This is a genomic window from Paenibacillus cellulosilyticus (assembly GCF_003182255.1).
Lineage (GTDB): Bacteria > Bacillota > Bacilli > Paenibacillales > Paenibacillaceae > Paenibacillus_T > Paenibacillus_T cellulosilyticus.
Window position 1 is genome coordinate 1 of the sequence record NZ_QGTQ01000034.1, and the last position, 57671, is coordinate 57671.

Here is a 57671-nt window from a genome sequence, read left to right on the forward strand (position 1 = left end):
TGTCGTACCGTTTCATTGTCTCCCGTCCCCTCGTCAGCTTTCATTTTATTTCATACGAGGGTGTTTTTCGACTGCATTTTTATCGTAGCACTCCACTGCTCGCTTAGCACACATCCATTAGATAGAGGTGGTTTTTCACCTCTATCTCGCCCGATCGGCGCACGACAGTTGGTTAGAGGCGATTTTTCGCTCCTATGCTGCTCGCTTAGCACACATCCATTAGATAGAGGTGGTTTTTCGCCTCTATCTCGCCCGATCGGCGCACGACAGTTGGTTAGAGGCGGTTTTTCGCTCCTATGTTGCTTGCTTAGCACACATCCATTAGATAGAGGTGGTTTTTCGCCTCTATCTCGCCCGATCGGCGCACGACAGTTGGTTAGAGGCGGTTTTTCGCTCCTATGTTGCTTGCTTAGCACACATCCATTAGATAGAGGTGGTTTTTCGCCTCTATCTCGCCCGATCGGCGCACGACGGTTGGTTAGAGGCGGTTTTTCGCTCTTATGCTGCTCGCTTAGCACACATCCATTAGATAGAGGTGGTTTTTCACCTCTATCTCGCCCGATCGGCGCACGACAGTTGGTTAGAGGCGTTTTTTCGCTCCTATGCTGCTCGCTCAGCACACATCCATTAGATAGAGGTGGTTTTTCGCCTCTATCTCGCCCGATCGGCGCACGACAGTTGGTTAGAGGCGTTTTTTCGCTCCTATGCTGCTCGCTTAGCACACATCCATTAGATAGAGGTGGTTTTTCGCCTCTATCTCGCCCGATCGGCGCATATTGGTTAGTTAGAGGTGATCTTTCACCTCTATCTCGCCCGATCGGCGCACGACAGTTGGTTAGAGGCGGTTTTTCGCTCCTATGCTGCTCGCTTAGCACACATCCATTAGATAGAGGTGGTTTATCGCCTCTATCTCGCACGTTCAGCGCACTCTGGTTGATTAAAGGCGGTTCAGCAAAAGACAAACAGTCGAGCAAATCTGCTCGACTGTTTGTCGGTTCCTATTAATAACCATCGCTCGGATGACCAAGCTCGGCCGCAGCTTCCATCGCATCGCCGTTCTGCGACGTAATGCCGCTGTGCATGCTCGCCCGCTTCGCGAGCGCTTCCTCGATCGCCTTCGCTACATTCGCACCGTATTCCGGGTCCGCCTTCGTGAAGTGCTCGACCATCCGATTGCGAATCACGTCCTTGCACTCTGCGAGCGCTCCGCCCAGATTGGCGATGAGATCCGCACGCTCGACTTCATCAAGGCTGCGATATGTAGCTCCTGCTTGGGCAAAATCGTTCGTCCGGTCAATTTGCTGCCGCACGAGTCGATCGTTATATAGCGGTTCATGCTCCTTGCCGCGCTGCGGAGCCTCTTGCAGTCCGCCGAGCGAAGACGGCTCGTAGTTGACGTGCGGGTTCTGACCCGGTGCAAGATCCACCTCATACGTCATCTGACCGTCACGCTGATTGGTCGCCACATGCTTCTTCGGCGCATTGATCGGAAGCTGCAGGTAGTTCGTTCCAACCCGATGACGCTGTGTATCGGAGTATGAGAAGGTCCGGCCCTGCAGCAGCTTGTCGTCCGAGAAATCAAGGCCATCGACCAGAACGCCAGTGCCAAACGCCACCTGCTCCACCTCTGCAAAATAGTTGATCGGATTCCTATCCAGCACCATTTTGCCAACTTTCAAAAACGGGAATTGCTCTGGGTCCCACAGCTTCGTCGGGTCCAGCGGATCGTAATCAAGCTCTGGATGCTCATTGTCGGTCATCAGCTGCACGGACAGCTCCCACTCCGGATAGTCGCCGCGCTCGATCGCTTCATATAAGTCCTGCGTCGCATGGTTGAAGTTCGTCCCTTGAATCTTCTCCGCTTCGCCAGCCGTCAAGTTCTTAACCCCTTGCAACGGCTCCCAATGATATTTTACGAGTATCGCTTGACCATCCGCATTGACCCACTTATAAGCATGCACACCTGAGCCTTGCATTTGACGATAGTTAGCCGGAATGCCCCATGGCGAGAACAGGAACGTGACCATATGCGTCGCTTCAGGCGAGTTGGACACGAAGTCGAAGAAACGCTCATTGCTCTGAATGTTCGTTACCGGATCGGGCTTGAACGCATGCACCATGTCCGGGAATTTGATCGCATCGCGAATGAAGAAGATCTTCAGGTTGTTGCCGACCAGGTCCCAGTTGCCGTCTTCTGTATAAAATTTGATCGCAAAACCGCGCGGATCCCGCAGCGTCTCTGGCGAATGACCACCGTGAATAACCGAGGAGAACCGTACGAATACCGGCGTCCGCTTGCCAGCTTCTTGGAACAGCTTCGCCCGCGTATACTTGGCGACTGGCTCATTGCCTACCTTGCCATAGGCTTCGAAATAGCCGTGTGCGCCCGCTCCGCGCGCATGCACGACGCGTTCGGGAATACGCTCCCGGTCAAAGTGTGATATTTTCTCAAGGAAATCGTAGTTTTCAAGGGTTGTAGGTCCCCTACGTCCGACGGTTCGAAGGTTCTGATTGTCCGTAACCGGATGACCCTGTCGGTTCGTCAGCGTCAGCTCCGATTCTCCTTCGCTGAAGCGCTGGTCGTCCGAGCTGCCTGCACCAAGTCCGTTGTTATGATCGTTATTCGTCATCGTTGCCGCCTCCTTCATTCGAGCTTCTTGTTGTACAATGGATCGCTTCTCGAAAATGTACCGCACTGCTTTCGAAATGCGGCAGCTCTGTATTACGCTCCTCATCCAGTATTTCTCTGCATCGAAATGGTTATGCATCTGCCATTTATTCGGATATTCACCTCATCCACAGGTTTATCCACACCCGTGAACAAGTTGTTGTACAATTCTGTCGAAAGATTCGTCGAATTATCGCCTGTTATAGCAGGGCATTGCCTACTTCGCCGTGACCTTAGGACGATAGACCTGCTCATTATCCACGTTATCCACATTGTCCACAATGGACCTGTGAAAAAGTTGTCCACTTTTACATAACAGTATCAATTTGCAAGGAAATGCGTTCAGATGCGGAATTGGAAAATTTACACACATTACACACAGGCTGTGGATAAAATAAAAAAAGACGCTCCGACCGGCAATATGCGCCGGTCAGACCGTCTCTGCAGCTTTGTTCGAAAGTGTTATCGAAAGGTGTTTCGGAAATATTGTATGGCTCGCTTTCCGCTACTGCGCTCGCCCAATATACAGCAGATGCGACGATGCGCCCAGATTGCTGCGGTTAGCCGCTTCCCGATAGACCAGGTCCATGATCTCGCGGAATCGTTCCTCGCCGAACGATTGCCAGTAGTCTAATCGTTCTCCCCGCATGCCACCAGCGATGCTCGACGATCCGATCAACTGAATCGTTCGGAATCCGTGCGCCTCCATGAACGGCTCAATCTCATCGATATTATAATAGTAGGCACCGGTGAAACGTCCCGCGTCCGTGTGATTGAATTTCCCCGTCTGAGCAAAGGCTGCAATACCTTCCGGCTCATGATTCGGCTTCCACTGCTGTGGATCGGACAACGAGGTCATGAGATGCCGCGTCCGTGTCATAAAGGCGACGAAAACGAGCCCCCCAGTCTTCGTGATGCGATGCAGTTCGCGTGCTGCACGGCTTCGATCGGCTTCCTCTTGCAGATGGTATAACGGGCCGAGCATGAGCGCGGCATCGAAAATCTGATCCTCATAGCAATTTAAGTTGGTTGCATCTGCTACATGGAACCCGCGAAACTGCTCAGTTAAGCCAAGTTCCTCCGCTTTGTCCCTCGCGATATCGACTAGCCGGGGCGTCAGATCAGCCAGCGTAACCTCATAACCGTGCTGCGCCAGTGCCATAGAATACTTGCCTGGGCCTGCACCAATATCGAGAATATGGCCTTGGGCGGGTAAGCTGCTGCGCATGTAATGCCAATTCACGAGAAATTCGATTGGCTCGCGATCAAGCCTTCCCCATTCATCGAACTGATTGTAGTAATCGACTATGCTGCTATTAATCATCCCGCCAGCCTCCTTTTATTACAAATATTGGTACGTATTATACAGCCGACTCTTCATCCTGTACAGCCTCTGTTTGACTGCTGCTGCCGCTGCTCAGAATCGCTTGGTTACATGCTGCTACGTACGCCTGCGCCGAAGCAAGAATGATGTCCTTGTGAATCGAAGTGCCGCGGTACCGACGTCCTTCATACAAAATCGTAACGACCGCTTCACCGTACGCGCTCTCGCCTGAGGACAGCGAATGCAGCTCCAGATCCTCGAACTCTGCTGCCGCTGGAATGGCTTGCTGAATGCAGCGGATCACCGCTTCGACTGGCCCTTCGCCCACCGCGGAGTAGGAGCGCTCCTTGCCGTTTGCTTCTTTCACCGTGACCGACGCGACGCGTGAGCGCTGCGTACCGGATACGACTTGCAGGTCCGTCAATACATAAGGGTCTGGTTGGGTGTCCGTTGCTTCGCCCGCCAGGCGGATCAACTCCACGTCGGATACGATTTTGTGTTTGTCAGCAGCAACGATGAATTTCTCGTAGACCGTCTGCATTTGCTCGTCGTTGACGATAATGCCGTACTCCGACAGACGATGCTTGATGGCGTGGCGGCCAGACGATTTACCCAGAATAATCATATTGCGCGGGATACCCATCGCTTCCGGGTCCATAATTTCGTACGTGTTCCGGTTCTTCAGCAGACCGTCTTGATGGATGCCCGATTCATGCTGGAAGGCGTTGCGTCCAACGATCGGCTTGTTGAATGCGATTGGGAAGCGCATCGTCCGGCTGACCAGACGCGACGTTTCGAAAATTTCCGACTGTACGATGCCCGTCTCTGCCTGCATCGCATCCTTACGCGTCTCGATCGCCATAACCAGCTCTTCCAGCGAGCAGTTGCCGGCACGTTCGCCGATCCCGTTAACCGTTACTTCGATCTGCGTTGCCCCGCCGCGAATGGCAGCCAGGCTGTTCGCAACCGCCATGCCCAGATCGTTGTGGCAGTGAGCGCTGAAGCGGACGCGGTCAGCACCTCGCGCTTCTCGTCTTACGGTCCGGAACAGCTCTTCGACCTCGCTAGGAATCGCATAGCCCATCGTGTCCGGCAGGTTGATGATTGTGGCGCCAGCTCCAATCGCTGCTTCAACCAGCTCCGTTACGAACTCGATGCCCGAACGGGTCGAGTCCATCGCAGAGAATTCGATCTCATCGACGAACTGCTTGCCGTAGCTAATCATATCGCGAGCGATTTGAATCACTTGCTCACGAGACTTTCGAATCTGGAAGTTCAGATGAATGTCCGACGACGAGATGAACAGATGCAGTCTGCGGCGTGTCGCGTCCTGCGTCGCTTTCACCGCTGCTTCGATGTCCGCTTGCACGCAGCGGGCAAAGCCAGCGATCTCGACGTTATGCAGCTCGCGTGAAATTTGCTGGATTGCCGCGAAGTCGCCGGGGCTCGAGATGGCAAAGCCCGGTTCAATAACGTCGATGCCCAGCTTCGCCAGCTGGCGGGCGATGACGATTTTGCGGCTGGAGTCGATTGAAGCGCCTGGCGACTGCTCGCCGTCACGCAGTGTCGTGTCGAAGATTTGAATCCGTTTCATGCTATCGTTCGCGTTTACGTTAAAGGTTGTCATAGGGTTGGCCTCCTAAAGGTTTTTGGGAAAGAAAAAAAGCAAGCCCATCGTCTCCCGCTCCGGTTGTTAACCTTTGCGAATAAGAGACGACAGGCTTGCTTAGAAGCCGCTGCCGCGGTACCACTCTCGTTGACCTCGCTCCTCTCCGGGATGCGATGGTCCTCTTGGCGCCAAGCGCTTGATGCCCTTGCGGGCCCTATGCGCTCAGCATCCGGGGTAACGGCTGGATCGGCCGTAATGATGTACGCTAGCTCACGTTCTCGGACGTTCGCTGTTCCACCACTCCGCTCGCAGGCGAGTTTCCAACCTTCGTTCGACTGCGTCGCACCACCCCGCAGCTCTCTGTACCCCGAATCGGTTGTACTACTCCTGTTCATCGCGTTCACATGTATGGTCAATTCATTGTTTTGGTTGTTCTAAGTAACAATCAGATTCACATTGCTGGATACGCCCAACTTCGCTGGAACGTTCACGTTCACTTTGTAGATGACAACAAGAAAAGCCTGCCGCCCCTTGCAGTTATGCAAGAGACGACAGGCTGTGTGCCCGCGCGGTACCACTCTTGTTGACACTTACGCATATGCTAGCGTGAATGCCCACCTTAAGCGCTCGTCATATCCGGATCATGACGGCAGCGCACCCTCTCACGGGGGTAAACCGTAATGACGTACGTCCGTACCTGATGACCGTCGCCATCATGCATCGGTTCCGCCACTCCGCTCCCAGGCGAGTTTCGAAATCCCCTTCGACTGCGTTGCACCGACCCGCAGCTCTCTAGCGGCAAGCACGTCTTACGACCGTGCCACCATCCCCGGTAATCTCTACTGCTCCTGTTCTTCGCGTTTGGAACGTATTCGTGTGATCTGTTGGAGTCATTATATGCACAGCAACAATCGCCTGTCAAACAACAAATTGACGGATCGGTCCTCGACAAGCGCGAAGTTATCTGAAAAGTGCAAACGAAATTCATAGGTAAATGAAGGGATTAATAGATTAGAAATGAGTTAGAAAGACTGAAACTATTTCATGTAGAACCCTCAAAATAACACTTTCAAAACAAAATTATTAACAGAATAACAAAGAGGAAAGTCGAAATGTTATAGATAATACATGAAAATTTATCAATAATAAATGTTATGGTATATTGTAACATTTTAAACATGGAAGATGCTCAATACCTATTCAAAATACAAGCAGTATAAACAGGAGTAGAGTCGTGAATATCCAAACTAAGCTGTACCCTAGAGGGGCGCGCGACTCCATACATGCATGATATGCAACCCTCTCCAACACCTCCCCCCTCCCATTTTGGAGTCCAGAGGGCGTGAGAGCCATTGGGGCTCCTGACAAAAAGGATGTAGGTGGATAAACATAAAAAGCCGCATCCCACTAAGGTATGCGACTGGTCCATCTCTGCTCTAATGAACTGAAATGACGCTATTCGAGATTATTTAACACCGCTGCATTCTAAGGGACTCCAGAGCACTTATTTGATGCTTTTCGAGGGACGAACAGCAAAAATCAGATCAATAGCGCTCGTTGAGTTCCTTACAACTCAAATCGTAGCTCTCAATAACAAATAACGTCTCTGAGATTCCTTACAGCAACAAACACAAACTATGCGCTCGAACAAAAGCTATGCCCCAGAGGGGCTCGCGACCCCAAGCACGCCGTACCTGCAACGCTCCCAGTACCCCACCATCCCCTTCCGGGGTCCAGGGGACAGGAGTCCCCTAGGGTCCTCCCTTGCAGGGAGGATTTAGGGGGGAAATTCATTCGACCGGCTTCACAGACCACTCTTCGAGCGAGAGGAGTGGATCAGCTTTCATTTCGAGCGAGGTAAACTCGCCGCTCTTCCATTTCAGGTGCGCTGCTGCGCCGATCATAGCGCCGTTGTCCGTGCATAGCGCGAACGGCGGCACGAGCAGCGGCACGCCTGCCGCTTCGCAGCTTGCGGCCAGTGCAGCACGCAGGCCGCGGTTGGCTGCAACGCCGCCGCACAGCAGCAGCTGGCTCGCGCCGAACTCCTTGATTGCCCGCATCGACTTGCCAACGAGCACGTCGATGACGGACTCTTGGAAGCCGCGCGCTAACGCTGCCGTGTTCAGCGTCTCGTCTTTCATTCGCGATTGGTTGATGGCAGCGAGCACTGCCGATTTCAATCCGCTCAGACTGAAATCGTACGAGTCCGGCTCCAGCCACGCACGGGGAAGCTCGATGACTTCCTCCGCTTCAATCGCAAGACGATCGATGTGAGGTCCGCCCGGATACGGGAAATTGAGCGCACGCGCAACTTTGTCATACGCTTCGCCAACTGCATCATCGCGCGTACGTCCCACGATACGGAATGAGCCTTCCCGCTCCAGCACAACCAGCTCCGTATGGCCGCCGGACACGACGAGCGCAACGCATGGGTAGACGATGTCATGCACAAGCGCATTGGCATAGATATGCCCTGCAATGTGATGCGTCCCGATTAATGGAATATCGAGCGCCATCGCATACGTCTTCGCAGCTACGCCGCCAACAAGCAGAGCGCCAACAAGACCTGGTCCCTGTGTTACAGCTACAGCCGACAGCTCGCTAGGCGCTACGCCTGCCTGCTCCAGCGCTTCCTCCATCATCACTGTAATCGTCTCGACATGCTTGCGAGAAGCGATCTCCGGTACGACGCCGCCGAACTTCCGATGCGTCTCGATCTGGCTCGAAATCACGTTCGAGAGAATATGTTTGCCATCTCGCACGACTGCAACCGAAGTCTCGTCGCAGCTTGTTTCTATCGCAAGCAGCAGGCTTTCGTTCCCCGTCTGCGCCGTATTCAAATTCTGTTCTGTCACCATGCCTGCTCCTCCGTCTCAGACGCATGAAGCTCAACCCACATGATGAGTGCATCCTCATTATTGTCCGAATAATAACCCGGCCGAATACCGGCAGGCTCGAAGCCGAGCCGTTCATACAGACGCTGCGCCCGATCGTTCGATACACGAACCTCAAGCGTCATCCGCTGCATGCCGTATTCGGTCGCGTTCTCCATTTGCCGCTGCAGCATCTTCTCGCCAAGTCCCATCCCCCGCCGATCGTGCCGCACCGCAATATTCGTTACATGCGCTTCATCAATAATCGTCCACATGCCGCCGTAACCGATAATGCCCGTATGATCCTCCATCACGATATACTTGGCAAAATGGTTATGCGTCAGCTCGTTGATGAACGCTTCCGCCGTCCATGGCGTTGTAAAAGCTTCCCGTTCGATCGCGATGATGTCCGGCACATCGGTAATACGCATCGCTCGAAACGTTACAGCTGGCTGCTGTGTACGACTAGTCATCGTCCATCACGCTCCGCTGCTTGCTTCTCACGCAGCTTAACCTCTGCCTCGGTCAGCTGCGTATAGTTCGGCACAAAGCTGTGAACGTCGTCCTGCTCGCCACGAGCCAGACGCGCAGCACCAAGCAGCGCACTGCTGCGGCCCGCCATCAGCGAAGGCGACAGCAGAACGCGAACGCCACTCTCTTCGCAGAGCTGCTGCAAACGCGCCGCCTCTTCTCCGTGCTTCTCTAAGTCACCGCATACGATGATCGTCAGCGAGCCCTCTTCTTCATGGAACTCCGAATACGCACTAGCGCGATCCGCCAGCTCGTCAACCCAGTCCGCCATCAGTCGAATGGCATCCGGGGCAAAGCGCACCCATGTGTTATTTATTTCCCCGCCAGCGGCAAAAGCAGCTGTATACACTTGTCCACGCCGTGCATCCATCAGCGGCACATACCAATGCTCACTGCCATCAGCCTCCGCAGGCACACTGCCATAGGCGAGCGCCTCAAGGCTCGACACACCTACAATCGGCTTGTTCCAAGCCCAAGCAAGCGTCTTGGCTACCGTAACGCCGATCCGCATTCCCGTATAGGAGCCTGGACCACGTCCAACCGCGATGCCTTCAAGTGTTTCCGCCGTAACGCCGCACGCTGCCATGAGCCCCTTCAGCTTGGATACGACCTCAACCGAATGATTGCGCTCAGCCATCGACTGCACCTCGCCAAGCACCTCGTCGCCGCGGACGATCGCCATTGCCATTGCGGCCGTTGAGGTATCTAGCGCTGCTACGATCGGCTTCGCCTTGCCGAGCGCTTCCTTCATCCCGATCATGCTTGTCCCTCCTCACGTTGGCCACGCTGCTCATACGCCAGCCCTTTTACGAGCTCAGCATAACGTCCGCCAATGCCCATCAGCTCATAACGACGGCTCTGTCCGCCGAGATGTACCAACTGAACATGAAGCCGATCCGGCGGCAGCAGTTCTTCAATCAGGCTCGCCCATTCGACAATCGTAACCCCTTCACCGAAAAAGTAGTCGTCGAGACCCAAATCATCCGCTTCTTCAATTGACAGGCGATACACATCCATATGGTAAAAAGGCAGCTTCTGCCCTTCATATTCTTTAATAATCGTAAACGTCGGACTATTCACGATGCCCGGAACGCCTAATGCTGCTGCGAACGCTTGGGAGAAGCGAGTTTTGCCTGCTCCAAGGTCGCCATCAAGCGCGAGTACCGTGCCCGGCTCTGCCCATTTCGCCAGACGCTCTGCGAGCTGAATCGTCTCCGTCTCCGCGTGGCCCTCCCAGGCCGCTACTTCTACTAATCGCGTATTCATTCCTTCACCGTTCCCTTAAAGAGGTTGTTCAACACGTAATTAAACGCTGTCCCTCTAATGTGATCCTCAGTCAAAATGGTTATAACCGCGCTTCTGCAGCTGTCTTCTCCGCTCGGATCCTATCGCGCTTCCACTACCGCTCGTTACAAGCTGTACGTCGGGCCCGCCTTCCTCGACCTCTCCGATGATGAACATCGGAATGCCCTCTGCCTCAAGCGCAGCCTTGGCGCCTTCGGCGTCGCCTGCTTCAATCGTACCAATAAGTACGTAATCCTCGCCGCCATACAGCATCCATTCGAGCGCATCCTGCCCTGCATCTGCCGCGTAGCTCATTAGCGCGCCGCTTCTTGGCAGCTGCCGATCACGGAGCGTCAAGCAGACGCCGGAGGCCTCTGCAATCTCCCACGCTTCACTCGCCGCGCCATCGCTCACATCATTGAGCGAGGTGCATGTTCCGCGCTGCTGCAGCAGCCGTCCAGCTAACACCGATGGTGCTGGTCGCCGATGTGCCCGCACGAGCGGCTCCGGAATACGATCGACTTGTCCATCCAGCAGTCCGTGCAGTCCTGCAGCGGACTGCCCAATCGGCCCTGTTACGAAAATCACGTCGCCCGGCTTCGCGCCTGATCGCTGCAGCGCTTTCCCCGTCTCGACTCTGCCAACGACTGTGACAGCGACGACTAGATGCTGCGGCGACGAAGTCGTATCTCCACCAATGACAGCCACACCATGCCGATCCGCACATTCATATAGTCCATCGTACAACGCACGCATCCGATCCGGCCCCCAGGTTGACGGAACGCTGACCGATACGAGCGCATGCATCGGCAGCCCGCCCATCGCTGCAACGTCACTCACGTTAGCGGCAAGTGCCTTGTAGCCAATATCCGAAGCCGACATCGTTTTATCGTTAAAGTGGATGGTCTCAACCATCGTATCGACCGCCAGCACCCACTGCCACTGCTGCTGCGGTACATCTGGCAGCTCGACAACGGCAGCATCGTCACCGATGCCTAGCACAACGCCCCGTTCCTTCTGCCACTGCGCAGACTGGCGACCAGCGGTCCAATGACCGATGCTTGCAAACTCGTCCAATTACTCCGCCTCCATGCTGCTTTCGTCCCCATATTTCTCCGGTATGAAACGCGCTGCGCCGACCTTAAGACGGCATAGCCCTTTCACCTAGCGTTCTTGCGTTGACCTTATTATATAGGTCGTCGACGAGTGCCGCAACAGATGGTATCAATATCTCCCAGCCACACCCATATGCAAAAAAGCCGCATTCGCAAGGCCTACGCCCAACGAATACGGCTGCTAACTTGTACACGACTAGTGAATGTCCTTCTTCTTGAAGCGTCCGCCCTTCACATCGTGAATGTTGCCGACGGCAAGGAAGGCAGACTCGTCGACCTCCTGAACGATCGACTTAAGCTTCGCCTCTTCTAGTCGTGTAATGACGCAGAAGATGACTTTCTTACTGCCGCCAGAGAAGGCGCCTTCGCCATGCAAATACGTAACGCCACGGCCTAGACGGCTCATGATCGCATCGCCAATCATTTCCGACTTATCGCTAATGATCCAGATCGATTTCGACTCGTCGAAGCCCTCGATCGTAATATCGATCATTTTGTAAGCCAAGTAATATGCAACAAGGGAGTACATCGCACGGTCCCATCCGAAGACGAAGCCTGCGCTGCCAAGAATGAAGAAGTTAAGGAACATAACGATCTCGCCGACGGAGAACGGAATTTTCTTGTTAACGAGAATAGCTACAATTTCTGTGCCATCAAGAGAACCGCCTGAGCGGATTACGATACCAACGCCTACGCCTAGAATAAGACCGCCAAAAATGGCTGCGAGGAAAGTGTCATCAGTGAAAGCTTGCACGGGGTGGAGCAGGAATGTGCCGAGCGACATGACGACGACACCGTATAGAGTGGAAATTGCGAACGTCTTGCCAATCTGCTTGTAACCAATAAATAAGAACGGGAGGTTGAGGAAGAACAGGAATACACCAAGCGGTACACCGGATAAGTGCCCGAAGATGATGGAGATACCTGTGATACCGCCATCGATAATGTTGTTCGGAACTAGAAATATTTCAAGCCCGACGGCCATTAACATTGCCCCGATCGTTATAAAAACAATTCTGCGGGCAATTTCGACCTTGGTCAATCTACTGTGTTGGATGTTTGCCATTGAACCCCTTCCTTTCTTGTTGTCTAACAATTCTAACTATAGTATACATGAAAATTCGGTCAAATTGAACCAAAAATCTTCATTTTCGTTCAAAAAATATCGATTTCGTGAGTTTTTGATATTAGACCTTCGTTTATCAGATGTTATATCGTTTTATCTGTCGCTTGTGAAACGAATCCTTAATGCTCGCACGAAAAAAGCTGCTCTGCGAGGCATCAGCATGACGCTGATAACCCGCAGATGCAGCCCCTAAATGGTAAACTCGATCTGGCTATTTCTTCGAAATGCTTCGTTTAGCTCTTGAGCACGTCGTGATCGACGTAACGCTCACCGTTAATCTCGCTTATGACGTTAATCGCAACCTTCGCACCATCGCCAGCCGTAACGATCGTATGTACGCTGACGCCTGCCGCTGCACCTGCTGCCCATACGCCTGCAACGCTTGTCCGGCCTGCTGCATCGGCATCCAGGATCGTCTTCACACGCGGCTCTGTGCCTGGCTTCACCGCAATGCCGCTCGCTTCCGCCAGCGCTTCTGTCAGACCTGTGCCCGTTGCGAGGATGATGTGCTTCGCCTCATAGGACGCGCCATCTTCCGTGCGAACGGATACTGAACCTTCGCCGGAAACGACTTGGACCGCTTTGCCTTGAACGAACTCGGCACCAAATTTCTTCGCCTGCTTCACGCCAACAGCGATGAGATCTGGACCGCTGATCGCTTCGACGCCGTAATGGTTCTCAATCCAAGCGCGTTTCGTAATGCTCTGATCGCTGTCGACCACAAGCGTAGACTTGCCTGCTTTCGCTGTGAGCAATGCTGCACTTGCGCCTGCTGGACCTGCTCCAATGATAACGATATCGTACATCCTCATGTTCCCCTCCTTAAGGTTTGGATGATAAAAGCATATAATATTACCCATATTTAGCCAAGAGCCAAACGGTAGAATCATCATACTGAGGGGAAAAAGGACAGCTTGCATCGGATCCTTCTGTCGCATATGCTGATAGAGTGGAAGCAGCAAGCGTGAACGTGTGCTTGAAGCTGCATTTTATAACCTGCCTATTGGAGGAATGCAATCGATGAGTGCGAAGAAGAAATTCGGAGCGAATCGCTCTGCGAAAGAGAAAGCGAAGTCCATCCTGACAGGAGCCGGACGCAATGAATGGACCCGGAAGCCGCAAACGCAAGTCATTAAGAATAGGAAAGCAGAACAGCGCCGTACGTGGTGCCGCAAAGGCATCGACGATGGCGCTGTTTCATTTTACCACATAAGAATATGCAGTTAACCCTTATCCTCCACGAGTCGATCCACTGACACTGTATGCGTGTTCTGTGGCGTTCCTCCAACTTGTACCGTTGCCATGCCATTCGCCTCGTCGACGGACTCAATCCACACCGGCTCGCCTTCCAGCTGAACGCCGATCGTACTGGATGATTCGTAGATTTGCTTAGCGCGTCTAATATCCACTTAGTTATCCTCCCCTACAATCGGACGCTCAAGCGTCTCCATGTAATCGGTCGTGGAAGCATCAATCAGGCCGTTATGCGTCGTCACCTGACCCCCGCCAAGTCCTTCATTCACCATCCGGTCGATATCCATCTCGTAGCTGCTTCGTCCGTCGTGCCAAGCATCGGTGTCTACGTCCCGTCCTTCTAGCTCGCCCGTGTTCGGAATGCGGTCCATTGCCATGGTTGCTCTGACAACCTCCTTGGGAGATAAGTAATTGAATGTGTTTGTCGTTGCTTTGAGGCACCAGCCTTCTTGAAAAATATGCCCTGAGCGGTTGAATCTCATGCATTGCGGGAACGATGGTAATAAGAAAACGCGATGAGCGCAATGGAGGTGCTAGCCATGCATACGGTGTGGAAGGGCGCAATCAGCTTCGGACTTGTACATGTTCCTGTCAAAATGTTTTCCGCCACCGAGGATAAGGACATATCGCTGCGAATGATTCATAAGGAATGCGGGAGTCCCATCTCGTACGTGAAGACATGCCCCGCCTGTGAGAAAGAAGTCGCCATGGACGACATTGTGAAAGGCTATGAATTTGAGAAGGGCCGCTTCGTGCTGCTCGACAAAGACGATCTGGAATCGATCGGCGGCGAACGGTCGAAGACGATTGCTATTCTGGATTTTGTGGCGCTGTCGGATATTGATCCGATCTATTTCCAGAAGACGTACTTTCTGGCGCCGGACCAAGCGGGCGGCAACGCCTATCATCTGCTGATGGAGTCGATGCGGGATACGGGCAAGATCGGCATTGCGAAGGTCTCGATTCGGCAAAAGAGCTCGCTCGCCGCAATTCGCGTCATGGGCGACTGCCTCGCAATGGAGACGATCTACTACCCAGACGAGATTCGCTCGGTGCAGCAAGTGCCTGGCTTGAGCGACGTACAGACGAAGCCCGTTAATGATAAAGAGCTGATGATGGCCAAAATGCTCATCGAGCAGCTGTCGACGCCATTCGAACCGGACAAGTATACGGACGATTACCGCGCCCAGCTCATGGAGCTCATCCAGCACAAAATCGCTGGCGAGGACGTCCGCATCGCGCCGCAGGCGGAGCAGACGAACGTCCTCGACTTGATGGCTGCGCTGCAAGCCAGCCTCGAGGCTGCGCGCTCGACACCAGCCGCGGAGGCTCCGCCAGCAGTTGCCGCTGGGCCGATCATCACGGCCAGCGGCGCAGGCGATGCCGGCGCGGCCGCTGCGAAGCCCGCCGCGAAGCGCAGCCGCAAAGCGGCAGGCGCCGCGGACGTGACCGCGGCGGGGCCGATCGCCAGCGATGCTGGCATCGGCAGCGCGGCGCCGGATACGCCAGCGCCGAAGCCGCGCAAGCCGCGGGCGCCGAAGAAGGCGGCACAATGAGGCACAAGGGCGTCCCGCCGGGACGCCCTTGTTATGTTTTTTGAACCGCGCAGCATGTTGCGATCGCCGTTGACAGCGATGATTGGGCCATTAATGAAATAGGATGCATTGGAAGCAAGGGTCACCATAGCGGGTGCCATATGGCAATTTCCGGCTCAGATCATTCAGGATGCGGAAATCTTGGCAGCTCGGTCAGGGGGGCAGGGAGCAGCGCTTCGATCATGGGCTGGCGGAGCTGGCGGCCTTCTTGCCAGCGCCATTCGGCGTAAGAGAGCCGCATGCTGAGCAGCGGCTCGACCCAGACGGCGCCAGCCATGTCACGGTGACGTTGAGCGAAAGGGCAGGTATCACGGCGGATCGGCGCGAACACATCGGCAAGCGCCGCCCATTCGGACCGCTTCAATCGCCCGGTGCCGACTTTGCCGATAAAATGCAGCTTGCCCGCATCGTCATACACGCCCGCAACGAGCGCGTTAACGATGCCGCCGTTGGTCGTGTAGCCGCCGATGACGGCGATAGCGTCACCCCAGTGTTTGATTTTGAGCCAACGGTTATCTTTGCAGCCGAGCGAATAGATGCTGTCGGCTTTTTTGGCGACAATGCCTTCCAGCTTCTGCGTCTTCGTCACCTCCAGCAATAAAGCGCCGTCGGAGTAGGACGGTACCACCTGTACTAAACCGCTCTGGGCAATGAGTTCGTTCAGCTTGTGTTGGCGTTCTGCCAGCGGCTTCTCCATCCACCATTGCCCGTCGCAGAAGAGCAGATCGAACACCATGTAGGTGATCGCCACGTCGCGCGAAGCCTGCTGCACGCGATCCAGCCGCCGTATGCCATCCCTTCGCATGACCTCGTGAAACGATGGTTTCCCATCCGGGCCGAGCGCAATAATTTCACCATCCAACAGCACCGATTGAGCTTTGCAATACGAACGCCAATCCAGCAGCTCCGGGTATAGATCGGTCCGCCGATTCCCATGACGATTGAACAGCTCGCAACGGTCTCCATCAGCATAGACGAGCATCCGCACACCGTCCCATTTGATCTGATACAGCCAGTCCCCGCCATCCGGCAGACGATCTGCCGTCACCGGCTCAAAGGGCTCAATCGGCTGATCAACATACCACGCCCGTTTCTTCGTCATCCACGCCCTCGCCCCTTCCTACTACTGACACAAACAGTATCGTCGGAACTGGCTGGCGGCAAACGCGATATCTGTCCCCCACAGAGGCACACTCCACCCACCTCTATCTGTCCCCGACAAGAGACGCGCGTCTACCCCACCCGCCTCCGCTCTAACGGACTGAGAGGACGCTATTCGCGAGTAATCAATTCGCTAGGATTCTAGCGGACTCAGATGCGCTTATGTGATGGGTTTTCTCGCATGAAGACCGATTTTCGACCAAATAACGCCTATGGAGTCCGTTACAACTCAAATCGAGTGTTCTAGTGACAACTAGCGTTGCTGTGGTCCGTTACAGGAGTGCAGTGTACGAACTAGTGATATATGAACAAGAGATATGCGAACAAGACATGTACAAACAATAGATATTCCTCACAAGTGGCGCGCGTCCGCCCACCTCTATCTGTCCCCCCACAAGAGACGCGCGTCTACCCCACCCGCCTCCGCTCTAACGGACTGAGAGGACGCTATTCGCGAGTAATCAATTCGCTAGGATTCTAGCGGACTCAGATGCGCTTATGTGAGGGGTTTTCTCGCATGAAGGCCTCTTTTCGACCAAATAACGCCTGTGGAGTCCGTTACAACTCAAATCGAGTGTTCTAGTGACAACTAGCGTTGCTGTGGTCCGTTACAGGAGTGGAGTGTGAAACAGTTTGTACTCCACAGCGGGCGCTGTAGTCCATTACAGAGAAAGCGTGTTCTAGAGATAGAGATAGAGTTAAGCTGACGGGAGTGAGACACAGAAGAAGGCATCCGCCGGAACGAGGTTCCAGTGGATGCCTTCCCTCTTACTTAATAGGATTGCCCCTCACCAACTACGGCGATGTTCTTTTTGCCTGGACCGCCACACCAGCACCAGCAGCGGCACCAACAGCGCCACTCTCGTCAACGGGCTTCGTCCGCGGCTTCATCGTTCGCTCAACGTCGGCCTTGCGGATTCGCTGCGCCAGTCCGCATGCGATCAACAGCAGAACGGCAGCGCTGAGCAGTGCGGCATGATAGGCGCCAAGAGCCGTCGGCTCGCTGGCAGCTTCGCCGCCCGTTCCCGCTGCTCCTAACGCACCTAATATGCAGACCAGCAGCGTCAATCCGATGCCGGATGACAGCCGATTTTGCACCGTGAACAAAGCGGCAGCTCCTCCCATTGAAGCAGGCGGGATATTCGCGAAGATCGCGAACTGGACGGAACTGACGACATGACCGAGACAGAAGCCGCACCATAGCAGCAGTCCTCGGATCAACCATGGGCTCGTATCAGCAGTGACGCTGCAGAGCAAGCCATAACCGATCGCAGCAGAGATCAGGCCGCACGTAATGACGAGACGCGGACCAAACCGATGATAGGACCTTGCCACAACCTGAGAGGCTATCATTAATCCGAGCGCCTCAGGGAAAGTGGTCAATCCGCTGTCGAAAGCGGATGCGCCTAGTGCATCCTGATACAGCAGCGGGAATACATAGAGCATGCCAAGTAACCCTGCGGCGGTGCAAGCCGATATGAGCATCATCGTGCGGAACAACCGTTCCTGCAGCAGCCGGAGCTGCAGCATCGGACTGCTTACTCGCAGCTCATAGACGATGAGAGCCGTAGTACTAGCTGCACCGATTATAAGTGCTGCGATAATGGACACGTTAGACCATCCCGCAGAAAAGCCGCTATTAAGCGCATAGACGAGACCCCCTATGCCTAGAGCGGCCAGCAGGAAGCCAGTCCAATCCATTCGGCCTGTATGCTGTCCTTTGTAATCCTGAAGATAGAAATAAGCGAATAAGACAGCTACGATGCCGATCGGAAGGTTCACATAGAATACCCATCGCCATGTCAGATAGTCGACGCAATAGCCACCGATGATTGGGCCAAGGGCTGGCGCGATCGCGATCGGAAATACAAGGTACCGCGACAGCTTTGTTCGCTCCGCTGGCGGGAAGGTACGGAACAGTATGGTCATCGCCACCGGTGTCAACAAGCCTCCGCTTGCTCCTTGAATGATACGGAACAGCGTCAGCGTGCCAAGGTCAGCAGTTAGTCCGCATAAGACGGAGGACGTCGTGAACACGATAAGAGCGAGTACAAAAATCTTTTTCGTCCCGAATCGATCGCCTAACCATCCTGCCACCGTGAGCATAATGGCTAGACTGACCATGTACCCGACGTTGATGGTCCCTGTCGCCGAAGGCGCCGTGCCCATATCATGGCCGATAGCAGGCAGCGCAACATTCAACACATTGGCATCCATCGCAACCATGAACATGGTTGCCACGTAGACGATGCATACGATTAGTTTGGTATTATCCCGGGCGATCATCATACTTCTTGGGCATGAAGTGCAGACGTAATCCGCCCCAAGCTCCTTGGCTTCAAATCTGTCCAATGCGTGTTGATATAGGCAACACATGCTTCTCGCGCTTGTGTATCTACGATAACCTGCCAGCCGGCTGGCACCTGTATAAAGGAAGGCCACAGCGAATATTGCCCTTCTGCGTTCATTAGCACATGGAACGTTCCTGCCGCTTGCTCGAATGGATTAGTCATGGCTCAGCACCCCTTCTTTCGTATAGTCAGACGTATTCTTCATCTCTTCCAGCTTGCCTGCCAGCAGCCCGCCAATAATCGCAAGCGGCTCCGGCTGGCACATGTCCTTATGACGGCAGGCAATATCATGCTGCTCGATCCGTCCGTCGATATACGGCAGCCATGTTTCTGGTGCGATTGGCGTGAACCATTCCGGAATGATCGTCGATCGGAAGAACAGAATATCGCCGCTATAGCGCTTCGGCGTGTAGGCTGCCATGATGCTGACGGAATTCACATACGTATCTTTCAAATTCATAATCGTCTGCTCCTCCAAGCTGGCAAGCGCACTGCCGTCACTGCGCAAAATGTCGACCGCACTGGACATCGTCAGCGGCTGGTCTCCCATACTGTCCGGATCGTAACCACCCAAAGCGAGCAGCGCAATAAGCGCTTCCCTCTCATCAGGGCCATCCTTCAAGGGAAGGAAATGGCTCGGATACGAATCCAGCATCGCCAATAGCGCGACCTCTTCCCCTTCTTCTTGAAGCTTGACGGCCATCGCATGCGCGACGTTGCCGCCAAGCGACCAGCCGGCTATATAGTACGGACCTTCAGGCTGCACTTGTCGAATATGCGCCAGGTAATCTGCCGCCATCTCATCAAGCGACTGGGGAAGCTGCTCCGTACGTTCTGCTATGCCTCGCGCCTGCAGGCCATAGATCGGATAGTCAGATGATAGCGACCGCATGAGTCCTGCGTAGCACCAGCTTAAACCGCCGGCTGGATGGACGAAGAACATAGGCGCATGTAAGCCTCCCGCACGAAGCGGCAGCAGGACGTCCAACGCACTGCCGCTGTCCCCCATCTTCAGCTTCTCGGCTAGACCCGCCACATTCGGCGCCTCGAATAAACTGCCGATGCTAAGCTCCACGCCGAGCGCCTCGCGAATACGACTCATCAGCCGTACGGCCAACAAGGAGTGGCCGCCCAGTTCGAAGAAGCCATCTTCGATGCCGACACGCGGCAAGCCCAGAATCTCAGCGAACAGATCGCATAAAATTTCCTCTTGCGGCGTTCTTGGTCCAACACCGGCTGTGGACACCGAGTAGTCCGGCGCTGGGAGCGCCTTGCTGTCCAGCTTGCCGTTAGGCGTAAGCGGCATTACCTGCATCGGAATGTAGACAGACGGCACCATATAGTCAGGCAAGCTGTCCGCCGTCTGACGACGAATTGCTGCGGCATCCCACTCCGCATGTTCAGCTGATACGATATAGGCGACTAGCCGCCTGTCGCCAAGCTGGTCTTCGCGCACAATAACTGCGACCTGCGCGACATCGGGATGACGGGCAAGCGCGGCTTCGATCTCGCCTAGCTCAATGCGGAAACCTCGAATTTTCACCTGATGGTCAGCCCGACCGATGTAATCAAGCGATCCGTCTGCCGTCCAACGTGCAAGATCGCCCGTTCGATAGAGGCGAGTGCCCGGCTTTCCGAATGGATTAGCAATGAACCGATCGGCGGTTAGATCCGGCCGACGCCAGTAGCCTCTCGCGAGTCCGGCTCCGGCTACGTATAGATCGCCAGTCACTCCCGGAGGAACGGGCTGCAGCTCGCTATCGAGCACGTAGAGCTGAAGATCTGGAATCGCTTGACCGATTAATGAATTCCCTCTTGCTGTTAGTGCTTCTCGATCCAACGCTTTGTAACTGACATGCACGGTCGTTTCAGTAATGCCGTACATGTTAATTAGCCGAGGCGAATCGATCTCGTGCCGTTCATACCAATCCTCCAATCGCCGAAGCTCCAGCGCCTCCCCGCCGAAGACAACGTACCGCAGCGACAGCAGTCGTCCGACAGCTGGATTCTCCCTGTCAGCCTGCATCAGTTGATAAAAAGCAGATGGCGTCTGATTAAGCACCGTTACTTGCTCATCGACCATCAGTTGCAAGAATTCGGAAGGCGAGCGGCTGATCGTATGCGGAACAACGACGAGGCGGCCGCCATAGAACAACGGACCCCACAGCTCCCACACTGAGAAGTCGAATGCATAGGAATGGAACAACGTCCACACATCTCCCTGCTGGAACTCGTACCAATGTGCGGTTGAGCTAAACAGCCTCACTACGTTCTGATGCGGGATGACGACCCCTTTCGGATTGCCTGTAGAGCCGGATGTGTAGATCATATAGGCTGGATGCTCAGGTCGCAGTGGCGCGATCCGGTCCAGATCGGACGGGTTCGCATCCGAATAGTGCAGAAGAAGCTCGACAGCTTCCGGAGAATCCATAGTCATCACCGGCAGAGCATGAGCTTCCGGCAGCTTGTTTACTGCATCTGTGCTCGTAATCAAATAGATTGGCTGCGCATCCGCCATCGAATACGCGAGTCGATTGGCCGGATAATCGGGATCGAGCGGCAAGTACGCGGCGCCTGCCTTCAGCACCGCCACGATGGCGACGACAAGCTCCAGCGACCTTGGCAGCGCGAGCGCGACGAATGCCTCTGGGCCTGCGCCTTGCTGGATCAGATGATGAGCAAGTCGATTGGCCTTCCGATTCAGGTTGCGGTAGCTGAGCGATGCGGCTCCGTACGAGACAGCCGTCGCTTCAGGCGTGAGCAGCGCTTGGCGCTCGAACCATCCTGGAATCGTAACAAGCGAAAGCGAATCGGCATGATCGAGCACAGGCTGCGATACTGGCGTATTCCACTCGACAAGGATGCGTCTCCGCTCCTCTTCAGACAGAAGCTCCAAGCGGCCGATGGGCTGATCGGGATGAGCTGCAGCAGCGGCAAGCAAGCGAACGAACCGAGCTGTCGTCGCTTCGACGGTCGCCTTCTTGAACAAGTCGGTACTGAACTCGACGAGACCGTGAATGCCGCTAGGAGAACCCTCTCGACCACGGCGATCCGTCAGCTCGAAGGTAAGATCGAACTTCGCAGCTCCAACCGTATTCAGATGCAGGCTGCTTTCGACTCCCGGCAGCTCTAGCATCGGCTCCGGCGTATTTTGGAAGGCCAGCATAACCTGGAATAATGGATGCCGAGCGCGGGACCTTACCGGGTTCAGCACCTCTACTAGACGCTCGAATGGAACATCCTGATTCTCGTAAGCCGCTAGATTCGTCAGGCGTACGCGATCGAGCAGCTCTCGGAAAGTAGGGTCGCCCGACGTATCCGTTCGAATGACAAGTGTATTAATGAAGAAGCCGACTAAATCTTCAAGCGCATCATCATTGCGGCCTGCAATCGGACTGCCGATCGGAATATCCGTTCCAGCTCCCAATCTTGTGAATAGCGCTGCGAGTCCGGCTTGCAGCACCATGAACAGGCTCGCCTTGCCATCCTTCGATAATTGGAGCAATTGTCCGTGCAGATTGGCATCGATGAAGAATTCAATCGTATCCCCTTCGTAGCTTGCTGCCGCCGGGCGCGGGTAATCGGTAGGAAGCTCCAGTTGATCAGGCAGACCGCGCAGTTGGTCAGTCCAGTAGTTCAACTGTCTTGCAATAAGGCTGTTATCGCTCTTATCTCCCAACAGCTCATGCTGCCATATCGCATAATCCGCATATTGCACGGACAGCGGTGTCCATTGCGGAGCCTCACCGTTGAGGCGGGCCATATACGCAGTCGTAAGATCGCGTGTCAAAGCGCTAAGAGACCATCCATCGCCAACGAGATGATGCAGCAGCAGAAGCAATACATGCTTGTCGCCGCCAAGCTCGAAGAGCTGCACGCGCATCGAGATTTCGGAAGCAAGATCGAAACTGTAACGAACAGCCTCCGCAAGATCAGCCGGAATCCGTTGTTCATTAGAAGCCGTTACGATTAAGTCAAGCTGCGCCGATTGCGAATCTAGAATGTGCTGCCGCGAAGTACCCTTCGATTCTGGGAAAATTGTCCGCAGCGTCTCATGTCGAGCGAGCAGATCATGAATTGCAGCCTGCAGCGCTTCCTTGTCCAGCTCGCCTGTGAGATTCGCGACGAGCGGAATATTGTAGGTTGGGCTTGGTCCTTCCAGTCGGTACAGGAACCATAACCTTTGCTGCGAGAACGACAGCGGAATTGCGGCCGGACGAGCAGCCGGACGAATCGCAGACCTTGCCTGCTGTGCTGTATCCAGACGTTTGGCTAGTCCGGCGACGGTCGGCGCTTCGAATAATTGACCGATGCCCAGCTCAACACCGAAGCTGTCCCGCACTCGAATCATCAATCGGCCAGCCAGCAAGGAATGCCCGCCAAGCTCGAAGAAGCTGTCGTGAATACTCACTTGCGCTACAGCCAACACCTCCGCGAACAGCTCGCACAATATCATCTCTTGGGGCGTTCTAGGCTTGCTCCCATCCGTAATCGAACCAAGATCAGGCGCAGGCAGCGCTTTGCGGTCGATCTTGCCATTGGGCGTCAATGGCAAACTGTCCAGCATGACAAAGGCAGACGGCAGCATGAACGCAGGCAGATCATTCTCGATCGATTGGCGAAGCTGCCCCGCTTCCGGCATCTGGCCGGCAGTCGGCACGATATAAGCTACCAGTCGCGGATCGCCGGGATGGTCTTCTCGAACGATGACGGACACCTGCCCGACACTCGGCTGCTTAGCGAGCGCTGCCTCGATCTCACCCGGCTCGATGCGGAAGCCGCGAATTTTGATCTGATGATCGGCCCGGCCGATGTAGACGAGCGAGCCGTCCATGCGCCATTGAGCCAAGTCGCCTGTCCGATACATCCGGCTGCCCGGCTCGCCATAAGGGTCTGCAACAAACCGCTCACTCGTTAGATCCGGACGACCCAAGTATCCTCTTGCCAAGCCAAGCCCTGCGATGTACAAATCCCCGATAATGCCTGGCGGTACAAGCTGCAGCGCGCTATCAAGCACATACACCTGCGTGTTCCAGATCGGCTTGCCGATTGGCGGGTTACCATCCTCCTGGTCAAGCGCAGCCGTCGTCGACCATATCGTCGTTTCGGTAGGACCATACATATTCGTAATGCTGCATCCGGCCAGCTGCAGGTTCTGTTTGAGGGTGATCGGGAGCGCCTCTCCACCAACAAGCACCCTCAGCCCGCGAAGTGATTCGGCATCATAAGCAAGGAGCGATTGCCATAGCGTTGGCGTCGCCTGCATAATCGTCGCTCCAAAGCTGCGGATCATGGCGGATAAAGCCGCTGGATCCTGAACGGTGGATTTGGAAGCTAGTACGATTTGCGCACCATTCAGCAATGGCAAGTAGATTTCAAGCGCTGCAATATCGAAGGCGATCGTCGTTACGGCCAGCAGTCGATCTTCCTTGCGCAAGGCGAATTGATCCTGCATCGAACAGAGGAAGTTCGTTAAATTGCCATGCGAGATGACCACACCTTTGGGCTTGCCCGTCGAGCCCGACGTATAGATGACATACGCAGGATGAAGCAGCGAATGCTGGCGGTGTCGCCTATCCTCGCTCAAATTCGTATGTGACTGACGAAGCAGCTGCTGTTGTGTGACTGGAGCGTCAATAACGATGATGGGAGCTGCGCTGCCGATCTTCTGTTCGAAGCTGGTATCGCTGCTCGTAATGACAGCAATCGGAGCCGCGTCCTCCAGCATGTATTTGATTCGATCCGCCGGATAGTCGATATCGAGCGGCAAATAGGCAGCGCCTGATTTCATGATCGCTAACATAGCGACAACCATATCAGTTGAGCGAGGCAAAACAATCGCGACGATTCGCTCTGGCCCTGCACCATGCGCAATTAACTCGTAAGCCAAACGATTCGCCCGCGAATTGAGTTCGTCATAGCTAAGCACATTACCGTCGACGAGGAGGGCAGACGCATTCGGACTGCGGCGCACCTGCTCCTCGAATAAGGAGGGAACGGACAGCGGCGGAACATTGCGAGCGGCAGCGTTCCACTGCTCGATTACTTGATTGCGTTCATCCCCTAGCAGCAATCCTACCAATCCAATTGCCTGATGCTGCTCCACCGCTGATACATATTGCCCTAGAAAATGCATAAAGCGCTGCTGGTGAGCAGCCACCTCCTCCATGCTGTACGCCGTCGGATTCGCATCCATATCGATACGCAGCCCTTCGCCGTCTAATCGGTCATAGACATTGAAGGACAAGTCGTCCACCGGTCCCGCCGACAGGTTGCGCGCTGTTGCTTGCAAACCTGCGAATGTGAGGCCGTAATCGAACGGCATCAGATTAACCTGCGGACCGAACAGCCGTCGATTATCGCCCAGCAGCTTCAGATCCCGGCGCAGCTCCTCCTGACGGTAACGCTGATGCTTCCGCGATTGGCGAATCGCGCTCGCCGCCTGCTTCATCAGCTCGTCAGCCTTCATATCGGCACGCACAGTCAACCGGAGCGGTATGATGTTCATGACCATACCGGGTGTACGGAGCGAGACGGAGCCCATCCGATTCATCACGGGCACAGCGAGAATGATATCCTCCGCCTGCGTGAGCCGATGAAGATACGCAGCAATCGCAGCAATAACGAGTTCCGTCCAGCTCGCGGAGCTGCTCTGCGCAGCCGCATACATGCGTTCGACGGCAGCCCGAGGAAGATAGTCTGTCCGACGGATAAAGCTGCTGCTCATCTTCGGTGCACGGTCGGTTAAAGTAACCGCCTCTGGTTCATCAGCGAAGCGTTCCATCCAATACTGGCGATCCTGCACATACCGCTCCGAGGATCGATATTCCTGATCCTCTTCCACAATCGCGCGGAGCGAGCCGAAGGCCCCCTCTTGCTGCTCACCGCGCTGGACGAATTGCGTATACAGCTCTGCCGTTCGGCGAACAATCAGCGAGTAACCATATCCGTCAATGACGATATGATGGATGCGCTGGTACCAGAGATAACAATCGGCCGCAACCTTGAACAACGCCTGCGTGAACAGCGGCCCTTGCCGGAGATCAATCGGCCGCTGCAGATCAGCTTGCATCCAAGCTTCGGCCTCCGCCTTAGCTCCAATGTCAGCGCTCCAGTCGGACTGCTGAAGCTGCCAGTCGAGCCTGTCTTGGATTTGCTGCCACGGCCCATGCTCATCCTCACCGAATTTGACCCGCAGCGCTTCCGCCTCCAGCATCGTCTGATGCAGCGCGCGTTCGAATAAGGCACAATCGAGCGTGCCATGAATCTCGATGCATTCACCGGTATTGTATGCCCAGCTATCGGGATCAAGCTGCTGCGCAAACCAAATACCGGACTGCGCGCCAGACAGAGGTAGTCGAGTTTGTTCTAACGTAAGCATAGACAATCGAATCTACTTCCCTTCCACGAGGCAGTAATCAGTATTCGGCAGTGTCGGCACGAGCTTCGAGATGAGCAGACTGCGCCAATGCGCGAGCGTTGGACGTTCCGCCAGCTCGACGAAGGACACATCAGCTCCATTGCGGCGCCATTGCTCAACGAGCCGCATGACGCGGACCGAATCCATCCCCCATTCGTTAATGAGATCATCCGTATCTTGAAGATTGACAGGCGATTCATCGAGCAGCTCTGCGACCTGCTTACGCATCGCCTCCAAGCTGAACAGCTTCAGATCAACACCTACTGAGCTGGCATCTGCAGCGGGCTCAGCCTGGACTGGCAGGCTGCCAAGCGACTCTAATAGACCAGCTGTCGTTGTCGTCACCGCACAGCGACGTGCCGCATAGTTCACCGCCATCATATGTTCCTCAAGCGTGAAATCAGCCACCGCGTCAGCAACGAGGAATGGCTCAATCTCTTGCATGAACGCATCGCATGTCGTCATCAGAACGCCGATATGCGCATAGATGCCGCAAATAATAAGCTGATCTCTCCCCTGCTCCTGAAGCATCTCGAGCAGATTTGTCTTGCGAAACGCATTGTACCGCCACTTCGTCATCACCGTATCACCGACAGAAGGCGCGATCGCTTCGACGATTCGCTGCTGTGGGCCCTCCTTCATGCCTGGTCCCCAGATGTACGTCTGAAGACCGCGATCCTCAGGTCTCTGATCACCTGGCTGTGCCGAATAGATGACTGGAATGCCCTGCTCTCTGCAAGCGGTGCGCAGTTGATCAATATTCGCCAGCAGCTCTACAATCGGCGACTGCTCCGGAGTGAATGCGTCAACGAAATATTGCTGCATGTCGTGGATTAATAAAGCACAGCGCGACGGAGCGAGCTTCCATGGGGCGCGGTTAGCCGGAAGATCAGCCTCCTTCGGCATTGGATATGGCATTATTGCTGGCAAAGCCATGTTAATTCCCTCTTTTCTATTGATAGTCATAGTCATCCATTCATATCTAACGCACAGCGATTGGAGGCGAGCTCCGCTTATGTGCGATCATCTCTCGCAATGCTTTCTTACTGACCTTCCCTACGCTCGTTGTCGGAAAAGCATCAATAAATTCGATTCGGTCCGGAATCTTGTAGCTGGCGATTCCGCGCTCGCGCAGGAACGACTTGATCTCCGCAGCTCGAGGCTGATTGCCCCTCGCTATAATAAATGCGCAGGTTCGCTCCCCGAGAAAATCATCTGGCATCGACACGACAGCAGCATCATGTACATCGGGATGGGCGAGCAAATGGTTCTCGATCTCCTCCGCCGCAACCTTGTCGCCGCCCCGATTAATCTGATCCTTCGCGCGGCCTTCCACCACCAGATAGCCGGACTCGGTCAGCATCACAATATCGCCCGTCCGATAGAAGCCATCTGAGGTGAACGCCTTCGCGTTGTGTTCCTCCGCCTTGTAGTAACCACGGATCGTATAAGGTCCGCGCGTTAACAAATGGCCTGCTTCTCCTGGTGGCACAGGCTGATCCTCATCATCTACAACCCGAACTTCATCCCATTCAGACATCGGCTTGCCTTGCGTATGGATAATGACTTCCTCAGGGTCATCCAGCCGCGTATAGTTTACGAGCCCCTCCGCCATGCCGAATACTTGCTGCAGCGTACAACCAAGCGAAGTCCGTACACGCCTAGCAGCCTCCGCGCTGAACTTGGCTCCTCCAACCTGCAGCACCTGCAGGCTCGATAGGTTGCAGCTTCGCGTTCCAATCGCCTCGATCCATACGATCGCAAGCGGCGGCACGAGTGCTGTAATGGTGACCTTCTCCTGCTCAATAAGTGCGAATGCTTCATCTGGGCTTGGCGTCAGCGACAGGACGACGGTACCTCCCGCATATAACGTTCCGAGCACGCCGGGCGAGCTCAGCGGAAAGTTATGCGCGACAGGCAGTGCGGCCAGGTAGACGCTCGACGAATCCAACTTGCACACCTCTACGCTCTTCTTCAAGCTATACATGTAGTCATCATGCGTTCGGGGAATAAGCTTGGGCAGTCCAGTGCTGCCGCCTGACAGCTGCATGAAAGCAACTGCACTCGACTTCACGTCCGGCAGTTGAATCGGCTCCATATACAGTCCATTCAATTCGACATGGCCGCTAAAGCCAGCATCTCCAACGACGATGACGTGCTGCAAGGTCAAAAGCTTGCTCTTCACTTCACTCGCCATCGGTCGATAGTCGAATCCAGCATGTGTATCCGGAATAATGTAAGCTGCCGCTTCCGAGAACTCACAGAAGTAGCTGATCTCACTGCTGCGATGAAGCGGAAGTGCGAATATAGGCAGAGCCCCTAATCGGAACAACGCGAATATAACATCAAAGAACTGCGATATATTCGGCAGCTGTACGACAACACGATCCGATGGCTGAATACCAAGTGCGCTGAATCCAGCAGCAAGACGATCTACCCTGCGGTCAAGCTCCTGATACGTTAGGCGATGCGCCCCTCCGACGATAGCGACCTGATCGCCGTGTGCCGCAGCGCGATTGCGCAGCATCTCACCGAATGTAAGTCCTTCCCAGCACCCCGTTTCCCGGTAAAGCTCAGCCAGTTGCTCGGGCCAAGTGGGGTAAATTGACGACATTAATGATCCCTCCAGTGTCTAGTTGGTTATAGCTGATTGTGGTGTAAGCCTAGTGCATTAAGCATCGTGCGGAACTTAGCCGACGTCTCGGCAAGCTCTCCCTCGGGGGTTGAATCACTCACGATTCCTGCTCCTGCATACAAGCGAAGCGAATGCTCGTATACTTCAGCGCAGCGGATCGTCACGATCCATTCGCCATTGCCAGCGGCATCACTCCAACCAACCATGCCGGTGTAGAACCCTCGGTCATAAGGCTCGATCTGACCGATCGCCTCTCTAGCCAGCTCCATCGGCGTGCCGCATACAGCTGGCGTTGGGTGCAGTGCGGCAGCAAGCGCCAGCGAAGAGATGGACGGGTCGAGCAATTCTCCTTGAACAACGGTGGACAAGTGCCACATCGTCTCCGTCTGAATCAACGATGGCAGGTTCGGTACATCCAGCGATCTGCAAAATGGGCGAAGCGCCTCAGCGACGGCCTCAATCACGACGGCGTGCTCATGCAGATCCTTCACCGAGGACAGCAATGCCTCGCCAATGCGGCGGTCTTCTACTGGATCCTTGCTGCGAGGCGCTGAGCCTGCGAGCGGATTTGAGATCACGCGATTACCCGTCTTGCGTACGAGCAGCTCGGGACTGGCGCCTATCAGCACATTTTGCGAAGAAGAATGCCCCTGACCTCCGTGATCTTTAGGTAAATCTACTGCAAAGGTATAGCCATGCGAATTATGACGGGCCAGACTATGCAGCAGTTGACCGATTGGAATCGTGATGTTCGTAGAGGTCAAATCCAGTGCCCGGGACAATACAACCTTGGACATCTCGCCTGAGCGAAGCCGATCGATTGCTTGTTGGACGCCCTGCGCATACTGCTCGGGTCGAGGTACTGGGGTAATTCGATACGTTGGCAGTGAGTTAGATTCCGCCGGTCGTCGCGTCTCCGTATCGGAGCTGAATTGTAGTGGTCCGCCCCATAGAACCGTTGTTGGTACAACAAGCTTCGCAGGCTTCGCACGGTCGAACGGAATAGCGCCCACGACCATCGGGCTGCTGTGGTTCATTCGCGCAGCTCGACCGAGCAGATCCGAGACAGACCCGGACAGCTGCTGCAGATCACACGCACCATCGGCTTCCGTTAGCTCCATGAAAGTCCCTTCCGCAAGAAGCGTCTGATTAGGCGTCGACAGAAAAAACGCAGCCCCTGGCCGGTACCCATCCAACAATTGTGCAGTTAGCACGGTTAATGCCGATTGCTTCATTCGATTCCATGCCTCCTTCATTCGTTAAATACCTAAAGTCGCGCCGCCGTCCACGCATAGATCATGCATGGTGATGTGGCTTGCATTGTCTGAGACGAGGAACGCTGCAGCCTCCGCAATGTCTCTTGGGGAGGCGATCTTCTGCAGCGGAATGCCTAATCGGTAATCCGCCTGCGAGCCCATAATCACCATGCTTGGCCCCGAGTCGTCCTTCCGCAGCAATCTCTGCATAGCTGTGTCCGTCGAACCGGGCGACACGATGTTACAGCGAATGTGATACTGCGATAGCTCCAGCCCCAAGCACTTCGTGAACATCGTGGACGCAGCCTTAGAAGCTGCATAAGCTGCCATCTTCATTCTTGGTACGCCGGATGCATTCGAGCTGACCGTTACGATTGCACCTGATTGACGCGGGATCATCCGACGAGCAACGGTGCGGGAGACGAAGAACACCCCGTTCGTATTCACATCGAAGGTCGCCCTCCAATCGTCCTCGTTGAGCGTTGCGATGGCGCCCATTCGCAGCACGCCAGCGACATTCACGAGAATCTCAATGGGTCCTGTATCACGCTCAATGGCATCAACGATCTCCTCGATAGCTGCGAGGTTACTCACATCTGCTGAGTAAGCTCGAGAACGACGACATCCCTTGTCTTGCAGCTCTCGAACGAGGTGTCCTACGCCCTCGGCATCACGATCAACAGCCGCTATAACAGCCCCCTGCTCTGCAAGCACTTGCGCGACTGCTGCGCCAATTCCTTGAGCTGCTCCCGTGACTAGCGCCACCTTGCCTTCAATACCGGGTAGCGACATCTATGAATTCACCTCTCCTTCATATTGATAATGATTATCATAATCAAATATAAAGGACACTCTTAGCGATGACCATGTACAATCTCCAGAAAAACAATGTATTTTCTCACGATTTTTACCAATGGTTGGATGATTCGCTGACTGTATCGATCGCTGCCTATGCGGCAAAGCTGGTAATAAATCACTGTAAGTTGGGCTCGCATAATGCAGCAATGGAGAGGATGTTCGAGGATATGGCCGCTGCCAAGAAAGGAACGATCGTCATCGACGGCGAGACGATTCCAATTAGCAACCCAGGTAAACTGTTATGGCCGGAGCTTGGATTAACCAAATCCATGTATCTGGAGAAGCTGGCGATGCTGGCTCCTTATCTGCTCCACCATTGCAACGGGCGCTATATGACGACGATCCGTTGGCCGGATGGGATAACGGGCGAATCATTTTATCAGAAAAATTGCCCGGAGCCCACGCCTCCATTCGTACATACCGCGCAACAGGGAGATATCAACTACGTGCTGCTCGATTCGCTCCCAACATTGCTGTGGCTAGGTAACCTCGCCTGCCTTGAATTTCATATGTCCTTCGATCGAATCGGCGAAGCCGTGTACCCAACCGAATGGATCATTGATCTTGATCCTTCATTAGAAGTAGAGCCGCGAATTATGGAAGCAGCCGTTATCGTTGGGGATTTGCTCCGAAGCATTGGCGTCGAATCGATGCTGAAGACATCCGGCGCGACAGGTGTACAGCTGATCATCCCTTCGGCGGGCGATGTGACGTTCGACGAGCTGCGTGTGATGGGAAGGTTCGTAGGCAGCTATCTAGCGCAGGCGCATCCGAAGCTGTTTACCATCGAGAGAATGAAAGCAGACCGCGGCGATTGCATCTACGTCGATTACCTCCAGCATTACCCGGGCAAAACAATAGCGGCCCCCTATTCGCCCCGCGCGCGAGCCGGCGCGACATTGTCGACGCCGATTACTTGGGAAGAAGCGAGAGGCGGCGCGCGAATCGCAGATTATAATTTACTCACAATTGGCGATCGACTGAGTCAATTTGGGGATCTGCTCCTGCAAGCAAAGCCGCAGAAATTGCGGCCCATTTACGATTTTGTCAGCCGAAGCACCTCTTAAACTTAATCGAACAAGCTGTGCAAAGGGCGTGCACCGCACTCTATTTTGCAGACATGAATTGTAGACAGACCGAATAAATAGGATTAGAACGTTCGAATACGCACTCGCCGGCAGAAAGGAGAACAGCTCAGTGAAACGGTCACCTAAGCCGAAGTGGTCCTTCGTACTGATGCGCGGCGCAGACAAGTCGGTCCGGCAGTTCAAGGTATCCAAGCGGTCTATCGTTGCCGCTCCGGCCGTCGCCGTCCTTGCGCTGTCAGGGTGTATTGCGGCGCTCCAAATCCGCTCCGCCTTCCAGATCGATACGCTGCAGGACGAAATGTCCCAGCAATCCAATTCGTTCACCCAGACGGTGCACGGAAAAGACGACTCCATCGGAACTCTCCAGGAGGAAATCGATCGTCTGAACCGACAAACCGAAGATTTGAAGAGTAAAATCAGCGATCTTCGCGAGCTGGAGAACAAGCTTAAGGTTTTTATCGAACAATACGGGCGGCTGACGGAGACGTCCTCTTCCAGCATGCCCACAAATGCAGACTCGGCGACGCTCGAAGCGCTATCTGAGCTGCAGCAATCAAGCTCCTCCCCCACTCCCGAGGAGGCTAGAAGACTCATTGGGATCGCCGAGCAGTCGGGGCTCGATTTTCGCCAGATCAGCTCACTTGTCGATTCCATGGAATCCACGATGGAGCAGTCGGTGAAGCAGGCAAAAGCCCGCAAAGCGATACTCGATGCGCTTCCAACGGGCTGGCCGACGAAAAGCTCGTCGAAGATGACTTCGGGCTTCGGTTATCGAAGCGACCCATTCACTGGCAAATCAACGTTTCATGCTGGCATCGATATTGGAGGTAAAGTCGGCGATCCGGTATTCAGTGCAGGAGACGGTACGGTTGTCGAAACGGGTTCGAGCAGCGACAAAGGTAATTATGTCATGATTGATCATCATAACGGGTTCAAGACGGTATACATGCACTTGTCGCGCATCGAGGCTCGTGAAGACGAAGAGGTCGTCCGCGGGGAGAAAATCGGCTTTATGGGAAGCACGGGACGAAGCACGGGGGCTCATGTTCATTTTCAAATTATGCAAAAGGATGAACCGATCAACCCGCTTCGTTATTTAAGCTAACTTGTCGAAGGAGGTTCGCCAATGTTCAAGGATTCGAAGAGACTCAGCCTAACGGATACGCTGATTGGGCAAGGGACACATGCCGAGGGTAAAATGGAATGCGAAGCCGGGCTCCGCATCGAAGGCGAATTCCGGGGCGATATTGACTGCCATGGCGACGTTATTGTCGGAGAATGCGGCATCGCCCGTTCGAACATTAACGCGCGTGATGTAACGATCGCCGGTAGAGTATACGGCGATGTAACGACGAAAGGCCGTCTCACCATTACGGCGACGGGCCAAGTACACGGCAACATCAATGCGCAGTCGTTCGTCATGCAGGACGGCGGGATTTTTACCGGTGCATGTCGGATGGAACGCACTCAGGACAACAGCCGCTCCCGCCCGCTCGTCGAAGCAGATCCGGCTCCGCAGCAAGCGCTTGTGCGTGACAACAAGGCGGAGCAGCAGCATAATCATGCCCATCAGCATCAGAGTCAAGGGCAGAACGGCAAAGATAAACGGCAGCAGCAAGCCGGATAACCTATACTTACCGCGCTTCATGCGCACACAAATAAGCAGCCCGGTCATCGAGACCAGGCTGCTTATTATAGGTAACATTTATTATGACGTAATGTCACGTCTCATGAACTGCCACCAAGTGATGGCGAGGAAGACGACGTAATACACAAGGAGAATACCGAGCGAGAAATAAATGGTATGCTCATGCGTCACATCCGGTCCATTGCTCAGGTACTGCGTCAGATTACTCTGCATGAACCAGAAGTAGTCCTTCCACGGCTTGTCGATGAGCGACATAAGGCCGGCGATCGTATCGCTCATGAACATAAGGAACAGCGATAGACCGATCGACAGACCGCCGCTGCGGAATACGGTCGACAGCAGGAACGAGATCGTAACCGTCGTCAGCATCATGCTGATGAACTGAAGGCCCAGCCCTGACAATACGAATGACCACACCGATCCTGTGCTCGATTCATTCGTCAGCTCTTGCAAGGAGCCTGACGAGAAACCAAAAAACAAACCGTTCCATATGTACGTCCATACGAACAACACCGCGAGGAAGAAAATCGCGAATTGAATCACCGAGATATATTTGGACAGCAGAATCTTGGATCTAGACCAAGGGCGAATGAGCAGCAGCTTAATCGTACCCGACGAGAACTCTCCTGCTACGCTGTCTGCCGCGATAATAACGGTGAAGATCGTAACGAGCATCGTCCCGGAGAACACTTCGGAATTCAGGACCGTCCACATCGACTTCACGCCTTCGTCGAGCAATAGAACGACAATCGATGCCGCGAGCATGATGACGAGCATAATGCCCATCATAATCCACGTACGTAGACGGGAGTAGATCTTCATATTTTCATTGCGTACTAACTCCATGAAGTTACCCAACCGTCTCACCCCCCGTTACTTCCAAGAACTGCTCTTCCAGCGATTTGACATGCGGACGGAAGCCATATACTTTAAGTCCCGCCGAGACGAGCTGTGCATTAATCCATGCTGCCGTCTCACGATCCGTATCAAGCTCGATGCCTTCCTGCGTGACGACAGCCGAATGCTGAGCTAGCAGCTCCAGCGCTTCAGACGGACGATCGACCTCGAACCGATAGCGGCTGACCGCATCCTTCGCGGGACCGTCCTGCGAAATAACCCGTTCGTCGATCAGCTTGCCGTGCTGGATGATCGCGACGCGGTCGCACATCAGCTCCATCTCGCTGAGCAAGTGGCTGGATACGAACACCGTAATGCCTTCGCTCTTCGCAAGGTGGCGCAGGTAATCACGGAGTTCGCGAATACCGACAGGGTCCAATCCGTTCGTGGGCTCATCGAGGATAAGCAGCGACGGTTTATGCATAATCGCTTGTGCGACGCCAAGACGTTGGCGCATGCCGAGCGAGTACGTTTTCACCTTATCATGGATGCGCCCTTGCAGTCCGACGAGCTTCACGACCTCGTCGATGCGCTGACGCGTAATGCCCGGAACCATGCGGGCGTAGTGGACTAGATTCTTATAGCCGGACAAATATTTGTACATCTCCGGATTCTCGACGATCGCGCCGACTTGGCGAATCGCTTTCTCGAAGCTATCCGTGATGCTATGTCCTTTAATCGTAATTTCACCTTCTGTCAGCTTCATCAAGCCAACCATCATCCGAATGGTCGTTGTTTTGCCGGAACCGTTCGGTCCAAGAAATCCGTAGACTTCACCAGGGTGCAAATCGAGTGTTAGATGATCGATAATAGTCCGATTGCCGATTCGCTTCGTAACGTTCGACAATTGAACAATCGGTTCACTCATTGCTCTGCCTCCTCACATATAATTACCAATTTTATAATTATACACGAATTGGCAGCTGCAAGAAATTGATTTAAGAAAACTTAAGGTCCGCCGACACACTCGGTTGTGTGGACGGCGAACCTTCAATGGTAAAGATTTATCGTTTTCTTCTGTTCGGTCTGATCGCTCCAATACAGCGGATAATCGGAGCCTGATGCTATCCGGTGCACGCCAATTCCAGCAGCACTGCCCATGTCAGTAAGCGGCTCGATTTGAAATACTGTCGCTCCTGTATGGAGTCGTGGATGATCCGGCAGCTCGGCTGCGTGACTCTCTCTCCGCTCGCATGCGAGGCAGCATCCCAGTGGATAAACGACTCGGAAATAGCCGGTTCGGAACAAAATGTTAGCTTCTTTTTTTCTTAACAACTGATTACAGCAAACACAATAAAACTGATCGCTATATTCGTACACAGCCGCTCATCTCCGCTTATTTTGACATTTTTGTATACTATACGTATCATATTATAACGTAACTGATACAATCCGTATCTTTTAAGTTAAATTTATGACAAATATCGATGAATGTCAATAGCGACGCCCGAGTTTTGTCGTTATCTATTACTCTATCTTCCATAATAGTGACCATTCACCGTTCTCTTCCGCCACGTAGCACATTTGAACCAATTGAATTGGCCCATACAGCGTGTCGAAATCTTGCGTTACTTCAACCGCATACACATGATCCAGTTCGGTTTCTTTCCCGTTCTCTTTCAATTGAAAGCTGGATACCGATCTGGATTTGCCAATCTCGTAGAGATAGGTCTCCGACTTGAAATCCTGCATGAAGATGTGCGCACGCTTCTGGATGTATTCGTCCTTTGGATAATGTTCCTTCATTGAAGAATGCAGCAGCTCCCACGAGCTTCCGTAGTCGCCTTCCTGCTCGAGCTTATAAAATTCGTCGACAACATGCTCCGCTTCCTCGGCCCGTCCCGTTGTGAACAGCATTTGAAGCCCTTTGGTCGTCAGCCACCCACATACGATGACAATACCGATCAGAAAGAGCCATTGCTTCACAAATCGGCGTCTTCTGGATCGCCAAGCCAACAGCTCTCCCTCCCATCCAATAACGGGATTGTCCTTATTATTGTATGAGAGAGTTGTACGTTCAGAACTGCAAATATAGGGCAAGCCCTAGGAGCTGAAATGCGACTATCGCGTCGTCTCCTGTCTACGGTACAACGCATGCACATACGTCGCTCCCGGACTCATTCGCTGAAGCACCTGCTCCAGCGCACGCACAATCGCCTTGCGGATATTCGTATCCGGCTGAAGGGCACATTGGTAGACGTATAGATTGCCGTCCCTCGTTCCCAGCCGTGAATCCAAATGGCCGACTAAGCTGAAATGCCACTCATTAAATCGGAGGTCAAAATGCAGCTCCAGCTTCGAATCAGCCGGCAGTTTCAGATAGGTCATAAACTCGATGCTATCTGTGCTCAAATAGTTGACGAGCACCTTCGCCGCTCGCGTCTGCACCGACCGTCCATCGATGCTGCATATCGATACATGCGCGACCGTGCCGCTCTCCAAGCGGATTCGAATCGATCGCTTCATTGGTTTCATCCGATTACGTCGACCAGCAATCCGCGGCCAACCCCGTTATCCAGCAGCATGCTGCTGCGCTCGTAGCTCTTGCGACGCTCGTCCGTCGACATTTGCAGCCATTCTCTCAATACCAGCTGAAGATTCCAATGCAGCCGCTTAAGCTGTCCGCCCGTGAATTGGCAGTTATACATATATCCCTTCTTATCTTTGCGTCTCCATGTGATTCGACCTAACAGCATCGTCCGTCGCCCGCTGATGGTGACTTGCAGCTGAACCGTATAGTTCCCGTTAATAGGCAGATTCAGCGCCGAAACGAACTGTAAGCTAGAATCACAGATCCAAACCGGTTTTACCGCTGACTCGCCCGATTGAACGGACTTGCCACGGACGCTGTCGATCGATATGAGAACCGAAAGATCGTTGCTTGCCATCCATTCTGACTGTACTGTGCTGAGCTTACGGCCTTGTACATCAAATGCACGGGTCATTGGAATTCTCCTCTTCGCTACAGTTGGATTGGCATTAGCCTACTTAAGAGATTTTAGTGATACATTTTGTATCAATACAGGCATAGAAAGGCCTCTAATTCGTCTGCTGATGCTCTTTCAACATATTGTGAATCCGCTCTTGCTCTTCCGGCTCGACGATATAGTACCAAATGCCGCTTATAGTCTTACCGGTCCCCTTGATTTCGACCGTGTCGACATGATCGATCACCGAGCGGTATTGCGATGCAAATGTCTTCATTTCATCGAACGTAATGTTTGTCTTCACACCGTTGCCAACCTCGTCGAGAATCGATTGGATCTTCGTGACGTTCTGAATATTGACTGCGTGGTGCATAACGGATTGAAGAATATCGCGCTGCCTCGTATTCCGACCGAAGTCGCCGCGCGGATCGTCGTAACGCATACGGGAGTAGGACAATGCCAGTTCACCATCGAGCTCCAGTGATCCTTGTGCGAAGTTATGACCCTCATAATCAAATTGGAAGGGATTGTTGACCTCTACCCCGCCGATCAAATCGATGAACGTCTTGAAGTTCTCCATATTGACCTTGACGTAATAGTCGATTCGATAGTCAAGGAAATGCTCAATCGTTTGAAGCGACATATCGACGCCGCCGAATGCGTATGCGTGATTGATTTTGTCAGTCGTCCCATGCCCAATAATCTCCGTACGTGTATCCCGTGGAATGTTGAACATGAGAACCGAGTTTTTCTTCGGATTAACGGATAAAATGACGATCGTATCGGAGCGTCCCGGATCATTCGCTCGCTGATCGACCCCAAGCATCAGAACCGTGAATGCATCCTTATCTTCAATGGAGACCGGTTTCGTCGGCGTCGGCGTTGCCTCTGGATCTTTGCTGACGTATACCGGACGAGTCGGCTCCTCGTAGATTTTGTTCGCGGTATGCTCGATTTGAATAGCTACATAGATGACGTAGCTGACGACGGCAATGATGATGAGCGACAAGGATGAAGCCGTCCAAATGATGATTCGTTTCCATTTGCGTGAAATGGGTGAAACCCCCTGTCCGATACTGTTACTACGAATTTAATCCCGCCTCCTGGTACGACAACAAACGACTGAACGTCCCTCTCGTCTCGGACGACAGCTGGTGATAAGCGCCCTGCTGTACGACGCGGCCCTGCTCGATGACAATGACCTGATCTGCATTGCGAATCGTCGACAGCCGATGAGCGATGACAATAATCGTCATCGAGCCTTTCAGCCGCTCCAGCGCGGCTTGTACCTTCGCCTCATTCTCGTTGTCCAGCGCACTAGTCGCCTCATCAAGCACGAGAATCGACGGCCTGCGAAGAATTGCTCTTGCAAGAACGAGCCGCTGCCTCTCGCCACCAGACAACCGGATGCCGCGATCGCCAATAATCGTATCGAGTCCATCGGGGAGCTTCCGAACGAAGTCCTCTGCTGCTGCGAACCGCAGCGCTTCCCACAGCCGCTCGTCAATTGCATGCGGATCAACCAGCTTAAGGTTGTCCCGAATGCTGGAGTGGAACAAGAATGGATCCTGCGGCACATAGCTGACCATACGACGATGCGCAAGCGTATTGTGCGCGGTCAGCGGAACGCCGTCATACAGTACCTCTCCGCTCTCTGGCCGCACAAGTCCGATCAGTAGATCAATCAGCGTACTTTTGCCAGCGCCAGATTTGCCTACGATTGCAGTCATGCTATTCGCTGGTACTCGGATGTTCACATCCTTAAGGGCATAGTCCGGCTTATTCAGATCGTACCGATAGGACACGTTATGGCATTCGATATCGGACTGCATACGGATGCTGAGTTCTTCGCTTGCGCCTCTCAGCTCAAACTCCTTCGCCTCCTCGCATTCCTTCTGCAAATCCATCAGACTCGTAAATGCAGGAATCGAGGTCACAATTTGCTCCCAGCTGTTCTGAAGGGTTATAAACTTCGGCCATAGCCGCGAGAAAATCACAACGATAAGCATTAACTCCCCGCCTGACACATGCAGCACTTCAAAGGATGTATAGATGAACAAACCGATCAGAACCGCGGACGTTATTTTGTAAAACAATTGCGTGCCTGTCTGCAGCTTCGCGAACTTCGTGAAGTTGCTCTCCAGTTGCTTGCACAGCGCTAGGAACCAGTTGTAATGCTGGCGTTCGAGCATGTTGGTCTTAATATCTTTTATTCCATTGAAATGGTCGGTGATGCCGGCTATATAACTCTTAGTTAGCTCGGTCGTCTCAACGCCAATTGTTTTCGCACGTCGGGAGAAGCGTCTTGAAAAAATTGCCATCAGAGTGCCACATAGCAGCACGAGAAGGGTCAGCTTGAAGGATAGCCATAGGGCAAACGCAACTTGAATGAGGGTAAAGATAATAGTCGTGGCGAGTTTCATCGCAAGGCTGGTGCCTTGAATAATACGAACAAGCTCATTGTTCAGGATGTGATTGATATCTGATTTACGGGTTCGCAAATATAACTTCCATTCTGCTTGCAACAGATCGCGATAAGTCGATAATCTCAGACTACGAATAAATGCTTGATGAATACGTGTATTCAGGACCGTCTGGTTACGTTGAATTACAGCCTGCCCGATGACGAGCAGCACATACAATGTAATCATCGTTACGAACTGTATTCGCTCCGGGATCTGATGAACGATGCTGTTCACATTGTCGAGAAAGGGAATCGTCAACGATCCCAAATTGAAAATACCTGTCAATCCAAGCAGCGGAATGAGCAGGTAGATGGAGACGCCTTCTATGGAACTAATCAGCATCATCCCGATAAAATTGGCATACAACTTCGTGCCTGCGACGTTGTGAAGCTTTTTCATGAAATATATAAGTTCCGTCATAAGTTCACCCCCTTCTATGATCCTGATGCTTCTTTTGTTTTCCGCTGTTGGCGAATGTGCCAACGACGGTAAATTGGGCCATTTCTTCATAGCCAGTCAAATAATAAGGACCACTGCGCAGCCATGCGTGAGCGATCATTTTGCCAGAGGAATCCTTGGCCGTCCCCATGTAAAGTGTGCTCGATATACCACGTCGCTCCAGCATCTTCATCGCTGCGATTGCTTTAACCATGCACATGCTTTCCCACCAAGTATGGCGGCTCATGCGCTGAATTGCCCGGGAAATGCTACCCAGCAATCGGTCCTGCGCCGGATCATGCTCGAACGGAGACTCTGACGTCCGAACGCCAAGCGTCGGAGCTACCTTCGCGAACGGAAGTTGCTTAAGAATCCGTGCCCACCCAAGATACAAGTAGGCCTCCGCATACATCCGCTTCTGTTCCATCGGCATGGTTATTAATTTTTTGCCTACTCTCCACACGATGGGCTGTCTCCTCTCGATCAGGGTCACGGTTAGATCGCAGCCGCTTCTTGCACAATGACGAGCTTCTCACTGGCTAGATTTTCGAGAAAATGAATAACTTGCGCTTCGCATTCTTCTGTCGTAACCTCGTACTCTCCCGTCAGCTTGGACACAAGCTCGCTCACACTAATCGGTGCAGCAACCAGCTCCCAGATACGTCCGCCAATCTCGCCGAGATTGTAATACTTGCCGGATTCAATGCTCATCATGACGGTTTCGCCGCCCATTTGGCTAGCGAGATTGCCTTGCGCTTGTACTACCGAGTCTTGGATCGTGATACTCATTGGACTGATACCCCTTCCTTTATTTGGCTCATAATCGTATCGAATAGCTGCTGTACTGTAAAATGTGACGTTGGCCGGTGGAGCCGATAGACTGCTGTCTGAGATGTTATAGACGCGGTTGATGTAAAATGCCATTGGTTCAGTCCCAGCAGCGAAACGAGAAAATTGCGGAACGTATGCGTGAATAACAGCGGCATGCAGGTAATGCCGGACAGCTTCTCGAATTTAATGTCAGAATGTTCAGACTTGTTTAATTCGAAGATGCCTGCCAACGGTATCGTTTCGGTCATGAATCGATCCTGCACGGGAATTGCGTATTTCGTTCGATCCTGCTCCTCGTACAGCGTTTCATATTGATTGTCCAGCTGCAGCCCGTCGATACTCTCCTCCCACAGCTTCTGCTGCGGATAAGATGGAATAACCATCGCACGACCGGTTACGGGATCAATCGACACCGCGATCACATCGTCCGTAAGCAGCTTATAGCCCTGTTGAGAGAAGTAAGCGGCGAGCGTCGACTTACCTGCTCCTGACTCACCAACAATGGCATATGCCTGACCGTCAATGACAAACGCACTGCCATGCAGCGGCAGAATGCGCCGGTTCAGCAGAATAGCACCCATACAAGTGCCCAGGAGGTACAAACGCAGCTTGCGCATGTCGCAATCCGGTGCGGGGTCAACAGTGATCGTATGTCCACCAGTGATGCCGAATAGTGCGACGTTCTCGATAGCGAAGTAGAGGGTATTGTTGGAATAGACGAAATGGTTCTCTGGTGCGTTGAACCGATTCCATGCTGGCAATATGTCGCCGTATATAATGCTCACATCTGCTACTAGTGAGGCATTATTCAACTCCCTGAGTTCAGGAAGAAGAATCTCACTACGGAAACTGAGACCGAATGCCTCGTATTGCTTATATGTCAAATCAGAAATGATGTTCACCCTCTTTATTAGGGAGAACTCTAGGACAGTACAAGTACTATACTAGAGTTCCGGTTAAGTATGCGATGATGAAAGACTAGGAAATCGTTACTGTCGGTGCTGGACCGTAGATTGTGGAACCTGGATCTGCTGCATCCGTGATATCGAGTTCGAGGCCTTTGTCAGTGAAGAAGTAGTCGATATACTTCGTACCTGCACCTGCCATCGTTTCGCTGATTTCCAGCGCTTCTACTACTGGTGCTTGCCAATTCTTTTTGCTCATTGATTTCACCCCCTTTCATGCGGTTTGGATGATGATTATGATTAGCCAATTCGCTTCAGGAAGCGGTATACCACCATGCTGCGAATTAACACTCTCATATCAGGATCGAATGCAAGCTCAGGGCGAGGATCGTGTTTAAGTTTACTAAGGGACGCTCTAATCAGATCCATATTCATCCATTCCGCTCCAATGCCACTGGTGCACATTGTTTCAAGCTCCTCCACAAATATTTGCCAGGAAGGAAGCATACGGTGGAGCCAATCCGAGCCTTGCACACCACGATATCGTTGATTGAGACGAACTTTATCTGGCAGCAGCCCTTTCATAGAGCGCCTGATGAGTGAACGGTCCATCCCATTCTGAACGAATTGGTCCAGCGGGAGGGACAGACAAAATCGAGCGACTCTGGGATCACAGGTTGGGTCCCGCTCAATGACGCCATATCGGAGAGAAAGCTTTGTTCCTGATGTCCCCTGCATGCTCATGACAGAAGGTGTCTCGAACAGCCGCTGACGATCGACCACTATATCGGTTGCGAACCCTCCAATACCGACATCATGGGATCGAAGCTGCTCGAACACATCGGTTCGCTGTGCAAGAGAAGGATGAATCAATTGGAGATCAGAAGGCTGCGAATGCGAGAATGGAGATTGTGTCAATTGAGGGAATGCGTACTTGCCAATCATAGGAATGAGACGCTTACGCCCAACCCCCATCCTTCGCCCGTACTGCTTCAGCTCTTGATGAAGCTTTACGAGACGGAGATGCTTAAGTAAGTACACATAGTACTCAATGGCGGAGCCCCAAGAGATCGTATGATTCCCCCTGGCACCCGTCAGCAACAAACCAATTCCTTGTGCGGCCGCATGCTCATGAATACCTTTGATCCAGAACGAATTCTCAATGAACTTATAAGGTGCTTCCAGCAGATCCAACCAATCATCCATCTCGGATAACGGGCTCTTCCCTTGGAAGTCGAGATACTGATCTTGAATATTACCGACGTGTTGAACTGTCTCCCGTATGAAAGGACGTTCATCTGCCACTCGACTTCGCACCGTCCAGTCCACGAAGTCCTCTGGCGGAATATAGCTGAAGGTATGCAGAGGCTTACCAGCCTTATACAACTCGCCAGCGGCTAGACTAACAACCGAACCAGAATCGAGTCCGCCACTTAACGTTGCGCCAATCGACCGATCTGTTATCAGCCGTGATCGTACCGCTTGTGCATACACATCCAAGAATGCTTCTTCGTACTCGTCATTGGAGCGAAGTCGAAGCTCTTCTTGTGGTGCTACTACGCCATAGCGTTCGACCTTCAATTTGCCGCTGAATAATGTAAACTGATGGGCTGCTGGAATCTGATCAATATCCGCATACACCGTTGAGTGACTGTCTACCGAATCAAGAACGATTGGTATCGCAAGGAACTCCGCCATCCAAGATTCACGAACCGACTTCCTCACACCGGGCAGCGCCAGCAGTGGCTTCATCATCGTTGAGAAGGCAAAATGGTATCCATTGTTCTGGATATATAGCGTCCGATTCCCGATAAGATCTCGTGCACCGAACAGCAGCTTCTTCCGCTGATCCCATATAACGAAAGCGAAGTCGCCGATCAGGTAGCGAGGGACATTAATGCCCCACTTGCGATAGGCTAGAAGGATCAGCTCCGCATCAGCAATGATTCGGCGGTCTGATGTGAGCTCCAAGCGTTGATACAGTTCGTCACGGTTGTCGATAATCGCATCCGCAGTAATGACTAGACCATTGCGATCATCATAAGGCATCTGAATATCGAGGTGCGATGGCAGTACCGACTGTGTGCCGTTCATCAAACAAATCGATTCCTCTTGCCAGCATTGAATCTTACCGATCTGATAGCCTTGCATTGCTGAGACGTAAGATTCGCATTCCTCAGATGATATCGTTTTTTGTTCGTTATAGTGCACACCGAAGATTAAGCTCATGGCGACCTCCTGATACCTTATGTAACAATGATACTATAAATGATACAGATTGTAACTATGATTTTAAAAAAAATGTTTTCTTTCTTTAAAGATTTACAGCAATCGACAGGTTTGCTTAGGGAAAGAAAGACTGCGAGTACCTTTGTTGTTTGATGCTCTATAGTATATACGAAGCATCTTCTCATAAGGTTTGACGTCTTGAGCAATTTTTCCAAAAAAGTTTTCCTACAATTTCCGGCAAAGCGACAAGTTGTGTTTATGCTCCCTACCCTACGCCGAAGCCTGCTGCTGCTTCTTCTTGCGCCAAGCCCATAGGAATGGACGCAGCGGGAAGTACATGAAGTGGAGCCATTTGGGGAGAGGGAGCAGTTGGGCGTCTTGGGAGCTGGGGTAGAGCGTGCTAAGCATCTGCTTCCACTTCTGTTGAGGTGACATTAAGAGCATATTGTAACGTTCGAAATATGCGTTAGCTTCATCTGCAGATTGTGTTTCCTTAAAATTCACAAGCTCTGTGATCATCTTTAAGGCTTCTTGGGCAAGTTCTAAAGCTCGATTGTCGAACTCATAGTGTAACCGTTTGGGATGCTCAACTGAAGGAGAATTGAATAGTAGTTCTGACAATAGTAACGTTTGTTCACTTACATGCATACTATCCTGATACTGGAAACCATCAAATACAGCATCCCAGTTCAATCCTTCTCTGATCATACGATCGACGTCAGCCAGCCAACGAAGTCGGAACCATCCGTGCCGAGCCCCGTGTAAAACCAAATATACGAATAAATCTTCATGGCCCAAATAATGTACAGGATAATTGGTTTTGACCGTTGATCTTCTTCGCTCCCAAAGCTCAGAGAAAGCAGGTTCCTTATATGTATCAGGACTCATTCTCCAATGCAATTCAACCTGCACACCCGTCTCAGGATGTGTATATCCTATGTGATGATCCTTCACAAATAAACTGTTTAAGACTTGGAGTGTTTCTTTATCTGGTTTATATCCTTGTTGTAAAATTACTTTTTCGGCTAGAGCCAAATCATCCTTGGACACAAGCAGATCGACATCCTTGGATGTACGTAATGAAAAATCACCATAAAGAGCTTCAGCAAGCACCGGCCCCTTTAAGACTAGCGATCGGATATGCTGAGTTTCCAGCTCACGGCATAGCTTCTCCATCTCTGCCGTTAATTTCAGCATCTGAAACGTATTACGAATGTACATTTGACTTAGTTGTTTGTTCACTTCAATTGGAAATAGAGTCTCATAGCTGCTTTTAATTCTGGATGCAACAACTGGATAGACGCGATGTTGATAAGCTAACAGAACGAACGTGTCCCAATCGATAGATTGTTCTATCAAATTACGAATATAATCCTCCGTGTGTACCGTCTCATCACTGATAATTGATAGCAACAATTGCAATTCTATCGGTAAGGAATCTTCTTTCATTCCGACTCTGTTAGCCATTCAGCATCCCCTTCTTCTCTATTAATCTGTGCTACGGATGTGATATCCCTTTGCCATTAAATTGAATCCAATCGATATTGAATAAGCTCTGATCTCCTGCTCGATTCTTGAATACGAAATACAGTTCGTGTGTACCTTCAGGAGCGGTAATTGGAACACTAATATCTACAAAGTTTTGCCATCCACCCGTTACAGGTACTGTAGCCTTCGCAATTAGCGTCCCATCTGGTGAATCCAGCCTTGCCTCAATGAATCCGCCTTTACCTGCAGAGGCCACACGATACTGAATCGAGTTAATATTTTTCAAGTTCACTGGATTGTACGAAATCCAATCTCCGTGATCGATAAAGCCTAGATATTTAATACCGCCCACATCTCTTAATTGGACACCATCCATATTCGTGTAGTGCTCTGCTTGTTTACGCTTCGGCTGGAGCGTAATTTGACGGGTCGCTGTTAGTGCATTGGATTGAGCAGTCCCTTTATCCGTATAGCTTACATTAACGACATAGAACAAGTTATCTCCATCCGAATGCCCGTTCAAAGCAGTGAATTGCCCTTCACAGCCCTTCTGTTCCTTGGTTGTATGGGTATGTTGATCATGTCCTAACAGTGCATCAACCGTTACCTTTGAACAAGGAATTTTCCCGCTGGTCGTGCTGCCATCCTCCGCATCCGTTACAACCACACGGTAATTGACTTGCTCTCCCCATTCGAAGAATCCCCCATCAACAGGCTCCTCTACTTTAATGGTCGGCAAAGTATTACCGACCGTAATTGGTATTCTCACAATGGAATATCTACCCGTTGAATCGAAAACCTTCAACTTCACGGTATAATTTCCTGGCTTGCGAAAAGTGTACGTTGGATTAGGTAATCTGGAGTTTACGATATTATCCTTGGTGAAGCTCCACAAATAAGTAAGCTTATCTCCATCAGGATCATATGTGCCCTTACTAGTGAACTTTACTGTCAATGGCGCTTTACCAGAAATAACACTGGCTTGCGCAGCTGCAATTGGAGCATTAGCACCCAGTGTGTAGCGGATCTTAATTAATTGCGCTTCGCCAGATGCTGACGGATCACCATAGGCACCATAATCAAGTACATACATTGCTCCATCGGGTCCAAATTGGACATCTACCGGATTGGACAACTTGATTGAAGAGAGGAATGGAAGGATCGATATCATCTTACCCTTCTCATCAAATCTTACTTCCTTAATCCAACCTCGTGAAAAATCATACAAGAACAAGCTGTTGTTATAATACTGTGGCAGTTTAATGTCTGATTTGTTATTCGAGTTAAACCGATAGATCGGTCCCGCCATCGCCGTTCTTCCCGTCCCATTCGTCAACTGAGGAAACTCCGCGGAGTCTCCATACGGATACCATAACCACGCTGGTCTAGCCGCCGGCAGAACCTTCGTACCCGTATTATTCGGAGAATCGTTAGTAGGATGACTGCAATCGAACGGGCCTGAAGATGAACTTGTTGCGAAGTTATAGTCCTGATAAGCCTTATTGTCAGCTATGCAATACGGCCAGCCATAGTTTCCTGCTGAATCTGCATAGTTCCATTCATCATAGCCACGTGGACCACGATTCGGATCATCAGCATTAGCATCCGGACCTACATCGCTAAAATAAAGACGATCGTTTGTAGTATCGATTGATATACGGAAGGGGTTACGCACTCCCATAATGTAGATTTCGGGACGCCCTTCTTTCCCATCCTTCGAGAACAAGTTCCCATCTGGAATTGTATAGGAGCCTTCTTCAGTTGGTTTAATACGTAATATTTTACCGCGAAGATCATTGGAGTTGGCTGCCGTATGCTGGGAGTCTTTCACCGCCTGCCCTGCTCTTTCGTCTAATGGAGCAAATCCATCAGACAGGAACGGATTGGTATTGTCACCGATTGGAATATACAAGTTGCCTTTCGAGTCGAATGCCATTCCACCACCACCGTGGCAGCAATCTTTTCTTTGAATCGGGATGCGAAGCAGGACTTTCTCTGACCCCATATCCAACTGATCATTCTTAATAACAAACCTTGATACTCGATAAATATCCTCACTCCCTGCCGGAGAATACAGGGTATAGAACCAATGATTATGTTGGAACTGAGGATCAACTATTCCACTCATTAGGCCATCATCACCAATTACAGATACGTTTAACTGGCCTACTATTTTCGTTGTTGAGTTCTTAGGATTATAGAGCTTAATCTTACCATTACGCTCGATATAGAAAAGTCGACCATCCGGTGCAAATGACATCTGAATTGGATCTGTCGTGTTATTATCCAGGACTACTTTCTCAAAGGATCGATCGACTGTAGCATCGCAATCTCCATACTTCAGCCCAGTTGCATATAGTATTCCGCCAAGCAAATGCTGTTGAAACAAAGGTTCCGAATAAGATGCTGCTGAATGCCCTCCACCTGTATACCAGGAACGTCCCCCAGAATATCTGCTGCACCATGATATTGGATGATCAATCCCCATTGTTCCACCGCTGTAAGTGCTCTCGTCTAATCGAGCTAGCACATGAACGTTACCTCTTGGGTTTATTTGATAGTCATACCACTCGTCCGTTCGCTCCCAACGTTGAGGTAACATTGAAGTTGATGGGTGAGTTCGATCATCTACTATTATTGTTGCCTTCTGATCGACCGGATGCTTTTTCAAATATGCACCAACAAGTCCTCCATACCACTTCCAGTCATACTCCGTGTCAGCTGCCGCGTGCACCCCAACGTAACCATTTCCCGCTTTAATATAACGTTCGAATGCAGCCTGTTGTGATTCATTGAGTACGTCACCAGTTGTAAGCAGGAACACAACTGCCTTGTATTTCGACAGCTCTTGATCTGTAAATACACTGCTATTCTCGGTTGTGTCTACTTCAAACCCGTTAGACTTACCAAGTTCTTTAATCGTTTCGATTGCAGCTGGTATAGAATCATGTCTGAAATCGTCTGTCTTGGTGAACAACAGCACCTTTGTGCTTGTTGTCTTGACTGCAGTGGATGTCGATTCAGCTGCCTGTGTATCATTCGTAACAAGTCCAATCGAGCTTAAGAGTATGAATACTATGAGAAACACTAATAATTTCCGCATAATGAATCCTTTCTTACCACTCTATTAATGTTACTTCCTAGAACAACAGGACTGGACTTTCATCACGCACGCCGTGGTTCATATTAGGACGTCCAACCGAGTAATAAATGAATGAAGTCTGAGACAGTTCCTCTTCACTGAATACATTCCTGCCGTCAATCAGAATAGGTTTTCGTAATAACCCTTCAAGCTCGAGCAGGGATATCTCCGCGAATTCTTTCCATTCCGTTAGCAGGCATAACGCATCTGCATTAGCAACCGCTTCTTCCTTGCTATCACAATATTTCAGTTGTGGATGTGAGATAAGTCGACTAAAGTTCGAAGTAGCTACCGGGTCATACGCCTTCACACTAGCACCACGCTGCAATAAGGTCTGAATGATCTCAACTGCTGGCGCATCACGTATATCATCCGTTTCCGGCTTAAAGGCCAATCCCCATATTGCAATGGTCTTCCCTTGCAGGTCATCGAGTATAGCTTCCAGTTTACGAATAACATTGAATCGTTGATCCTGGTTTACTTCCACTACTGACTTCAACAGTTTGAACTCATAGTCAACATGCCCTGCAATTTGAATAAGTGCTTGCGTGTCTTTAGGAAAACAAGAGCCCCCATATCCGATGCCTGCCTTCAAGAATGAACGACCAATCCGATTGTCATGGCCCATTCCTTCAGCGACCTTCGTAACATCTGCTCCGACCTTCTCGCAGATATTCGCGATCTCGTTGATGAATGAAATCTTCGTAGCCAAGAAGGCATTAGAAGCGTATTTGATCATTTCAGCGCTGCGAATATCTGTAACGAGAATATTATCCGTCAGAGGCGAGTGAAGTTGCGTAAGCCATTCCTGAGCTTTCTCACTGGTTGTTCCAATAACAATGCGATCTGGATTCAACGTATCCCGAATAGCTGAACCCTCGCGTAAAAACTCAGGAACGGAAGCAACATCAAATCGCTGATTTGTTTGTTCCGCAATAATTGCGGCCACTTTCTCATTCGTTCCAACGGGTACCGTGCTCTTGGTCACGATCACTTTATAATCGTTGATAGCCGCTCCTATCTCTGCAGCAGCTTGCTTAATATAAGTTAGATTTGCTTCCCCATTCGGAAGCGATGGTGTGCCGACAGCAAGAATGACGATATCCGACTTATTAACGGCATCGGCAAGATCAGTTGAAAACCGCAGTCTGCCCGCTTCCACATTCGTATCGATCAACTCTTTTAACCCGGGCTCATAGATGGGTACTTCACCTCTACCCAGCATCTCGATTTTCTCATTCACCTTATCTACGCATATAACCTCATTTCCCAAATGCGCGAAGCAAACGCCTGATACGAGTCCAACATAGCCAGTGCCGATAACAGCCAGTTTCATTTTTTCTCCACTCCCATACTTTTGTCTTTAGTGTGTGTAGCTCATGATTTCAGTCCAGTCCATGCACAGCCGCACAATATCCTCTTCAATCAATTCAGAGCCACTTTGCACTTCAATAATCTCCAAATCATTAATCGCTCGAATGGTATGCTTCATTCCAGCAGGAACTTGGATGACGTCACCTGCAGCAATACGCCGATACTGACCGTCCAGTACCATCTCGCCTTCACCGCCAATAACCGTCCAAACTTCACTGCGCATCATATGGTATTGGTAACTTAAGTTACGACCAGCTGTGATTGTAATTCGCTTCGTCAATACTTCGCGCCCATCATCGTATCGAATGAAATCTACAACTTTGTACTGTCCCCACCGACGCTCTTCATACATAGGACGCTGATTCCAATCACCGCTCAATTCTTTAATCCGAGGGCTGTGCGATTTATCCGATACCAGAATACCGTCAGGACTTGCCGCAACCACTACATTGGACAAACCAATTACTGTGATTGGAATTTCAAGCTCATTGACAAGGTGAGTATTGATACTATCCTCAGTGACAACACCTTTGCCATATACCGAAGCATCCATCTCACTCGTTAATGTGTGCCAAGTTCCTAGGTCACGCCATTGTCCGACATATCGAGTAACAACAATGTTCTGCAGTTTTTCAACAACTTCATAATCAAAGCTGTTCTTAGGCAGATTACGATACTGCTTGCACATCTCGTCATATTGGATTGGTAAATTCATGGAGATCAATAGATTAATCAATGTATCGAGACGGAATGCAAAAACCCCACAGTTCCAAAGCGCACCTCTATTGATTAGAGCTGCGGCTTCTTCCTTGCGGGGCTTTTCTTTAAATTGTTCAACTTTACTTACTCCTGTATTGTGAACAGGAACGATATAGCCAAAGCTTTCTGAAGGTGAATCTGGTACAACACCCATTAGGGCCAGTTCTGCATCCGATTCTTTAATCGCATGCTCCAACTCCACCACATGCGAGAAGAAATCATCACTGACAAATGGATCAACTGGCATTATTGTAACAACTTCGTTCAACGATACACCCTCGACAGAGTACAAATATGCTGCAGCGAGTGCGATTGCAGGGAACGTATCTCGACGCTCTGGCTCAACAATGATAGTCGCTTCATTATTCAATTGACTCTGGAGCAGCTCCACTTGTGCTCTTCCTGTGGCAATAAAGCTATTAGTAGATAACCCGACGTTCTTTAGTTGTCGCCAAACACGCTGAACCATTGATTCATCCTCACCTTGAGGATTTTGTAGTAACGGAAGAAATTGCTTGGAACGCATATCATTAGATAGCGGCCACAGCCGCTTACCCGATCCGCCCGATAATAGTACGATTTTCACTCGTATCACTCCTATAACCATTTTCAGATAAATATTGCTCCAATGCCGCTTCCCAATGACGCATCTCAGGAAAACCGCCCAGTCGCAGAGACATATGGTCGAAGACAGAGTAAGAAGGTCTCGCAGCAGGTCGAATGAATTGATCCGATGTTACAGCCGTTAACTGCACATCCAAACCAGACAAGCGGAAGATTGCTTCTGCGAACTCAAACCACGAGCAGCTACCGCTATTCGATACATGATACGTACCGTATTGTTCAGTCTCGATTAACGTTGCAATACATGCAGCAAGATCCTTCGTAAAGGTTGGACAGCCCACTTGGTCATGTACGACCGATACCTGTCCCTTCTCCTTGCCAAGCTTCAACATCGTCTTTACGAAGTTCGCCCCATGCTGCCCATATACCCATGAGGTACGTACGATGAAATAACGGGAGTGAAGTGTCTCGACGAATCGCTCACCTATCCATTTCGAGCGGCCATACACATTTATTGGGTCAATAGCGGCAAACTCGTCATAAGGCTCAACACCTTGCCCATTAAATACATAATCCGTGCTTACGTACACGAGCTTCGCGCCAACTGCTGCTGCAGCTGACGCGATGTTGCGAGTTCCATATCCGTTAATGCTGTATGCTTGATCGGGCTCTGACTCAGCTTGATCAACCTTCGTATAGGCACCACCGTGGATGATAACATCTGGCTTCAATTGCTGAACGATTTGATGCACCTGCTCTGCATTCGCAACATCCAACTCAGCTCTCCCAAGACCATAAACATCATATTCTTGGAGCTGCTCAACCAAGTCAACGCCAAGTTGTCCGTTCGCACCTGTAATGAGAACCCGCTTCTTATCCATACAACGGCTCTCCGTATTGCTTGCTGTAATAGTTCATATAATCGCCGGACTTAATGCTGCGCCACCATGCTTCATTCGCCAGATACCATTCGATCGTCTCGGCAATGCCCGTCTCGAACGTATAATCCGGCTGCCAGCCCAGCTGTTCGGTCAGTTTCGTCGGATCAATCGCATAACGACGATCATGGCCTAAGCGGTCTGTCACATACTTAATCAGTTCCTTCGACTTGCCCAGTCGTTCCAGGATCAGCTCGACAATTTCAATGTTCTTCCGTTCATTGTGACCGCCGATATTGTACACTTCACCGGACTCACCTTTATGAATGACAAGGTCGATTGCCTTCGCATGATCTTGCACATGCAGCCAGTCACGTACATTCAATCCATCGCCATATACCGGAAGCTGTTTACCTTCAAGTGCGTTCGTAATCATGAGCGGAATCAGCTTCTCTGGGAAGTGATAAGGACCATAGTTATTCGAGCATCTCGTAATGTTAACGTTCATGCCATACGTCTCGTGATACGCCAGAACAAGTAGATCTGCTCCTGCTTTACTAGCAGAATACGGACTGTTTGGCGCCAGCGGCGTTTCTTCTGTGAAGTAGCCCGTCTCGCCGAGTGAACCATAGACCTCATCGGTCGAGATTTGAACGTATTTCTGAATTCCCTTCGTTCTTGCAGCATCTAGCAGCACTTGTGTTCCGGAAATATTCGTTTGAATGAAAATACCTGGCTCTGTAATGCTGCGATCCACATGAGATTCAGCTGCAAAGTTGACCAGCACATCGATTTCATGTTCATCCAGCAGCTGTGCAATTAATTGCGCATCCGCAATGTCGCCTTTGACGAATGTATATTGCGGATTGTTCTCGACATCCTTCAGATTCTCGAGATTTCCAGCATAAGTAAGTTTATCGAGATTTACGATCTTATAGCTCGGATGCTTCTCCAGCATGTATCGAACAAAGTTACTTCCAATGAATCCTGCTCCACCCGTTACCAATAGTTTCATATGTAATTGCTCCTTTATGTTCTAGAAATAGATGCCCGCTTCGCGAATACCTGGATGGACCTTATCCTTATCCGACAGCACAACCCGATCGGTTGGCCAGTCGATTCCGATATCCGGATCGTTCCACAGAATGCCGTGGTCATGCTCACGTGAATAATACTCATCCACTTTGTACATGACCTGCGTATTCGGCGTCAGCGTACAGAAGCCATGCGCGAAGCCCTTCGGTACAAGCAATTGACGTTTATTCGATTCACTCAGGATAACGCCAACCCACTGCCCGTAAGTCGACGAACCTCCACGAAGATCTACCGCCACATCATAGATTGCACCGGCTGCGACACGCACCAGCTTTGTCTGAGCTTTCGGAGCCAATTGGAAGTGCAGTCCTCTAACCGTTCCCGCTTCCGATGAGAGGGAATGATTATCTTGAATGAAGTTGTATTCGACCCCTGCTGCCTTGAACTTCTCTTCATTGTAGCTTTCAGTAAAAAAGCCCCGATGATCGCCGAATACATCCGTCTCGATCACCAGGACTCCATCTAATTTCGTTGGTATGATTTTCATCGTGATCGCTGACTCCTTTACTTAGCTGCCGCTACTGGTTGACGTCCGAAGCTAAGATCGAATTGTTCGTTACGGAGCAGTTCATTAGCTTTGTTCCACGATTCATGCGTTCCCGCATCCGTCCACCAGCCATCAAGCACATCATAGGTCAATAAACCACGCTCGATATAAGCATTGTTAACGTCCGTAATCTCCATTTCACCGCGTCCCGAAGGCTTCAGCGTCTTCACAATCTCAAATACTTGCGCGTCGTACATGTAAATACCCGTTACAGCGTAATTGCTCTTCGCTTGTTTCGGTTTCTCTTCGATCGAGCGAATACGATCGCCATCCAGCTCAGCAACGCCGTAACGTTCCGGATCATGTACTTCTTTGAGCAAAATTTTAGCGCCAGTGCCCTGGCGCTTGAAGTTTTCTACATATGGGGTAATGTCATCCGAGAAGATATTATCGCCTAGGATAACAGCCATTGGCTCATCTTGAATGAAGCTGCGTGCAAGACCGAGTGCCTGTGCGATACCGCCAGCTTGGTCTTGTACTTTGTAAGAGAATGAAACACCGAATTCATAACCGCTGCCCAAAAGATTAACGACATCGCCCATATGGTCACGTCCAGTGACAATGAGGATGTCGTCGATACCTGCATTCTTCAATTTATGAATCGAGTGATAAATCATCGGATATGGACCAACCGGAAGCAAGTGCTTATTCGTAACCTTCGTCAATGGATAAAGACGCGATCCTGTACCGCCTGCGAGAATAATACCTTTCATTTCTCAACACTCCTTATATATTTAATGTAGGTTAATAAACACTTTGTTTTACTAAGCTTCTACTGCCGTTTTTGCTGTTTTCTTTAATACTAACCGTAGTATTTCTCTGACTACCGATTTGCTAAAGATCCAAGTAAGTAAGGAATAAAGCAATACAGCACCAATTAGAACAAGAACCAGCTTTACAATTGGCGCTCCCTGACTCATGGAACGAATCCCCCACACATAACCCATCATGCATAGACAATACGATAAGGGTCGAATAAATACCCAGCTATACTCTAACCAATTCGTTCGTATGACTCTTCGAATCATGCGGTAATTCATGAAACTGAGTATACATTGTGCAACGACGTACCCCCATGCAATTCCTTCGGCTTGCCCCACTGTAACACCAATACCTATTGATGGAAGTAGAACGAACATGGAGATGACTGTCCATTTGAAGCTTAGGTCTGCTCTACCAATCGCCAGAAGTAAAGAATTATTAGGCTGAATAGTAGAGCGTATCAACCCCATCAGCGACAGCACCTGAATAAACAATATACTTCCATTCCATTTGTCACCAAACATAATCGGTATGAACAATGGCGAAGCAATAATTAAGCCAGCATAGATCGGAAAGTTAATCATGCTCAAATATTGAAGAACCGTTAGATACCCTTCCCGTAACTTCTTCTTCTCGTGCTGGATGCGAGCAAAGATAGGAAGTGCCACTTGCGTAACGACAGGATTAATTTTCATTACAGGAATGATCGCTAACTGATAAGCGAACGTGTAGTAACCTAGAACTTGAGTACCGAACATTTTCCCGATGATAATGTAATCTATATTCGTACTAAAAAAGTGGATTGTCTTTTCACCCATCTGGTAGGCGCCGAACTTAATAAACTCCTTAACCTCATTGAACTTAAAGTGAAACCCAGGTTTCCATGAGCGCATTCCCACCAAGACAAGACAAAGTGTTTTTACCGAAGATACTGTCAACTGTCCCAGAACTAGAGACATAACACCTGCTTGCATCCAAGCCGATGTAATGGCAACTACTAGACCGAGAGAGTATGAAAGTATATCGAAAATTGCCAGTTGATTAAACTTCAATTCCTTCTGGCAGAGCACTTGGTATTGTTGGCCGATTGGAATGATAATAAAGATTAATGAAACCCACCATAAAGGCGTTAATAGCTTAGGTTCGTTATAGAACCAAGCTATTAGCGGCGACACTGCAAGAACAACTAGGAGTACAAGTACACCTGACAATACATTCAGATAATAAAGGCTTGATAGCTGCTGCCTGCTAATATCCTGCCGATAAATGATTGCATTGGATATACCTACATCGCTGTAAATCTGAGCGAACCCTACAACTACCGTAATCATCCCCATAATGCCGTAATCCGAAGGATTAAGTAGACGGGAGAGAATTGCTAGTTGAGCAAATTGGACCAACGTTACTACAATGGTTGATAACGACGTCCACTTAGAGGCTGCTGCACCCTTTTGTTTTAATGACATGGTCAACCACCTATTTTCACGCGCTCGGCATTGGCGGCAACAGAAACAGGCGATGGATCCTTGGAAAGAGTCTGCCACCAAAGCTGGGATGTAATCGAGATTGTATACCTTAGACTCACTTTCTCCTGCGCCCGTCGCGACATCTCATCAAATTTGTTACTGTCGGCTGCTAGTTCTGCGATGAGATTCTTCATCGATTGAATATCATCTGGAGCTACCAGATATCCATCCTTGTCATGATCAATAATTGTCTTCGGTCCAATAGCATTGGAAGATAATGGCACCACTCCGCAAGCCATCGCCTCGATAAGCACAATACCGAAAAGTTCCTCCCAAATCGATATCGTTTGCGATGGAAGGAATAGCAGATGACTCTGATTATACAACTGTGCTAATCGTGCCGGATCCTTGATTTGCCCGTAATAGGTTACGTTGGCATCTTGGTCAGCCAGCGCCTGTATTTTGTCCCGATACGGGCCATCCCCAACGAAGATCCATTCGAACCGGTTATCCCCCTTCCATTCGTTCATGATCTGCAGAATGAGGTCAATGCCTTTCTCCTCAATCAGCCTACCTACATAAATAATCCGAAATGGCGCTTTCTCTCTGACTTCAGCTGGAGTGAATACTTCACTGTTAATGCAATGCGGAATGACAATTGATCGAGGGGTAAATTGACTCAACCCTTGTGTTACTTTCTCCGTTACCCCGACGACTTGGACGTTCGCGAGAAACTTCTTCCATAGGAGAAGCTGCCCCCAATACCGAAGCTTCTTTGGATACTTGGAATAGTCCCAATACGGCCAAGAAGAGTAATAGATGATTTCGTTATTTTTTTTCAACAGGTACAAGTAATAGATGAATGAATCATAAGGAGCAGCGCCAACAATAATCGTTTTGTTTCGACTGAACAATAAATAGACCATTAGGAGAGCATTCCTAATGGCCCGTACGATTAAATCTGGATTTTTCCTTACAACACCTTTTAATAACTGTCTTACAAATGTAAACTCCAATGACACGATCTCATCATACAATCGTTGCTGCTCATTTAAGTAGATTAAAGCTTCAAAGTGACGAGGAGCTCCATTCTCATGTATGATGTATA

General features: G+C 51.3%; 47 protein-coding genes, 1 pseudogene and 1 other annotated feature. Of the genes and pseudogenes, 5 read left to right on the top strand and 43 right to left on the bottom strand.

Annotated elements, in window-relative coordinates:
• Nucleotides 1–1001 precede the first annotated feature (1001 nt).
• The 10 genes from DFQ01_RS26550 to DFQ01_RS26595 all read right to left on the bottom strand — a co-directional run bounded on the left by DFQ01_RS26550 (nucleotide 1002) and on the right by DFQ01_RS26595 (nucleotide 13336).
• Complete coding sequence (locus tag DFQ01_RS26550) at nucleotides 1002–2630, bottom strand: catalase (RefSeq protein WP_110047021.1); 1629 nt, start codon at nucleotides 2628–2630, stop codon at nucleotides 1002–1004.
• A 543-nt stretch (nucleotides 2631–3173) separates the two neighbouring features.
• The gene (locus tag DFQ01_RS26555; RefSeq protein WP_110046966.1) at nucleotides 3174–3992 is read right to left on the bottom strand and encodes a class I SAM-dependent methyltransferase; all 819 of its coding nucleotides are present in this window, start codon (nucleotides 3990–3992) and stop codon (nucleotides 3174–3176) included.
• A 37-nt stretch (nucleotides 3993–4029) separates the two neighbouring features.
• Nucleotides 4030–5586 carry a 2-isopropylmalate synthase gene (locus tag DFQ01_RS26560; protein ID WP_110047022.1) on the bottom strand — a complete coding sequence of 519 codons (1557 nt, stop codon included), beginning with the start codon at nucleotides 5584–5586 and terminating at the stop codon, nucleotides 4030–4032.
• Nucleotides 5587–5698: 112 nt separating this feature from the next.
• Nucleotides 5699–6005, bottom strand: a binding site (T-box leader).
• 1386 nt (nucleotides 6006–7391) lie between these two features.
• Nucleotides 7392–8459 (bottom strand): tRNA (adenosine(37)-N6)-threonylcarbamoyltransferase complex transferase subunit TsaD, encoded by a 1068-nt coding sequence (gene tsaD / locus DFQ01_RS26565; protein WP_110046967.1) that lies wholly within the window; start codon nucleotides 8457–8459, stop codon nucleotides 7392–7394.
• Nucleotides 8453–8947, bottom strand: coding sequence for a ribosomal protein S18-alanine N-acetyltransferase (gene rimI / locus DFQ01_RS26570; protein WP_110046968.1), 495 nt, complete (start codon nucleotides 8945–8947; stop codon nucleotides 8453–8455). Before rimI ends, tsaD begins: the two co-directional genes overlap by 7 nt.
• On the bottom strand, nucleotides 8944–9765 hold the full coding sequence (gene tsaB / locus DFQ01_RS26575) for a tRNA (adenosine(37)-N6)-threonylcarbamoyltransferase complex dimerization subunit type 1 TsaB (protein ID WP_245946898.1): 822 nt from the start codon (nucleotides 9763–9765) through the stop codon (nucleotides 8944–8946). Before tsaB ends, rimI begins: the two co-directional genes overlap by 4 nt.
• The gene (gene tsaE, locus DFQ01_RS26580; RefSeq protein WP_110046969.1) at nucleotides 9762–10271 is read right to left on the bottom strand and encodes a tRNA (adenosine(37)-N6)-threonylcarbamoyltransferase complex ATPase subunit type 1 TsaE; all 510 of its coding nucleotides are present in this window, start codon (nucleotides 10269–10271) and stop codon (nucleotides 9762–9764) included. Before tsaE ends, tsaB begins: the two co-directional genes overlap by 4 nt.
• A gap of 66 nt (nucleotides 10272–10337) precedes the next feature.
• A complete protein-coding gene (gene thiL / locus DFQ01_RS26585; protein ID WP_110046970.1) occupies nucleotides 10338–11366 on the bottom strand; it encodes a thiamine-phosphate kinase in 1029 nt (342 codons plus the stop codon).
• 234 nt (nucleotides 11367–11600) lie between these two features.
• The gene (locus DFQ01_RS26590; protein WP_110046971.1) at nucleotides 11601–12470 is read right to left on the bottom strand and encodes a YitT family protein; all 870 of its coding nucleotides are present in this window, start codon (nucleotides 12468–12470) and stop codon (nucleotides 11601–11603) included.
• A 293-nt stretch (nucleotides 12471–12763) separates the two neighbouring features.
• Nucleotides 12764–13336 (bottom strand): FAD-dependent oxidoreductase, encoded by a 573-nt coding sequence (locus DFQ01_RS26595; protein WP_110046972.1) that lies wholly within the window; start codon nucleotides 13334–13336, stop codon nucleotides 12764–12766.
• Between the two features lie 214 nt (nucleotides 13337–13550).
• Between DFQ01_RS26595 and DFQ01_RS26600 the strand changes: the two genes are divergently transcribed.
• Nucleotides 13551–13757: a hypothetical protein gene (locus DFQ01_RS26600; protein WP_245946899.1), complete on the top strand. Its 207-nt coding sequence runs from the start codon at nucleotides 13551–13553 to the stop codon at nucleotides 13755–13757.
• Here DFQ01_RS26600 and DFQ01_RS26605 read toward each other — a convergent pair.
• Both DFQ01_RS26605 and DFQ01_RS26610 read right to left on the bottom strand, forming a co-directional pair.
• Nucleotides 13754–13939: an H-type small acid-soluble spore protein gene (locus tag DFQ01_RS26605; RefSeq protein ID WP_110046974.1), complete on the bottom strand. Its 186-nt coding sequence runs from the start codon at nucleotides 13937–13939 to the stop codon at nucleotides 13754–13756. The two genes, DFQ01_RS26600 and DFQ01_RS26605, sit on opposite strands and share 4 nt — an antisense overlap.
• A complete protein-coding gene (locus DFQ01_RS26610) occupies nucleotides 13940–14161 on the bottom strand; it encodes a hypothetical protein (RefSeq protein WP_425452448.1) in 222 nt (73 codons plus the stop codon). It abuts the gene before it with no gap.
• A 162-nt stretch (nucleotides 14162–14323) separates the two neighbouring features.
• Here DFQ01_RS26610 and ku point away from each other — a divergent pair, with 162 nt between their 5' ends.
• Nucleotides 14324–15340 carry a non-homologous end joining protein Ku gene (ku, locus tag DFQ01_RS26615; RefSeq protein ID WP_110046975.1) on the top strand — a complete coding sequence of 339 codons (1017 nt, stop codon included), beginning with the start codon at nucleotides 14324–14326 and terminating at the stop codon, nucleotides 15338–15340.
• Nucleotides 15341–15500: 160 nt separating this feature from the next.
• On the opposite strand, the gene DFQ01_RS26620 is transcribed toward ku, so the two are convergent.
• The 8 genes and pseudogenes from DFQ01_RS26620 to DFQ01_RS26655 form a co-directional block, all read right to left on the bottom strand.
• Entirely contained in the window at nucleotides 15501–16481 is a 981-nt protein-coding gene (locus tag DFQ01_RS26620; protein WP_110046976.1) for an ATP-dependent DNA ligase, read from the bottom strand.
• 1115 nt (nucleotides 16482–17596) lie between these two features.
• Nucleotides 17597–18916: pseudogene (locus DFQ01_RS26625) on the bottom strand (DHA2 family efflux MFS transporter permease subunit); the annotation flags it as partial.
• Nucleotides 18826–19053 (bottom strand): MbtH family protein, encoded by a 228-nt coding sequence (locus tag DFQ01_RS26630; RefSeq protein WP_110046978.1) that lies wholly within the window; start codon nucleotides 19051–19053, stop codon nucleotides 18826–18828. The gene DFQ01_RS26630 and the pseudogene DFQ01_RS26625, both read right to left, overlap by 91 nt.
• Nucleotides 19046–26272, bottom strand: coding sequence for an amino acid adenylation domain-containing protein (locus DFQ01_RS26635; RefSeq protein WP_110046979.1), 7227 nt, complete (start codon nucleotides 26270–26272; stop codon nucleotides 19046–19048). Before DFQ01_RS26635 ends, DFQ01_RS26630 begins: the two co-directional genes overlap by 8 nt.
• 12 nt (nucleotides 26273–26284) lie before the next feature.
• Complete coding sequence (locus tag DFQ01_RS26640) at nucleotides 26285–27247, bottom strand: isochorismatase family protein (RefSeq protein ID WP_110046980.1); 963 nt, start codon at nucleotides 27245–27247, stop codon at nucleotides 26285–26287.
• Nucleotides 27248–27293: 46 nt separating this feature from the next.
• Complete coding sequence (locus DFQ01_RS26645; RefSeq protein ID WP_110046981.1) at nucleotides 27294–28925, bottom strand: (2,3-dihydroxybenzoyl)adenylate synthase; 1632 nt, start codon at nucleotides 28923–28925, stop codon at nucleotides 27294–27296.
• 26 nt (nucleotides 28926–28951) lie between these two features.
• On the bottom strand, nucleotides 28952–30181 hold the full coding sequence (gene dhbC / locus DFQ01_RS26650; RefSeq protein ID WP_110046982.1) for an isochorismate synthase DhbC: 1230 nt from the start codon (nucleotides 30179–30181) through the stop codon (nucleotides 28952–28954).
• Between the two features lie 24 nt (nucleotides 30182–30205).
• Nucleotides 30206–30994: a 2,3-dihydro-2,3-dihydroxybenzoate dehydrogenase gene (locus DFQ01_RS26655; RefSeq protein ID WP_110046983.1), complete on the bottom strand. Its 789-nt coding sequence runs from the start codon at nucleotides 30992–30994 to the stop codon at nucleotides 30206–30208.
• A gap of 233 nt (nucleotides 30995–31227) precedes the next feature.
• Here DFQ01_RS26655 and ligD point away from each other — a divergent pair, with 233 nt between their 5' ends.
• From ligD to DFQ01_RS26670, 3 genes are all read left to right on the top strand, one after another.
• Nucleotides 31228–32127: a non-homologous end-joining DNA ligase gene (gene ligD / locus DFQ01_RS26660; protein WP_110047025.1), complete on the top strand. Its 900-nt coding sequence runs from the start codon at nucleotides 31228–31230 to the stop codon at nucleotides 32125–32127.
• A gap of 130 nt (nucleotides 32128–32257) precedes the next feature.
• A complete protein-coding gene (locus DFQ01_RS26665; protein WP_110046984.1) occupies nucleotides 32258–33253 on the top strand; it encodes a M23 family metallopeptidase in 996 nt (331 codons plus the stop codon).
• Nucleotides 33254–33274: 21 nt separating this feature from the next.
• Nucleotides 33275–33775: a bactofilin family protein gene (locus tag DFQ01_RS26670; protein ID WP_110046985.1), complete on the top strand. Its 501-nt coding sequence runs from the start codon at nucleotides 33275–33277 to the stop codon at nucleotides 33773–33775.
• 81 nt (nucleotides 33776–33856) lie between these two features.
• Here the strand turns inward: DFQ01_RS26670 and DFQ01_RS26675 are convergent, their stop codons facing one another.
• The 23 genes from DFQ01_RS26675 to DFQ01_RS26785 form a co-directional block, all read right to left on the bottom strand.
• Complete coding sequence (locus DFQ01_RS26675; protein ID WP_110046986.1) at nucleotides 33857–34654, bottom strand: ABC transporter permease; 798 nt, start codon at nucleotides 34652–34654, stop codon at nucleotides 33857–33859.
• A complete protein-coding gene (locus tag DFQ01_RS26680) occupies nucleotides 34647–35561 on the bottom strand; it encodes an ABC transporter ATP-binding protein (RefSeq protein WP_110046987.1) in 915 nt (304 codons plus the stop codon). The genes DFQ01_RS26675 and DFQ01_RS26680 overlap by 8 nt, the downstream gene beginning before the upstream one ends.
• Nucleotides 35562–35683: 122 nt before the next feature.
• The gene (locus DFQ01_RS26685) at nucleotides 35684–36013 is read right to left on the bottom strand and encodes a hypothetical protein (protein WP_146216928.1); all 330 of its coding nucleotides are present in this window, start codon (nucleotides 36011–36013) and stop codon (nucleotides 35684–35686) included.
• A gap of 147 nt (nucleotides 36014–36160) precedes the next feature.
• Entirely contained in the window at nucleotides 36161–36649 is a 489-nt protein-coding gene (locus DFQ01_RS26690; RefSeq protein ID WP_110046989.1) for a hypothetical protein, read from the bottom strand.
• Between the two features lie 105 nt (nucleotides 36650–36754).
• Nucleotides 36755–37159 carry a hypothetical protein gene (locus DFQ01_RS26695; protein ID WP_110046990.1) on the bottom strand — a complete coding sequence of 135 codons (405 nt, stop codon included), beginning with the start codon at nucleotides 37157–37159 and terminating at the stop codon, nucleotides 36755–36757.
• Between the two features lie 5 nt (nucleotides 37160–37164).
• The gene (locus DFQ01_RS26700) at nucleotides 37165–37638 is read right to left on the bottom strand and encodes a hypothetical protein (protein ID WP_110046991.1); all 474 of its coding nucleotides are present in this window, start codon (nucleotides 37636–37638) and stop codon (nucleotides 37165–37167) included.
• 94 nt (nucleotides 37639–37732) lie between these two features.
• Nucleotides 37733–38629 (bottom strand): LCP family glycopolymer transferase, encoded by an 897-nt coding sequence (locus tag DFQ01_RS26705; protein WP_245946901.1) that lies wholly within the window; start codon nucleotides 38627–38629, stop codon nucleotides 37733–37735.
• 73 nt (nucleotides 38630–38702) lie between these two features.
• Complete coding sequence (locus DFQ01_RS26710; RefSeq protein ID WP_110046993.1) at nucleotides 38703–40505, bottom strand: ABC transporter ATP-binding protein; 1803 nt, start codon at nucleotides 40503–40505, stop codon at nucleotides 38703–38705.
• A gap of 4 nt (nucleotides 40506–40509) precedes the next feature.
• Nucleotides 40510–40950: a lasso peptide biosynthesis B2 protein gene (locus DFQ01_RS26715; protein WP_110047026.1), complete on the bottom strand. Its 441-nt coding sequence runs from the start codon at nucleotides 40948–40950 to the stop codon at nucleotides 40510–40512.
• A gap of 68 nt (nucleotides 40951–41018) precedes the next feature.
• Nucleotides 41019–41312 carry a lasso peptide biosynthesis PqqD family chaperone gene (locus DFQ01_RS26720; RefSeq protein WP_110046994.1) on the bottom strand — a complete coding sequence of 98 codons (294 nt, stop codon included), beginning with the start codon at nucleotides 41310–41312 and terminating at the stop codon, nucleotides 41019–41021.
• Nucleotides 41309–42166, bottom strand: a complete 858-nt coding sequence (locus DFQ01_RS26725; protein ID WP_146216929.1) for a phosphoenolpyruvate carboxykinase (ATP) — start codon at nucleotides 42164–42166, stop codon at nucleotides 41309–41311. Before DFQ01_RS26725 ends, DFQ01_RS26720 begins: the two co-directional genes overlap by 4 nt.
• A 166-nt stretch (nucleotides 42167–42332) precedes the next feature.
• The gene (locus DFQ01_RS26730; protein ID WP_110046996.1) at nucleotides 42333–42518 is read right to left on the bottom strand and encodes a paeninodin family lasso peptide; all 186 of its coding nucleotides are present in this window, start codon (nucleotides 42516–42518) and stop codon (nucleotides 42333–42335) included.
• Nucleotides 42519–42559: 41 nt separating this feature from the next.
• The gene (locus DFQ01_RS26735) at nucleotides 42560–44488 is read right to left on the bottom strand and encodes an asparagine synthase-related protein (RefSeq protein ID WP_110046997.1); all 1929 of its coding nucleotides are present in this window, start codon (nucleotides 44486–44488) and stop codon (nucleotides 42560–42562) included.
• 270 nt (nucleotides 44489–44758) lie between these two features.
• Nucleotides 44759–45955, bottom strand: coding sequence for a nucleotidyltransferase domain-containing protein (locus DFQ01_RS26740; protein WP_110046998.1), 1197 nt, complete (start codon nucleotides 45953–45955; stop codon nucleotides 44759–44761).
• Nucleotides 45956–45986: 31 nt separating this feature from the next.
• Nucleotides 45987–49079 carry a ThuA domain-containing protein gene (locus DFQ01_RS26745; RefSeq protein WP_110046999.1) on the bottom strand — a complete coding sequence of 1031 codons (3093 nt, stop codon included), beginning with the start codon at nucleotides 49077–49079 and terminating at the stop codon, nucleotides 45987–45989.
• Between the two features lie 37 nt (nucleotides 49080–49116).
• Nucleotides 49117–50454 (bottom strand): UDP-glucose dehydrogenase family protein, encoded by a 1338-nt coding sequence (locus DFQ01_RS26750; RefSeq protein WP_110047000.1) that lies wholly within the window; start codon nucleotides 50452–50454, stop codon nucleotides 49117–49119.
• Between the two features lie 27 nt (nucleotides 50455–50481).
• Nucleotides 50482–51837: a sugar phosphate nucleotidyltransferase gene (locus DFQ01_RS26755; protein ID WP_110047001.1), complete on the bottom strand. Its 1356-nt coding sequence runs from the start codon at nucleotides 51835–51837 to the stop codon at nucleotides 50482–50484.
• A complete protein-coding gene (rfbD, locus tag DFQ01_RS26760; RefSeq protein WP_110047002.1) occupies nucleotides 51803–52696 on the bottom strand; it encodes a dTDP-4-dehydrorhamnose reductase in 894 nt (297 codons plus the stop codon). The genes DFQ01_RS26755 and rfbD overlap by 35 nt, the downstream gene beginning before the upstream one ends.
• Nucleotides 52689–53708 carry a dTDP-glucose 4,6-dehydratase gene (gene rfbB, locus DFQ01_RS26765; RefSeq protein ID WP_110047003.1) on the bottom strand — a complete coding sequence of 340 codons (1020 nt, stop codon included), beginning with the start codon at nucleotides 53706–53708 and terminating at the stop codon, nucleotides 52689–52691. Before rfbB ends, rfbD begins: the two co-directional genes overlap by 8 nt.
• A 21-nt stretch (nucleotides 53709–53729) precedes the next feature.
• Entirely contained in the window at nucleotides 53730–54275 is a 546-nt protein-coding gene (gene rfbC, locus DFQ01_RS26770) for a dTDP-4-dehydrorhamnose 3,5-epimerase (RefSeq protein ID WP_110047004.1), read from the bottom strand.
• A 17-nt stretch (nucleotides 54276–54292) separates the two neighbouring features.
• On the bottom strand, nucleotides 54293–55048 hold the full coding sequence (locus DFQ01_RS26775) for a sugar phosphate nucleotidyltransferase (protein ID WP_110047005.1): 756 nt from the start codon (nucleotides 55046–55048) through the stop codon (nucleotides 54293–54295).
• Between the two features lie 51 nt (nucleotides 55049–55099).
• The gene (locus DFQ01_RS26780) at nucleotides 55100–56563 is read right to left on the bottom strand and encodes an MOP flippase family protein (RefSeq protein ID WP_110047006.1); all 1464 of its coding nucleotides are present in this window, start codon (nucleotides 56561–56563) and stop codon (nucleotides 55100–55102) included.
• A 2-nt stretch (nucleotides 56564–56565) separates the two neighbouring features.
• A complete protein-coding gene (locus DFQ01_RS26785) occupies nucleotides 56566–57489 on the bottom strand; it encodes a glycosyltransferase family 4 protein (protein WP_181394752.1) in 924 nt (307 codons plus the stop codon).
• Nucleotides 57490–57671 lie beyond the last annotated feature (182 nt).

Coding starts and splice junctions, on each gene's coding strand:
- DFQ01_RS26595 (WP_110046972.1), bottom strand. CDS start 13,336: ATGTACGATATCGTTATCATTGGAGCAGGTCCAGCAGGCGCAAGTGCA.
- DFQ01_RS26745 (WP_110046999.1), bottom strand. CDS start 49,079: ATGCGGAAATTATTAGTGTTTCTCATAGTATTCATACTCTTAAGCTCG.
- DFQ01_RS26750 (WP_110047000.1), bottom strand. CDS start 50,454: ATGAAACTGGCTGTTATCGGCACTGGCTATGTTGGACTCGTATCAGGC.
- DFQ01_RS26730 (WP_110046996.1), bottom strand. CDS start 42,518: ATGAGCAAAAAGAATTGGCAAGCACCAGTAGTAGAAGCGCTGGAAATC.
- rfbD (WP_110047002.1), bottom strand. CDS start 52,696: ATGGATAAGAAGCGGGTTCTCATTACAGGTGCGAACGGACAACTTGGC.
- DFQ01_RS26740 (WP_110046998.1), bottom strand. CDS start 45,955: ATGGCTAACAGAGTCGGAATGAAAGAAGATTCCTTACCGATAGAATTG.
- tsaB (WP_245946898.1), bottom strand. CDS start 9,765: ATGATCGGGATGAAGGAAGCGCTCGGCAAGGCGAAGCCGATCGTAGCA.
- DFQ01_RS26700 (WP_110046991.1), bottom strand. CDS start 37,638: ATGACCCGTGCATTTGATGTACAAGGCCGTAAGCTCAGCACAGTACAG.
- DFQ01_RS26640 (WP_110046980.1), bottom strand. CDS start 27,247: ATGGCTTTGCCAGCAATAATGCCATATCCAATGCCGAAGGAGGCTGAT.
- dhbC (WP_110046982.1), bottom strand. CDS start 30,181: ATGAAGCAATCGGCATTAACCGTGCTAACTGCACAATTGTTGGATGGG.
- tsaE (WP_110046969.1), bottom strand. CDS start 10,271: ATGAATACGCGATTAGTAGAAGTAGCGGCCTGGGAGGGCCACGCGGAG.
- DFQ01_RS26775 (WP_110047005.1), bottom strand. CDS start 55,048: ATGAAAGGTATTATTCTCGCAGGCGGTACAGGATCGCGTCTTTATCCA.
- DFQ01_RS26680 (WP_110046987.1), bottom strand. CDS start 35,561: ATGAGTGAACCGATTGTTCAATTGTCGAACGTTACGAAGCGAATCGGC.
- DFQ01_RS26635 (WP_110046979.1), bottom strand. CDS start 26,272: ATGCTTACGTTAGAACAAACTCGACTACCTCTGTCTGGCGCGCAGTCC.
- DFQ01_RS26710 (WP_110046993.1), bottom strand. CDS start 40,505: ATGACGGAACTTATATATTTCATGAAAAAGCTTCACAACGTCGCAGGC.
- DFQ01_RS26695 (WP_110046990.1), bottom strand. CDS start 37,159: ATGAAGCGATCGATTCGAATCCGCTTGGAGAGCGGCACGGTCGCGCAT.
- DFQ01_RS26645 (WP_110046981.1), bottom strand. CDS start 28,925: ATGTCGTCAATTTACCCCACTTGGCCCGAGCAACTGGCTGAGCTTTAC.
- tsaD (WP_110046967.1), bottom strand. CDS start 8,459: ATGGTGACAGAACAGAATTTGAATACGGCGCAGACGGGGAACGAAAGC.
- DFQ01_RS26610 (WP_425452448.1), bottom strand. CDS start 14,161: ATGGCAATGGACCGCATTCCGAACACGGGCGAGCTAGAAGGACGGGAC.
- DFQ01_RS26715 (WP_110047026.1), bottom strand. CDS start 40,950: ATGGAACAGAAGCGGATGTATGCGGAGGCCTACTTGTATCTTGGGTGG.
- rfbC (WP_110047004.1), bottom strand. CDS start 54,275: ATGAAAATCATACCAACGAAATTAGATGGAGTCCTGGTGATCGAGACG.
- DFQ01_RS26720 (WP_110046994.1), bottom strand. CDS start 41,312: ATGAGTATCACGATCCAAGACTCGGTAGTACAAGCGCAAGGCAATCTC.
- DFQ01_RS26655 (WP_110046983.1), bottom strand. CDS start 30,994: ATGTCGCTACCCGGTATTGAAGGCAAGGTGGCGCTAGTCACGGGAGCA.
- DFQ01_RS26780 (WP_110047006.1), bottom strand. CDS start 56,563: ATGTCATTAAAACAAAAGGGTGCAGCAGCCTCTAAGTGGACGTCGTTA.
- DFQ01_RS26550 (WP_110047021.1), bottom strand. CDS start 2,630: ATGACGAATAACGATCATAACAACGGACTTGGTGCAGGCAGCTCGGAC.
- rfbB (WP_110047003.1), bottom strand. CDS start 53,708: ATGAAACTATTGGTAACGGGTGGAGCAGGATTCATTGGAAGTAACTTT.
- DFQ01_RS26735 (WP_110046997.1), bottom strand. CDS start 44,488: ATGAGCTTAATCTTCGGTGTGCACTATAACGAACAAAAAACGATATCA.
- ligD (WP_110047025.1), top strand. CDS start 31,228: ATGGCCGCTGCCAAGAAAGGAACGATCGTCATCGACGGCGAGACGATT.
- DFQ01_RS26600 (WP_245946899.1), top strand. CDS start 13,551: ATGAGTGCGAAGAAGAAATTCGGAGCGAATCGCTCTGCGAAAGAGAAA.
- rimI (WP_110046968.1), bottom strand. CDS start 8,947: ATGACTAGTCGTACACAGCAGCCAGCTGTAACGTTTCGAGCGATGCGT.
- DFQ01_RS26590 (WP_110046971.1), bottom strand. CDS start 12,470: ATGGCAAACATCCAACACAGTAGATTGACCAAGGTCGAAATTGCCCGC.
- DFQ01_RS26670 (WP_110046985.1), top strand. CDS start 33,275: ATGTTCAAGGATTCGAAGAGACTCAGCCTAACGGATACGCTGATTGGG.
- ku (WP_110046975.1), top strand. CDS start 14,324: ATGCATACGGTGTGGAAGGGCGCAATCAGCTTCGGACTTGTACATGTT.
- DFQ01_RS26785 (WP_181394752.1), bottom strand. CDS start 57,489: ATGGTCTATTTATTGTTCAGTCGAAACAAAACGATTATTGTTGGCGCT.
- DFQ01_RS26555 (WP_110046966.1), bottom strand. CDS start 3,992: ATGATTAATAGCAGCATAGTCGATTACTACAATCAGTTCGATGAATGG.
- DFQ01_RS26620 (WP_110046976.1), bottom strand. CDS start 16,481: ATGACGAAGAAACGGGCGTGGTATGTTGATCAGCCGATTGAGCCCTTT.
- DFQ01_RS26630 (WP_110046978.1), bottom strand. CDS start 19,053: ATGACTAATCCATTCGAGCAAGCGGCAGGAACGTTCCATGTGCTAATG.
- DFQ01_RS26560 (WP_110047022.1), bottom strand. CDS start 5,586: ATGAAACGGATTCAAATCTTCGACACGACACTGCGTGACGGCGAGCAG.